Below are 56,310 nucleotides of genomic sequence, written 5' to 3' on the forward strand. Positions count from 1 at the left end.
TCCCGCACATGAATTCGGACTGGCTGCGCGTCGGGCCCGAGACGATCTACTGGGTGCCGAAGCTGGCGGCGAAGATCTGGAAGACGGATGCGATCTATATCAGCGAGAACGGCACCTCCGGCGACGATGTGGTGTCGCCCGACGGCAAGATCTACGACACCGATCGCATCATGTATCTGCGCAACTATCTCGCCCAGCTCCAGCGCGCCACCGACGAAGGCGTGCCGGTGCGCGGCTATTTCCTCTGGAGCCTGATGGACAATTTCGAGTGGGTGTACGGCCTTAACAAGCGTTTCGGGCTGTACCACGTCAATTTCGACACCCAGGTCCGCACGGCAAAACTCAGCGCCAGCTTCTACCGCAACGTGATCGCGAAGAACGCGGCGGGGGCGTAGCTCTTCTCCCTCTCCCCGTTCTTACGGGGAGAGGGCAGGGGTGAGGGGCTCTCTCCGCGAGTCCATCTGTCACCCTGTCACCGTTCTTGCTGAGGCTCCCCCTCACCCGGATTTTCCGCTGCGCGTAAAATCCCGCCTCTCCCCGCACGCGGGGAGAGGCGAAGGGCGAGCGCCGCACATTGACTCTCTTCTCCCCCTTATTCAAAACCGTTCTCAACACCCATAAACAAGAGGACGACGCCAATGCCTGACGCGCTGATCATTGATGCCTGCCGCACGCCGCGGGGCATCGGCAAGGCCGGCAAGGGAGCCCTGTCGGGCATTCATCCGCAGCAGCTCGGGGCGACCGTGCTGCGCGCACTCGCCGACCGCACCGGCATCGATACCGCCGATGTCGACGACATCGTCTGGGGCTGCAGCGCGCAGGTGGCAACGCAAAGCGGCGATCTCGGCCGCATGTCGGCGCTCGATGCCGGCTACGACGTGCGCGCCAGCGCGGTGACGCTCGACCGCTTTTGCGGCAGCGGCATCACCAGCGTCAACATGGCGGCAAGCTCGATCATGGCGGGTGCGGAAGACCTCGTCATCGCCGGCGGCTGCGAGATGATGTCGATGGAGGGACGCCGCGGCGGCGGTCCGATGATGATGGACGGCGGCAATCTGCGTCTGCGGGCACGGCATCCGCAGTCGCATCAGGGCGTCTGCGCCGATGCGATCGCGACGCTGGAAGGCATCACCCGAAGCGACGTCGACGCGCTCGGGCTCGAGAGCCAGAAGCGCGCCGCGCATGCGATCGCGAACGGCCACTTCAAGAACAGCCTCGTGCCGGTCCACCGCGAGGACGGCAGTCTGGCGCTGGATCATGAAGAATACCCACGGCCGCAGACCACGATGGAAGGCCTCAGCAGCCTGAAGCCGGCATTCCCCGCCGTCGCGGACTACGCGCTCGACGACAAGGGCACGACCTATCGCGGCCTGATCCTGCAAAAGTACCCCGATCTGAAGATCGACTTCGTGCATCACGCCGGCAACTCCTCCGGCGTCGTCGACGGCGCTGCTGCGATCCTTTTGGCCTCGCCCGCTTATGCCAAGGCGCATGGCCTTAAAGCCCGGGCCCGCGTGGTCGCGATGGCCAACATGGGGGACTCGCCGACCCTCATGCTGAACGCACCGGTGCCGGCAACGCGCAAGGTGCTGGCCAAGGCGGGGCTCACCATCGACGATATCGACCTGTTCGAGATCAACGAGGCCTTCGCCGTGGTGGCGGAAAAATATATCCGCGACCTCAAGCTCGATCGGGCCAAGGTCAACGTCAACGGCGGCTCGATCGCGCTCGGCCACCCCATCGGCGCCACCGGCTCGATCCTGATCGGCACCGTGCTCGACGAGCTCGAACGGCGCGACCTCAAGCGCGGTCTTGTCACCATGTGCGCCGCCGGCGGCATGGCGCCGGCCATCATCATCGAGCGCGTCTAGCCAATCGCCCACTGACTTTCTCCCCATTTTTACGGGGAAGAAGACCGGCGACCAGCGATCCGACCCTTATTTTTCAGGGTGAAACACGACCGGCCTCTCATAAAGAGGCCGGTCGTCGCTTGTCGAAAGCGGCGAATCAGTTCTAGCAAGGTTGCGTGCGGGCCTTTGAAACAAGGCAAAAACCGCTGCCCGAGGCTTCATCCGCTCCGGAAGTAGCTAAAAAGCAGGGTTTTTTGTCACAGCAGGCCAGAAAAGCCCGTAATTTCGCGACAAAACTGTGCAGAAGGCTATAGGCCTTCAACGGTTGGTCTAATATGCAACCGGCAACGAATCAGAGGAGACACGATGCCAACCCAGATGTCCAAATCGCAATTGATCGAAAAGATTGCGACCGCCACCGAGCTTTCCAAGCGTGACGTCAAGAACGTCATGGAGACGCTGACCGATGTCGGCCACAAGGAGCTCAAGAAGAACGGCCTGTTCCTGGTGCCGGGCTTCGCCAAGTTCGTGGTCATCAAGAAGCCCGCGACCAAGGCGCGCAAGGGCACCAACCCGTTCACGGGTGAAGAGATGATGTTCAAGGCCAAGCCGGCCCGGAAGATCGTCCGCGCCCGCCCGGTCAAGGCCGCCAAGGACGCCGTGGGCTAACAACGCAAAGGCCCCCTCGAACGAGGGGGCCTTTTGTCTGGGGTAGCCGCGAGGGTTCGAGACGGAGGGCTCAACCCTTGCGGCGCTTCACTCGGACCGTAGCAGGCTGAAGCCGCGGCTCGGGTCCTACGAGCCCATCGCGAATCCGGTCGATTGCGCGATCGAGCAATTGGCGCAGCCGCTGCGTCTTCCGCGACCGCTTCGCTCTTTCCAGCAGTTTCTTCATCGCATTCACTCCGCCGCTTCCTTGGCTTCAGCCGGCTCGAGCGCCGCGGCGATGGCTTCGTCGACGCGCTCCAGCCAGATGAACTCGAGGGTGTCCCGCGCGCTCTTCGGGATGTCGTCATAGTCCCGCTTGTTGCGCGCCGGCAGCATCACCCGCTTCAGGCCGGCAGCAGCCGCAGCCACCACCTTCTCCTTGATGCCGCCGACCGGCAGCACCAGGCCGCGCAGCGAGATCTCGCCGGTCATCGCGGTGTCACTCCTCACCGTGCGGTTGGTGAGCAGGGAGGTCAGCGCCGTGAACATCGCAACGCCCGCGCTCGGCCCGTCCTTCGGGGTTGCGCCCGCGGGGACGTGAACGTGGATGTCGCTCTTCTCGAACGCTTGCGGATCGATGCCGAGCTGAGAGGCCCGGCTCTTCACCAGCGTCAGCGCAGCCTGCACGCTCTCGCGCATGACGTCGCCGAGCTGGCCCGTCAAAATCAGCCCGCCCTTGCCGGGCACGCGCGTGGCTTCGATGAACAGGATGTCACCGCCGACCGGCGTCCAGGCCAGGCCGGTGGCAACGCCCGGAACGCTGGTGCGCAGTGCGATCTCGCCCTCGAAGCGCGGCTGGCCGAGCACGGTGGTGATGTCCTTTGCCGTCACCACGACCTTCGCGGCCGTGCCTTCGGCGACCTGCACCGCGGCATGGCGGAGCACCTTGCCGATCTCGCGCTCGAGGTTACGCACGCCAGCCTCGCGGGTGTAGCCCTTGACGATCAGCTTCAAGGCTTCCGGCTCGATCTCGGCCTGCTCGGCCGAGAGGCCGTTGGCCTCCAGCTGCCGCCGCACCAGATAGCGCCGCGCGATCTCCAGCTTCTCGTCCTCGGTGTAGCCGGCGAGGCTGATCAGCTCCATGCGGTCCAGCAGCGGACCCGGGATCTGGTCGAGCATGTTGGCGGTCGCGATGAACACGACGCGCGACAGGTCGAAGGGCACGCCGAGGTAATTGTCCCGGAACGTCCCGTTCTGCTCGGGGTCGAGCACCTCCAGCATCGCGGCGGACGGATCGCCCTGCACGCCACGGCCCATCTTGTCGATCTCGTCCAGCATCATGACGCAATTCCGCGCGCCCGCCTTCTTGATGCCCTGGATGATGTTGCCGGGCAACGCGCCGATATAGGTGCGGCGGTGACCGCGGATCTCGGCCTCGTCATGCACGCCGCCGAGGCTGACGCGCACGAAAGGGCGATCCATCGCGCGCGCGATGGATTGGCCGAGCGAGGTCTTGCCGACGCCGGGCGGGCCGACGAAGCACAGGATCGGCGCCTTGCCCTGCGGGGCGAGCTTGCGCACCGCCAGATATTCGATGATCCGGCTCTTGATCTTCTCCAGGCCGAAATGGTCGGCATCCAGGATGGCTCGCGCCTCCTTGATGTCGATCGGCTTCTCCGCGGGCAGCGCCCAGGGCAGCTCGATCAGCCAGTCCAGATAGGTGCGGACCATGCCGGCCTCGCCGGCGGCCTCCGGCATGCGCTCGTAGCGGCGCAGCTCCTTCTTGGCATGCGCTTCCGCCTCCGGCGGCATGTTGGCCTTGGCGATCGCAGCCGTCAGCTCGGTGACCTCGGCCTGCTTGCCGTCGCCTTCGCCCAGCTGGCGCTGGATCGTCGCCATCTGCTCGCGCAGGATCGCCTCGCGCTGCCGCTCGTCGAAGGAGGCCTTGGTCTGCTGGCCGATTTCGTTGCTGATGCGCAGCACCTCCAGCCGCTCGGCCAGGTGCTTCGACACCTTCTCCACGCGAAGAGCGAGGTCGATGGTCTCCAGCACCTCCTGCTTGTCCTGCGGCTTGATGTCCATGAACGAGGTTACCAGATCCGCCAGCGCGCCGGGCGCGCTGGTGCCCTGGAACATCGCGGCGAGCTCGGGCGGCGCCTGCGGCAGCAGCTCGATCGCCTCGATGGCCTGGCGCTGCAGGTTCAGCGCGCGGGCCTCGATCTCGGGCGAGGTCGTGGTCGGCTCGGGGATCTGCTGGAAGCGCGCGGCCGGGAACGGCGTCCCCGGCAGGAAGTCGAGGATGCGCGCGCGCTGCACGCCCTGGCAGACGATGTGATGGGTGCCGTCGGGCGCGGTGATGTAGCGCACGATGTTGGCGATGGTTGCGACCCTGTAGAGGTCGTCCGGCCCGGGGTCATTGGTCTCGGGGCTGCGCTGCAGGACGATGCCAATCGGCCGCTGCTCGCGCAGCGCCTGCTGCGCGGCGGCAATGGACTTCGCCCGGCCGATCGTGATCGGCGCGATCGCGCCGGGAAACAGCACCATCTCGCGCACGGGGACGATGATCAGCGCGTCGTCGGGGATCTTCACGTCGTTATTGCTTTGTTCGTTGTTCATCTGTTCGGTGGCCATGATCGACCTCAGGATTTCGCGAGGCGCAGTGCGACGCAGCCGTCCATCACGAAGCGGCTGATGGCGTAACGGCCGAGGGGCAATGCAATGCGGCGCTCAAAACGCCCTTGCGGCAGCTCGAGCCGATGGATGCGGGCGTTGCGAAGCTCCGGCGGGAGGGTGCGCTGACCCGAGATGACGAGCACGCCGTCATGGATGACGGTCTCGACATTGTCCGGATTGACGCCGGGAAGCGCGACCAGGATCAGGAGCTCACGCTCGGTCTCGAGCACGTCGATCGGCGGCTCCCAGCAGGCTTCCTGGCGGCCGAACTGCTGGCGCAGCCGATCGGCGCGGGTCAGCGAGTCCAGGGCTTCGGACAGCATCCAGTCGAGGGGATTTTTGGGTTGCATGATGCGGGCTCTGGGGTGGGAAAGCCTGCATATGGGGCCGGTTCCAAGGAAATCCAGTACGGTGGCGCGCACGTGCCATGCGCCGCCGTGCGATCAAGACAAGCGAACGCCGCGGCATGCGGCCGCGACGTTCCGTTCATTGGCAGGGCGCGGGCTCAGGCCGCCGCGCGGTACTCTTGTTCCGCTTCGAGGTTGATCACGGAGGTGGCGAGCTCGGTCAGCGTCTGATCGGTCGCCTCTTCCTCGTCCAGCGTCTCCTGGAGCAGCCTTGCGGCGTCCTGCATGCCGAGCTCTTCGGCCCAGGTGCGCAGCGTGCCGTAGCGGGAGATCTCGTAGTGCTCGACCGCCTGCGCTGCCGCGAGCAGTCCGGCATCGAGCGCCGGCGCGCCCTTGAACTCCTTCATGATCTCGGCGCCCTCGTCGGCAATGCCGTTGATGGCCTCGCAGGGCTTGCCGCGTGCCGGCTTGCCCAGCATCTTGAAGATCTGGTCGAGCCGTTTGACCTGGCCCTGGGTCTCACGCAAATGCTTGTTGAAGGCGGCCGTAAGCTCCTTGGAATTCGCGGCCTTGGCCATCTTGGGCAGGGTCTTGATGATCTTGTTCTCGGCGAAATAGATGTCCTTCAGCGTCTCCAGAAACAGGTCGCTGAGCATCTTCGGCGCCTGACGCGGCCGGCGCGCCGCGGTCTTCTTGGTCGTGCGTTTCTTCGCTCGTTTAGCCATACGTCCTCCTCATGAGGTAACACGGGAAGGCCTCGCCCTCCTCAATCCTCAGGCGATCAAAGCCGCGCCATGAATGAAAGTTCCAAACTGCAACCGGCGAAGGCTCAGGTCGGGCGCTTGTAGGGATCTTCCTGGCGCTGCCGTGCCTCGGTGTTGCGATCGAGCTGCGCCCGCTCGCTGCGGCGCAAGTTGCCCGCCTTCATCACGCCGTAAACGAGCGCCCCGCCGAGCACGAACGCGCCGATGAACCAGAGCCAAAGCATCTGGGCCGAGGCGTGGCCCAGGAGCATGCTAATGCCGCTGTCGCTCATGATTGGTCTCCACGATTGTCCATTGCTATCACGCTGAGCTAAGTCGGCGGTCGAAACCTCGTTCCATGGGACCGCAGCCGGCGACGTCAGACCAGGTCGGTCAGCGGTTGCCGCACCGCTTGCGCTTTCGGCTCGCCGCCCCGGGCGGTGAAGTCTCCGGCTTCGGTCGAGGTCCGCAGCCATTTCGTCACGTCGCTGATTGCTTCCCGCGGCGAGTGGCCGAACTTGCGCAAGCCGCGAAAATATTCGAGCTGAAGGTGGGCCGACGTGCCGCGCTTGGGGATCGACTTCAGATGCTGGATGTCGTTTTCGATGCCGAGATGGTCGACGTGGGGTGCCACCATGGCGATCACCGAATCGAGCCAGCTTCTGAACGAGACCGGCTCGAACGAGACCAGGTCGATATAGGTGCCGTCGGTTCCGTAGCGCTGGGCGCGCCAGCGATTCTCCTCCACCAGCGCGCGGTGCACGGCCGAATAGGTGGCGTTCAGCTCGGGATGGTGGACGGCGTGGCGGATCAGCGCGCGGAACAGCGCCGCGATCGCCACCGAATCCGCGATCGCCGTGCAGCAATCGGTGATGCGCAGCTCGAGCGTCGGATGCTGCAGCGAGGGCCGCAACGCCCACCAGACATAGGTGGCGTTGGGGACGATGCCGGCATCGACCAAGGTCTTCACGTAGGTCTCGTATTCGGAAAGGTTCCGAAACATCTCGGGAAAGCCGGTCCGGGGCAGGGCATCGTTGGCGGCATTGCGGTAGCCCAGCAATCCTGTCGGGTAGCCGCACCAGAACGGTGAGGAGGTCGAGAGCGCCAGCAGCAGCGGCAGGAACGGCACCAGGCGGTGCATGATCTCGACGCGCAAATCGGGCTCGGGGACCTCGACATGGACGTGCAGTCCGCTGATCGGGTTGCCGAGGCCGACCATCCCGAGATCGCTGATGACCTTGCTGTAGCGACGCTTGCGCGTCATGCGCTGCTGCTGCGGCTGCGCCAGCGGGTGTGTGCCGGCCGCGATGATGCCGACGCCGTGGTCCTTGCCGACCTCGGTGAGCACCGCGCGATAATGCGCGAGCTCGGCCAGCGCATCGGTCGAAGACGTCAGCGGCGGCGTCGCCACCTCGATCTGCGATTGCAGGATCTCGGTGGTCAGCCGCTCGCCGAGCCGCTTTTGCGCCGCGGCCATGTAGGGCTTGGGCAGCTCGGATCGCGGCGCCGCGGACTGGCGGTTGACCAGAAAATATTCCTCCTCGATGCCGAAGCGGTAGCGGTGCATCGCCTACGCCGCCCCTTGTGCCTTGGCGTGGCGGCGAACCGCGTCTCCAAAAGCCGCCAGAATGCGCGCCGAGGCGTGGTCGGAGCTCGCCCAATAATCGGGATGGAAAAGCGTGCCGAGCGCAAAATCGCTGGCGCCCTCGACGCTGACGGCCTCGATCGAGCCGTCGTCAGCGACGGCCTCCGCGACGAGACCCGGTGCGAGATCGGCGATCAGGAAGCTGTGCAGCGAATTCACTAGAATCGAATCCGCGCCGCAGATCTGCTGCAGGACGCCGCCCTTGCGCAAGGCCACCTTCTGCCGCAGCCGATAGCGGGCATCCTCGTTGTCCGCGTCGGGCGTGCCATGGCGTTGCTCCTCGGGCAAATCGTCTGGCTCTTTCGCCAGCGTGCCGCCGAAAGCGACGTTCAGCTCCTGGAAGCCGCGACAGATGAACAGAGCGGGGATGCCCCGCGCCAGCGCCCGCGGGATCAGGCGCAGCGCGACCTCGTCGCGGAATTCGTCGAACGGGCCGTCACGCTTCTCGTCGACCGTTTGTCCATAGCGGGACGGATGGACGTTGGTCTGTCCGCCGCCGACGAAGAGGCCGTCGAGCCTGTCCAGATAGGCATCGATGTCAGCCTCCGGCGCCGCGGGCAGAATCCGCGGCACGGCGCCGGCGACGAGGCCGATCGCATTGACGCAGACCATCGAAACGGCGGCGAGCTGTTCGCCGCGCGCGACCATGGAATCGGAGAGAATGCCGATCTGCGGTGCGCCGCTGCGCCCCTGCCACTGCCCGCGCGAGGCGCTACGCCGCCACTGCTGAAGGCCGTACGCCACGGCATCCGCTGCGCTGCCGAATTGATGAATCGCCGCCTTGAGCTCTCTGACGTTTGTCCCTAATCGAAGTGCCCAACGGCTGCAGGCAACGGGATCGTGCGGATCAATTCTGGAACGGGGCTCGTGCAATTGCTTCGGCTGCTTCTGTTCGTGTATCGATGCACAGTGAAACGGCAATCGTCGGGAATGGTTGCTTTGCGATTGCACCGTTCGATCTCATTGCCTCCGCACCAGCCTTAACTTTTGTTATGGCTCTCGCGCGTCCTCGGCATGCTGCTCGCCGCCTATTCCGTGCAGTTCGTCATCAACGGGGTCGGTCCGGATCGGCCTGCCCCTGTAGCTGCGACAATCTGTTAACCTGTCGCTATCCCGTTCGGCCGGAGTGTCACGGGATCCGGGACGCTTTCGCTTGCACTGTCATGTTGCTTTGACGTAACTCGGTCCAATAAGCCCTCGACAGGAAATCGACATGTCGATGACAGCGGACGAGCTCGGCAAGAGACAGGCCATTATCGACGCCTGCCGGCGCATGAACGCGCTCGGCATCAACCAGGGCACATCGGGCAATATCAGCGTCCGGCATGTGGACGGCCTCCTGGTCACGCCGACCAGCGTGCCCTATGAGGCCATGCGTCCGGACCAGATCGTCTTCATGGCCATGGACGGCTCGCACGCGCCCGACCAGAAGCCGTCGAGCGAATGGCGCTTTCATCGCGACATCCTGAAGTCGCGGCCCGACGTCAACGCCGTCGTGCACGCCCATCCGACCTATTGCACCATCCTGGCGATCATGGGCATGGAGATCCCGCCCGTGCATTACATGATCGCGGCGGCGGGCGGCGACAGCATCCGCTGCGCGCCCTACGCGACGTTCGGAACGGCGGAGCTGTCCGAGCACGCCGTGCGGGCGCTGGAGGGCCGGCTCGCCTGCCTGCTCGATCATCACGGCATGATCGCGATCGGCAAGACCCTGGACAAGGCGATGTGGCTGGCGGTCGAGGTCGAGACGCTGGCGCGGCAATATCACGGCTGTCTGCAGATCGGACAACCGCCGCTGCTCCCGAGCGAGGAGATCGAGCGGGTCCGTCAGCGCATGGCCGGCTACGGCCTGTCGGAACGGTAGGGCGGGCCAGACGGTGTTAGTGCGGATCAAACATCTCGTCGATCGCAAGAAGACGAACCGCACCATGGTTCGGCTGCGCGCCCTGCTGCGCAGCAACGAGTTCTACCTGATCCCGCTGGCGCTCGTGATCGGCACGCTCGCGGGCGCGGTCGTGACGCTGATGGCCCACATCGCGCAGATCGCGCATGTCGTGATCTACGGCATTCCCATTGACGTCCACCTGTCGGCCCACGCGAGCGTCAGCCCATGGGCGGCACTGATCGCGCCTGCGCTCGGCGGGCTGGTGCTCGGAATCATGGAATGGTCGCGGCGGCGCATGAAGATATCGAACGCGGTCGATCCGATCGAGGCAAACGCGCTGCGGGGCGGCAATCTGTCGATGCGCGACAGCGGGGTGGTCGCAGGCCAGACCCTGATCTCGAACGGCTGCGGCGCCTCCGTCGGCCTCGAGGCGGGCTACACCCAGATCGGTTCGGGCATCGCCTCGTTGATCGGCAAATTCTTCAATCTCCGCCGCAACGATCTGCGCCTGATGGTCGGCTGCGGGGCCGCGGCGGCGATCGCGGCGGCGTTCGGCGCGCCAATCACCGGCGCCTTCTATGCCTGCGAGCTGATCGTCGGCGTCTATGCCGTAGGCAGTGCCGCGCCGATCCTCGCCGCCTCCCTCGCGGGCGCCTTGACCGCGCAATGGCTGGGCGGCGCGCCATACTCGCTGGAGATACCCAAGGTCAGCGCCGTCGGCGTCGAGCAATATCTGGCACTGATCGGGCTCGCCCTCATCACCAGCGGCGTCGGCATCGCCGTGATGCGCTCCTCGCCGATGTTCGAGCGGCTGTTCGCCTGGATGCCGGTCTGGCTGCGTCCTGTGATCGGCGGGCTCATCGTCGGCGGGTTCGCCATCATCACGCCGCAGGTTCTCGCGGCCGGCCATGGCGCCATGGTGCTCGATCTCTTCCACGACATGACGATCGGCCTGATCGCGCTGATCATCGCCTTGAAGGTGACGGCCTGCCTGATCTCGCTCGCCTCCGGCTTTCGCGGCGGCCTGTTCTTCGCCTCGCTGTTCGTCGGCAGCCTGATCGGAAAGTTCTTTGCCGCGGTGCTGCTGCTCATCAGCCCGAACTTCGCGATCGATCCGCTGGTGGCGATGTTGACCGGCATGGCGACGCTCGGCGTCGCCATCGTCGGTGGCCCGCTCACGATGTCGTTCCTCGTGCTCGAGATGACACGTAACGTCGACGTCACCGCCGTGGTGCTGGCCGGCTGCATCGTGACCTCGATCTGCGTGCGCTTCATGTTCGGCCATTCCTTCTCGACCTGGCGCCTGCATCTGCGCGGCGAGACCATCCGCAGCGCCAACGACGTCGGCTGGCTGCGCAATCTCACGGTCGAGCGCCTGATGCGCTCGGACGTCGGCAAGGTGCCCTCGACCACGACGATCGCCGCCGCGCGCCGCGAGTTCGCGCTCGGCTCGCGGCCGGGAATCGTCATCGTCAACAATGCTGACGAATATATCGGCCTCGTCCTGCTGCCCGATTTGTTCTCCAGCGACCTCGACACCATCGCCGACGACATCCAGGTGGTCGAGCTCGCCCGCCTGATCGACATCGTGCTGATCCCGGAAATGAACGTGAAGTCGGCGATGGCGGTGTTCGACGAAGCCGAGGCGGAGATGCTGGCGGTGGTCGATTCCACCGACAGCCGCAAGGTGGTCGGCTTCCTCACCGAGAGCTTCGCCCGCCGCCGCTATGTCGAGGAAATCGACAAGGCGACGAGAGGCGTGCTGGGGGCGCTGTCGTAGGCGCGGTTACCGGCCGGGTGGTGCTGCGACGAGCCAGGCCACGATCCGGCGGACCAGCGGCAGCACCAGGAGCAGGGTCGGGAAGGCGACGAGCCAGGACAGTCCCCAGGCGCCCGGCCAGGCCGCCAGGAACGCCGGCGTTGCCCCCAGGCTCCGCAGCGTCGAAATGACCGATACCACCGCCGTCATGAGGATGGACAGCACGAATGGCGTCACGATCGGCGCATAGCGCGCCGGCAGTTTGCGAACCACAATCATCTGGTTTCTCTAGGAAAGGGCGCGTCGATCTCGGTGAACCTGGAAAATGGCATCGATCCCGACGGCGTCGGTTGATGCGTTGGTTCACGTAAACGCTTACGGCGACCGAAAACGGCGCGGCCGTTCATTAACCGCTCAGGTTGGCTGGTTCAAGCTGGGTCTGATCGTTCGGGATTTACAATCGTTCAAAGCGTGGCAGATCGCCGCGATCATGAAACCATTTCAGTGGTTTGCGGATTATAGATCGTTTGCTTATGTTTCTTTGGGCGAGAACAGAGGAAATTCAAACATGAGTATTGGACCCGTGATTTCCGCAGCCGGCCGCAACACGATCGTGGTCGCGCTCGCTGGCCTCGCCCTGATTGCGGCTTCCGCATCCCCGTCTGCAGCGGCGTCGGCCGGGAGCCCGGACGCCAAGTCGGCTGTCAAGGCGGTCGTTGCCGGCCAGGCTGCCTCCGACGTCACCGATTTCAGCTCGCACCGGCGGCGTTACTATCGACGCGGGCCGAATGCCGCGGGTCTCGCCTTCATGGGCATGGCCGCAGGTCTGATCGGAGGCGCGATCGCCGAGAGCCGCCGCCGCGAATATTATGAAAACCGCTATTATTATGGCTATGGCCCGCGTTACTACGGCGGCCCTGGTTACTACGGCGGTTCCGGCTACTACTACGATCCGGGCTATCGTTACGCACCGTACTGAGCGCTCCAGGTCTCGACGAGCTCAATCTCGTCTCTCGTAGCCCGGATGGAGCGAAAGCGTAATCGGGGGCTGCGCGCTCGGCATCTTGCGCTGTCCCGGATTACGCTGGCGCTCCATCCAGGCTACGGGACCGAGGTGTGTCGCGGCGCTGTCAACCCGCTCGCGCGGAAATATTCCGCTTTACCGAAATTCGGAAATGACGTATGTGTCGCCCATCCCGGCTCAATCTCGAGGGGCGATCATGAGGTCGTCATTGTCGCGAGCCGGGCTTGCGGTGGACGCGGCAGCGTCGTGTACGAGAGCTGAGGGCAGGGCGGATTGCTCTCCGTGAGCCCCTAAGCTTCGTACGGACGAGCGGCGCTGTCAGGTTCGTCGCGCCGGCATTTCGATGGCAACGTGCACAACGCCGTCGAACCCTGCGGCGCCAACGGACCGCGCGTACGGCAAAACCGTGTGGTCCTGGCCGTCGTTGCTACGGTCAAGCTCTGGCGAATGCAGCATTGGCGTCAACCGGCGCGGTGCCGGCGACTTTCGCGGGAGCGAGGGAGGCCAGAGGGAACTCGGCTCCCGGGAGAGCGCGGCATAAGCCGTCCGACCATCGCGCAGGGAAGGCCGTGTGTTGGGCTTCACCTGTATGCTGCTGTGCGGTTCTTCCTGCGTGTGCTCTAGCGCAGTGGACCGCGGGTGCCGCCGGCACCCGGCCTTCCCTGCGCCCTCTTGGCTATGAGGGCGGCGAGACGAAGCAAAGCTCGGGCGAAGCAGCCGCGAGGCCGAGTACGCACGTCTGCGTCCACACATTCGGTGTCATCGCCCGGCTTGACCGGGCGATCCAGTACTCCGAGACGCCAGTGATTGAATCGAGAGGCCGCGGCGTACTGGATTCCCCGCTCCAGTGCGCGATTGCGTACAAGGCGGGGAATGACAGTGTTACTCGGAGAACGCACCATCGCCTCATCTTCGTCGTTCCGAACGCAGCACCACGCTCAGCTCTCGTGCCCCGGACGCAGCGCATCCGCGCCGGCGCCCCTTTGCCCGGCAATTCTGCCGGTGGACTCACCTCCTGCAATCCGGTTCAATGGCACCCAGCTTTCAGGCGATCGGGCACGCCGGGTGGCGTGCCCCAACTTATACGAGAGCCTCCCGCGCCACTTGCGCGAAACGGTCGGGAGTGCTTTTTGCTGAAAGTTCCCCGTGGGCGCATCGCCCCCGATCCAGAGAGATGAGATGAGCAAACTCGTTATCCGCGCCGGCGACTTCACCTTCGATGCCCGTTTCGAGGAGCAGGCGGCGCCCAAAACCGTCGCCGCCTTCCGCAAGGCGCTGCCGTTCGAAAGCCACATCATCCATGTGCGCTGGAGTGGCGAGGGCGTGTGGATGCCGCTCGGCGACCTCGACTTCGGCGTCGGCTACGAGAACCACACCAGCTATCCCGCCCCCGGCCAGATCATCCTCTATCCCGGCGGCATCAGCGAAACCGAGATCCTGCTGGCCTATGGCGGCGTGCATTTCGCGAGCAAGATGGGTCAGCTCGCCGGCAACCATTTCATCACGCTGACCTCGGGCCTGGAGAACCTCGCAACGCTGGGCAAGAGCGTGCTGTGGAAGGGCGCGCTGCCGATCCGCTTCGAGGAAGTCTGAGTGACCGAGCCCCGCTACCCGCGCGATCTCCGCGGCTACGGCCGCAACCCGCCGCATCCGCAATGGCCTGGTGACGCGCGGGTCGCGGTGCAGTTCGTCGTCAATTTCGAGGAAGGCGGCGAGAACAACATCCTGCACGGCGACCGCGCCTCGGAAGCCTTTCTGTCCGACGTGCTCGGCGCGCAGCCCTGGCCCGGCCAGCGCCACGCCAACATCGAATCCATGTTCGAATATGGCTCGCGCGCCGGCTTCTGGCGGCTGTGGCGGATGTTCAACGAGCGGAGCTGGCCGACCACGGTGTTCGGCGTCGCCACCGCGCTCAAGCGCAATCCCGAGATTGTCGCTGCGATGAAGGAGGCGGGCTGGGATATCGCCAGCCACAGCCTGAAATGGATCGAGCACAAGGACATGACCGAGGCGCAGGAGCGCGCCGAGATCGCCGAGGCCATCCGCGTGCATACCGAGGCGACCGGCGCACGTCCGCTCGGCTGGTACACCGGGCGCTCCTCGATCAACACCAACCGTCTGCTGATGGAGGAGGGCGGCTTCCTCTATCTCTGCGACTCCTATGCCGACGATCTGCCCTATTGGGTCAAGGGCGCCAGCGGCAAGCAGCTCATCATTCCCTATACGCTCGATGCCAACGACATGCGGTTCATCAACCCGCAAGGGTTTGCCGAGGGCGAGCAGTTCTATACTTATCTGAAGGACGCCTTCGACGTGCTCTACGCGGAGGGCGAAACCGCGCCGAAGATGATGTCGGTCGGCCTGCATTGCCGCCTCGCGGGCCGGCCCGGCCGCGCAGCGGGCCTGATCCGCTTCCTCGACTATATCGGCAAGCATGAGCGCGTCTGGGTGCCGACCCGGTTGCAGATCGCGCAGCACTGGCACGAGAAGCACGCCCATCTTGCCGCCGACGCATTCGAGATCGGGTGAGATGATGTCGCAGATTTCGCTCGCCGATCTCAACGCTGCAAGCACGGCCGACTTCGTCGCGGCGCTCGCCAACGTCGTCGAATATTCGCCGTGGATCGCCGAGCAGCTCGCGGCAAAGCGGCCGTTCGCCGGCATCAACGAGCTGCACGCCGCGCTGATGGCCGCGATCCAGAGTGCCGAGCCTGACGTGCAGCTGGCGCTGATCCGGGCGCATCCCGATCTCGCCAACAAGACGCAGCGCGCCGCGGGCCTCACCGCGGAATCGACCGACGAGCAGAACAGCGCAGGGCTCGACCGGCTGTCGGATGCCGAATATTCCGCGTTCGAGCGGGCCAACAACGCCTACCGCGACAAGTTCGGCTTCCCCTACATCGTCTGTGTGCGCCGTCACACCAAGGATTCCGTGCTGCGCGACTTCGAGGCGCGGCTGCTCAACATCGCCAAGACCGAGATAAGGCGTGCGATCGAGGAGATCGGCCGCATCTCGGCGCTGCGGCTCGACCAGCTGGTCGCCGCCGACGACAGGCTGAAGGTGCACGGCCGGCTCTCGACCCATGTGCTGGACAACCAGATCGGCAAGCCCGCACCTAGCATCCCGATCGAGCTCGTGGAGCTCGCGAGCCTTGGCGAGATCCGCGTCATCGCGCGCACGGTGACCAATGCCGATGGCCGCACCGACCAGCCGCTGATCGGCGGCCGTCCGCTGCCGATCGGCCGCTACGAGCTGCGCTTCAGCGTCGCCAAATATTACGCCGCGCGCAACGTGCCGCTGTCCGATCCGCCGTTCCTCGACGAGATCACGCTGCGCTTTGCGATCAGCGAGCCGGAAAGCCATTACCACGTGCCGCTGCTGGTCACGCCCTGGAGTTACTCGACCTATCGCGGCAGCTAGAGCATGATCCGGAAAAGTGCGTAGCGGTTTTCCGACAAGATCATGCTTAAACAATAATCCAAAGCGCGATGACGATTCATCCTAGTCGCATCGCGCTTTAGACATGCTGTGCCGATGCGGCGGCTGACGCCGCGTCGGCCTCCGCGGCAGCGCCACCGCTCAACCCGTTGAAGAAGGCATTGAGCAGCACCGACACGACCGCGCAGAGCAGGATGCCGGACTCCAGCAGCGGATGCAGATTGTGCGGCAGATTGCGGAAAAAACCGGGAGCAACGAGCGGGATCAATCCAAAGCCGATCGAGATCGCGACAATGAAGAGATTGTAGCGGTTGTTGCGGAAATCGACCGCGGCCAGGATGCGTGCGCCGGTGGCCGCCACCATGCCGAACATCACGAGGCCGGCGCCGCCGAGCACGACCAGCGGCACCGCCTCCACCAGCGCGGCGAGCTTCGGCAACAGCCCGAGCACGAGCAGGATGCAGCCGCCCGTCACCGTCACCCAGCGCGAGCGCACGGCCGTGACTGAGACGAGGCCGACGTTCTGCGAAAACGAGGTATAGGGAAACGTGTTGAAGATGCCGCCGAGCAACGTGCCGAGCCCGTCGGCGCGTAAGCCGCGGCTCAGGGCTTCGCGGTCGACGGCCTTGCCGGTGATCTCGCCAAGCGCCAGGAACATACCGAGCGATTCGATCATCACCACGATCATGACGATGCACATGGTGATGACAGGCACCAGGTGGAATTGCGGCATGCCGAAGCGGAAGGGAATCACGAGTGCGCCCCAGGAGGCGGCGGCGACCTTGTCGAAATGCATCACGCCCAGAATGCTCGCGAGCACCGCGCCGGCGATGATGCCGATCAGCACGGCGACGTTGGCGAGAAACCCGCTGCCCCATTTGATCAGGCCGAGGATGAAGAGCAGCACGAACAGCGAGATGCCGAGCCCCTGCAATTGCCCATAGGCCGGATTGGGAAAGCTGCCGGAAACGCCGTCGACCACCTTCGTCAACGTCGGCAGGCCGCCGCCGGCCCAGTTGATGCCGACGCGCATCAGGGAGATGCCGATGATGAGAATGATGGTGCCGGTGACGACGGGAGGAAACAGCGGCAGCAGCCGGCTGACGAACGGCGCAACGACGATGCCGAACAGACCGGCGGCGATCACGGAGCCGTAGATGCCGAGCAGGCCGATTTCCGGTGAAGCCGCCATCGACAGCATCGGGCCGACCGACGCAAAGGTCACGCCCATCATCACGGGCAGGCGGATGCCGACGCCGGGGAAGCCGAGGCACTGGACCAGCGTCACAAGTCCGCAGGCGAACAGGTCGGCGCTGATCAGGAAGGCGACGTCCTCCGGCGGCAGCTTCAGCGCGCGGCCGATGATGAGGGGGACCGCGACCGCGCCGGCATACATCACCAGCACGTGCTGGAGCCCGAGCGCGAGCAGGCGCGGGACCGGCAGGACCTCGTCGACGGGATGGACGTCGTTGCTCATGGATGTATCCCCCGAAACATCTATCTAGCCAAATTTGTCATGGAGCGCCGGAAACAGCCGGTCCGGCTTGAAGGGCGGCGCAGTAAAGCGAATGCCGGTGGCGTCTGCGATCGCGTTGCCGAGCGCGGCGGCGACCGGATTGTAAGGGCTCTCGCTCATGGACTTCGCGCCGAGCGGGCCGATCGTGTCGGACGTCTCGGCGAAGAGGACCTCCGTGCGCGGCACGTCGGCGAAAGAGGGCAGGTGGTAGTCGCGGAATTTCGGATTGGTGACGCGCCCGCTCGCGTCGATCACCATCTCCTCGTAGAGCGCAGCGCCGAGCGCCTGCGCCACGCCGCCTTCGACCTGTCCGCGGCACTGCATGGGATTGGCGACGACGCCCGCGTCCGCGGCGTGCACGCTCCTGAGAATCCGGAGCTCGCCGGTCGCCTTGTTCACCGCGACGCGAAAGCCCTGCACGTTGAACCCCACCGATCGCGGCGTGCCGCCGGACGTGCCGCTGCCTGCGAACGGCCGGTCGCGCTCGCGGGCGAGCTTCGCCAGCTCCGTAAAAGGCATGCGGCGGACGCCGCTGACGACGGAGTCCGCATCGAGCGCGCAAGTCTCCACATCGCACAGCCAGGCGCCGGCGGCTGCCGCCTTCAGCTCGCTCGCAAGCTGCATGGCTGCCGCATGCGTCGCCTTGCCCGCAACGAAAGTGCCGGCGCTGCCATACGCGCCGGTGTCGTGGCCGCCATGGGCGGTGTCGGACTGGCGCAGACGAATCTTGTCGACGGTGGTCGCCAGCGTGGTCGCCGCGATCTGGCGATGCACGGTGCTGGTGCCGTTGCCGAACTCGGCCGTGCCGACGGTGAGGTCGAAGCCTCCGTCGTCGTTGAGCGCGATCGTTGCATCGGCGAAGTGGCCGGCCGGCGGCACGGTGTCGATCATGGTCAGCGCGATGCCGTCGCCGATCAGCCAATCCGGCGACAGCTCCGGCTGCGGGCCATCGGCCTGCATCGCGCGCTCGACGAGATCGAGGCACTGGTCGAGCCCGTAGGAGCCGTAGAGCACGTCGTGATATTCGGACGGCGGCGGCGACAGCATGGGATCGCCGGGCCTCACGATATTGCGCCGGCGCATCTCGTAGGGGCTGATTCCGAGCTGCCCCGCCAGTTCGTCGATCGCCGCTTCCACCGCGATCAGCGCCTGCGGCAGGCCATAGCCGCGAAACGCGCCCGCCGGCACGGTGTTGGTGTAGACGGCGACGCCGTCGACCCGCTTGTTCGGGCAATTGTAGACGGCGATGGACTCCGCCAGCGCGTGGAACATCACCGGGCCGGCATGATTGCCGTAGGCGCCGGTGTTGGAGAGCACGTCGAGCTGAAGCGCGGTAAGCTTGCCGCCCGCATCGGCGCCGGCCTTGACGTGGATCCGCATCGGATGCCGCGTCGAGGTCGCGATGAACTGCTCCTCGCGTGTCAGCTCCAGCTTGACCGGCCGCCCGGTCTTCAGCGCGGCAAGCGCCAGGATGTCCTCGACGAACATCTCCTGCTTGCCGCCAAAACCGCCCCCGACGCGTTCGCAGAACACGCGGACCTTGTCCATGGGAAGCTGGAAGATGTCCGACAGCGCACGCCGGGTCAGGAACGGCACCTGCGTCGAGGTGCGGACGGTGAGAACGCCGGAATCATCGAGCCAGGCGAGGCCGCCATGGGTCTCGAGCGCCGCGTGCTGCACGCGGTGACTGTGGAAAGTAGCCTCATAGGTGGCGGCAGATGTTGCAAGCGCCGATGCGACATCGCCGAACTCGCCATGCGTCTCCGCGACCAGGTTGCGCTGGGCATCGGCAACGCGGTTCGCAGCTGTGCGGTCGGGATGAACGACCGGCGAACCCGGGGCCATCGCCTGCTCGGGATCGATCAGCGCCGGCAGGATCTCGTAGCTGACCTTCAGCTTGCGGCACGCAGCCTCCGCGGCGGCTTCGGTCTCGGCGACGACGGCGGCAACCTTCTGGCCGATGAAACGGACGACATCGTCGAGGACGCGGGTATCCTCCGGGTCCATCCAGTCTTTCTCATGCCGCGCCGTCGAGATCAGTACGGACGGCGCATCCTCGTGCGTCAGCACGGCGTGCACTCCGGGGATGCTCAGCGCGTCCGACTTGTCGATCGCGACGATCCTCGCGTGCGCATGCGGCGAGCGCAGCAGCTTGATGTGCAGCAGACCATCGATTGCGGTGTCGAAGGTGTAGCGTGCCGTGCCGCGGACCACATCGGGGCCTGCGGGGGCGGGCAGGCTGCGGCCGAAGGCGGCGCCGGCCTCGACGCTCGCCTCGACATTGGTCTTGCCGAGGATCGCGTCCTCGATCGACCGATAGCCGGTGCAGCGGCAGATATTGCCTTTCAGCGCCGTGCCGAGATCGGTGCGCTGCGCCTGGTTCAGCGAGGCGCAGGTCAGGATCATGCCGGCGGTGCAGAACCCGCATTGAAAGCCCTGCGCATCGAGGAAGGCCTGCTGCATCGGATGCGTGCCGTGATCGCCGTCAAGGCCTTCGATCGTGGTCACGCTGCGGCCCTCGGCCCGGAACGCCGGGATCAGGCAGCTGTGCACCGGCTCGCCGTCCAGCAGTACGGTGCAGGCGCCGCAGTCGCCGGCATCGCAGCCCTTTTTCACGCCGAAATGGCCGAGCTCGCGCAGGAACGTGCGCAGGCACTGGCCGGCGCGCGGCTCCTGGGAAAATGCCTCGCCATTGACCTCCAGGCTCATGCGGGTATCGCTCCCAGCAGCTCGACGCGAATGTCCTCGGCCAGGCGCAGCGTCATGTGCTTGCGCCAGAGTGGCGCGCCATGGATGTCCGTGTGGTACAGATCATCGGTAATCTCCTGCATGAGCGCGGCGCGCAGCGCGCCTGCGTCTAGGGCTTTGCGGAAGCGCAGCTGGATCGGCCGCACCGTCGACGCGGTGACCGTGAGTGTCAGCGTATCATCGGCTTCGAGACTGCCGATCAGCAGCGCCGCGGAGCGGCCGACGGGCGCCAGCGAGATCTGGCGGAAGGCCGTGCGGCGCTTCAGCGCGGGAAGCGGGATGTCGATCTGCCGGAGCAGGTCGCCTGGCGTCAGGCGATTGCGCTGGTTGCCGGTGACGAATTCGGTGACCGGAAGCCTCTGTTCACCGCCGCCGGCCTTCCAGATGGTGCAGACGCCGTCGAGTGCCGACGTCAGCGAGATCATCGGTCCCGCCGGCAGCGACATGCAGAGATTGCCGCCGACGGTCGCGGTCTTCCAGATCTTGAATGAGGCAAGGAAGGCCCGGCAGCACTGGTTGATCAGCGGCGCTGCGAGCCAATCAGAGGGGCAGGCGAGTCCATCGAGCTCTGCGATGGTGCAAGTGGCGGCGATCGAGAGGTGGCTCTCTGTGATCGCAAGTGCCGGCCATTTCAGATCGGTGAGATCGATCAGTCGCGTCAGATGCGTTTGCGGCTCCGAGAACAGCCAGGTGCCGCCCGCGAGCCAAGCATCACCTGCCGTCCAAACGGGCAGCTGCGCGCGCGTTTGCGGATGGGCGACGGCTGTGATGGTATTCAAGTCCATGGCTGCGCCAACGCTTCCGACGGTTGAATGGTCCGAGCGAAGTGTTGCAAGACGGGAGCCAAGTGGCAACAACAAGTCGAAGCAAGGACGCAATCGTCCTCGGCCTTGCAGGTCCGCCGTCAGGGTGGGCGAGGAGAAGCAGGATCATGACTGAGGCAAGTTCGACCTGGATCAGGGATCCCCTGGCCATCCTCGCCGACGGGGCCGAGCGCGGCATTGTCGTGAAGGACGGCCGGATCGTCGAGCTCGTGCCGGCGGGCGGTGTGCCCGCAACCGCCGATGTCGCAGTGTTCGATGCGGGCGAACACGTCGTGCTGCCGGGCCTGATCAATACCCATCATCACTTCTACCAGACGCTGACGCGGGCGCTGCTGGCCGCGATGGACCGCGAGCTGTTCCCCTGGCTCCAGGCGCTCTATCCGGTGTGGGCGAGGCTGACGCCGGAAGCGCTCGAGCTCGGCGTCACCGTGGCGATGTCCGAGCTGTTGCTCTCCGGCTGCACCACCACGACGGATCACCACTACGTCTTCCCGCCCGGACTCGAAGACGCCGTCGATATCGAGGTGGCGGTGGCGAAGCGCCTCGGCGTGCGCGTGCTGCTCACGCGCGGCTCGATGAACCTGTCACAGCGCGACGGCGGCTTGCCGCCCGACAGTGTCGTGCAGGACGAGGACACCATTCTCGCCGATAGCGCCCGCGTGGTCGCCAAGCATCACCAGCGCGGCGCGGATGCGATGGTGCAGATTGCGCTCGCGCCATGCTCGCCGTTCTCGGTGACGACGTCGCTGATGCGCGCCACGGCCGATCTCGCCGACAAGCTCGACGTGCGCCTGCACACCCATCTCGCCGAAACCGAGGACGAGAACAGCTTCTGCCAGCAGATGTATGGCTGCCGTCCGCTCGACTATCTCGAGCAATGCGGTTGGCTCAATGCGCGCACCTGGCTCGCCCATGGAATCTTCTTCAATCCGGACGAGATGAGACGGCTCGGCAAGGCCGGCACGACCGTCAGCCATTGTGCGTGCAGCAACCAGCTGCTCGCGTCGGGCTGTTGCCCGGTGTGCGACATGGAAGAGGCCGGCGTCGGGATCGGCATTGGTGTCGACGGCTCGGCCTCCAACGACGGATCCAACCTCATGCAGGAGGTGCGGGCCGCGTTCCTGCTGCAACGCGCGCGTTATGGCGTCACGAAGGTCAGCCACAAGGATGCGTTGCGCTGGGCCACCAAGGGCTCGGCGGCATGTGTGGGCCGGCCGGAACTCGGCGACATCGCCGTCGGCAAGGCCGCCGATCTTGCGCTGTTCCGGCTCGACGAGCTGCGCTTCTCCGGCCACGGCGATCCGCTCGCTGCGCTCGTGCTGTGCGGGGCGCATCGCGCCGACCGGGTGATGGTGGCTGGAAAATGGGCGGTGATCGACGGTGCGATCCCGGGTCTCGATGTGGCAGACCTCATCCGCCGCCACAGTTCCGCGGCGCGGGCCATGCAGGCTGGATAGCCGGGCGAAATAGAGAAAGAGGGGGCAGCCACAAGTGCCGGGTGCTTCTGGCCACCCCCTCCGAACCTCCTCCGGGAGGAGCAGGTGATTTAGTCAATGCAAGAAGCGTGCTACTTGCCCGGCAGCTTGTCGTCGATGCCTTTCACGTAGAAATTCATGCCGAGGATCTGGCCGTCATCCAGGTGACCGCCGCCCTTGCATTCGACCGGCTTGCCGTCCTGCCCAACGATCGGGCATTTGAACGGATGCAGCTTGCCCGCGGTGATCGCGGCCTGGGCATCCTCAGCCATTTTTTTCACATCGTCAGGCATGTTGGTGTAGGGCGCCATCGCGAACATGCGGCTGTCGAGACCACCCCAGGTGTCCTCGGACTTCCAGGTGCCGGCGAGCTCGGCCTTGACCCGCTCGATATAGTAGGGCCCCCAGTTGTTGATGATCGAGGTCAGCTGAGCCTTTGGCCCGAACTGGATCATTTCGGAATCCTGGCCGAAGGCCAGCTTGCCACGTTCGCTGGCGATCTGCATGGCGGCGGGCGAATCCGTGTGCTGCATGATGACGTCGGCACCCTGGTCGATCAGCGCCTTGGCGGCGTCGGCCTCCTTGCCTGGGTCGAACCAAGTGTTGGCCCAGATGATCTTGACCTTGATGTTCGGATTGATGGTCTGCGCCGCCAGTATCGTCGCGTTGATGCCGGAGACGACCTCCGGAATTGGGAACGAGCCGATATAGCCGAGCACGCCCGACTTCGACATCTTGGCCGCAATCAGGCCTTGAATGTAGCGGCCCTGATACCATTTCGCCGAGTAGGTCGACATGTTCGGGTTGCGCTTGTAGCCGGTGGCGTGCTCGAAATGCACGTTCGGATATTTCTTGGCGACCTTCAGCGTCGGATCCATGTAGCCGAACGATGTGGTGAAGATCAGTTTGTTGCCGGCGCGGACGAGCTGCTCGATTGCCCGCTCGGAGTCCGGGCCTTCGGGCACGTTCTCGAGATACGTGGTCTCGATCTTGTCGCCCAGTTCTTTCACCAGCGCCTGGCGACCGAGGTCGTGCTGATAGGTCCAGCCGAGGTCTCCAATCGGACCGAGATAAACGAAGCCGACTTTCAGCTTGTCGGCGGCGGAGGCCGCACTGACGCTCCCAGCGAGCAAGAGCCCGGCAGCCAGTGCAAGAAGTGATTTCCTCATCATCGATCTCCAAACTTCGGGGGAAGCCACGATCCGCAGCATGCGCGCCCCATCGCGCACGCCTTGGAATGAAACTCAGCGGTCAGGCACGAACACCGTACCGAGCGCAGCCGGCGCGGTCGAGCCGCCGGTGCGCGCTCGGGAGATAAGGACCAGCACGATGACCGTCGCGAGATAAGGCAGCGCCGACATGAATTGCGAGGGAATGCCGACGCCCCATCCTTGCGCATGCAGTTGCAGGATCGTCACCGCGCCGAACAGATAGGCGCCGATGACGAGCCGGCCCGGCCGCCAGGACGAGAACACCACTAGCGCCAGTGCGATCCAACCGCGGCCGGCGGTCATGCCCGGAATGAAGAACGGCGTATAGGCGAGCGGCAAATAGGCGCCCGCAAGACCCGCGCAGGCGCCGCCGAACATCACGGCGAGGGTGCGGATGCGCAGGACGGGATAGCCGAGCGCATGCGCGGAAACGTGATTGTCGCCGCAGGCGCGGAGGATCAAGCCTGCCCGGGTGCGGTACAGGAACCACCAAACCGCGACGATCAGTGCGATCGAGAAATAGACGAAACCATTCTCGCCGAACAGCACGCGGCCGATCAGGGGGACATTAGTGAGACCGGGAATGACGAGTTGCACGGCCGGCGTGATGCGCTCGCCGACGAAGCCGGCGCCGATCAGACCCGAGAGGCCAACACCCAAGATGGTCAGCGCGAGGCCGGTTGCGACCTGGTTGACGGCGAGCCCGAGTGCCATCAGCGCGAAGACGAGCGACATCAGCGTGCCCGCGACGATGCCGAACAGCGCGCCGATAAAGATCGATCCGGTCAGCCAGGCGCCGGCAAAGCCACAGGCCGCGCCGACGATCATCATGCCTTCGACCCCGAGGTTGAGCACGCCGGAACGCTCGGCCACGAGTTCGCCTGTCGCGGCCAGCAACAGCGGCGTCGACGCGGCGAGTACCGCCAGGATGATGGCCTCAACCAGCTCCACGGGCCACCACCTTGTTCGGGAACACCAGCTTGAAGCGGTAGAGAATGAGGGAGTCGCAGGCGAGCACGTAAAACAGCAGAATGCCCTGAAAGACCTTGGTGACGTCCAGCGGAATCTTCATCGCGATCTGCGCCTGCTCGCCGCCGATAAAGGTCAACGCGAGGAAGAGGCCTGCAACTAATATTCCAAGCGGGTTCAGCCGGCCGAGGAAAGCGACGATGATCGCGGTAAAGCCGTAGCCTGGCGAGATGCCGGGCTGGAGATGCCCGACTGGACCCGCCACCTCGATGATGCCGGCAAGCCCGGCCAGCGCCCCGGAGACGGCGAAGGTCAGGATGATGAGCTGGTTGGCGTTGAAGCCGCCGAACCGCGCGGCGCGCGGCGCGGCGCCGACCACGCGGATCTCGAAACCCTTGATGGTGCGCCCGAGCAGGATCGCGGCTGCCGCGACGACGAGCAGGGCGATGATGGAGCCGAGATGCAGCCGGCCGCCTTCGATCAGCAACGGCACGGTCGCTACCGGATCGAACTCGGCCGTGGTCGGGAAATTGAAGCCGTGCGGATCGCGCCAGGGGCCGCGCACGAGATAGTCGAGGAAGAGGTCGGCGACATAGACCAGCATCAGGCTGGTCAGGATCTCGCTGGCGCCGAATTTCACCTTGCAGATCGCCGGGATCAGCGCATAGAGCGCGCCCGCAGCGGCGGCGAGGACGAGCATAGCCGGCAGCACCCAGGCGCCGGCATCAGTACCTTGCGTCTTCACCGCGATCCAGCTTCCCGCGACTGCGCCGATCAGGAATTGCCCTTCGGCGCCGATGTTCCAGGCGTTGGCGAGATAGCACAGCGACAGGCCGATCGCGATCATCACCAGCGGCGTCGCCTTCACCGCGATCTCCTGGAGCGAATAGCCATCGGTGAGGGGCGCAATGAAATAGGCGTGCAGGGCAAGCAGTGGATTCTTGCCAAGGATCGCGAACAGGATGACCATGGTCACGATCGTGAGGCCAATCGCGATCAGGGGGGACACCAGCGCGATCGTGCCAGAGCGCTCGGCACGCTTCTCAAGCACCAGCTGCATGCGCGATCTCCTTTGGCTGCAGGCTGCTGCCGCCCATCAGAAGGCCCAGCTTCTCGCGGCTTGCTTCGCGTGCCGAGAGCGGAGCCGACAGCTTGCCGTGGAACATCACGGCGATGCGGTCGGCAATCTCGGCGAGCTCGTCGAGATCCTGGCTGGTCACGAGTACCGCGGCGCCTGCGGTGGCGAGATCAAGCAGCGCCTGACGGATGACGGCGGCGGCGCCGGCATCGACGCCCCAGGTCGGCTGGCTCACCACCAGTACCGCGGGATTGCGCAGGATCTCGCGTCCCACGATGAACTTCTGCAGATTGCCGCCGGACAGGCTGGCGGCCTCGGGATCGCGCTTGGCCTTGCGGACGTCGAAGGTTTCGGTGGCGCGGTCGACCGTTCTCAGCGTAGCCGCCGTATCGATGAATCCGCGACGGACCATGCCGCTGGCGGCATGGCCGGTGAGCAGCGCGTTCTCCGACAGTCTCATCCGCGGCGCGGTGCCGTGGCCGAGTCGCTCCTCGGGAACGAAGGCCGCCCCCAGCTTGCGCCGCTGGGTGATCGAAAGGTGACCGGCGGCGATGCCCTCGATCACCACCGTCCCGGGGGCCTTCGCGAGGCGCTCGCCGGAGAGCGCTGCGAACAATTCGTCCTGGCCGTTACCGGCGACGCCGGCGATGCCGAGAATCTCGCCGCCCTTCAGCTCGAATGAGATGTGCTCGAGCCGTACGCCGTGCGCTTCGACGGGAGCCAGCGAGAGATCGTTGACGACGAGCCGCGGCACGGTGGTCTTGCGGCCGGATGCGCCCTTCACCTCCTTGACCTCGCCGCCGACCATCATCCGCGCAAGTGAGGCGGCGGTTTCGAGCCGCGGGTTGCAGGTCTCGACCTTCCTGCCGCCGCGCAGGATCGTCGCGGCGTCGCAGAGCCGCTTCACCTCCTCCAGCTTGTGGCTGATATAGAGGATGGCGCGGCCCTCGGCCTTGAGGCGATCCAGCACGATGAAGAGCTGGTCAGCCTCCTGCGGCGTCAGCACCGCGGTGGGCTCGTCCAGGATCAGGAATTTCGGATCCTGCATCAGGGCGCGGACGATCTCGATGCGCTGACGCTCGCCGACGGAGAGTTGCCACACCTCACGCCTGGGATCGAGCGGCAGACCGTAAGTCTTCGACACCTGTTCCAGCCGGGCCGACATGTCCTTGAAGGATTCCTTGCCGTCGAGGCCGAGCGCGACGTTCTCGGCAACCGTGAGATTGTCGAACAGCGAGAAGTGCTGGAACACCATGCCGATGCCGCGGATGCGCGCTTCGGACGGACCGGACAGCACGATCCGCTCGCCCTGCCAGTGAATCTCGCCGGCGCTGGGCTGGATCAGTCCGTAGATCGCCTTGACCAGCGTCGACTTGCCGGCGCCGTTCTCGCCCAGCAGGGCGTGGATTTCCCTCGGCCGGATCTCGATATCGATGCAATCGTTGGCGAGGAAATCGCCATAGCGTTTGGTGAGGCCGATGGTCCTCAGGAGCGGGGACTCGCCGGAATGCTGGCCGTTGGATGTCGGATCTAACATTCGTTGATGCGCTTGCATGGGTGACGTGCCTCAATACTGGGCCAGTTTGGACCCCGGCGTAAGATGTGAAAAAGCATCATCCCTTGCTCAACGCGTCGGCAGGCTCTCGGCCCAGCGCCGGTCATCGATTCCGAGCAATCATATCCCGCAAACAGCACCCGGACGGTTGGGGGCGATCGCGTCTGCGAGCGGTGCCTGTTGCAAATTTGTGACGGTCCAAGGCAAATCGGAACCCGCTGCGCAGACCTGACGCCATGTTGAGCAACGGACGCGTCGGTCGTCCATCGCGGGGAGCGCAGCGGCCGCAATGGCTGCCTCAATGCGGCACTCCACGGTGTCGTCCCCTTTGGGATGTGCTGCTACTTCGTCCAAACGGCGTCGTGCAGCGCTTCGGCTTCGTCTTCGAGCAGTGGGCCGACGACCTCCGTCGGCCGCTGGCCGCTGGCAAAGACCTCGCGGCATGGCAGGTTGAGCGTCGGATTTTCCGGATGGTTGCCGGTGATGCCGCGCAGGCGATGCTCGCTGAGGCCATAGACGACACGGCCAATACCGGCCCAGTAGATCGCGCCGGCACACATCGCGCAGGGTTCGGCTGAGGAATAGAGCGTGGCCTTCGCCAGCACCTCGCGATCGAGCGTACGGCAGGCCTGGGTGGCTGCGAGACGCTCGGCATGCGCGGTGCCGTCGCGATCCGGCATGTAGCCGTTCTCAGTCTCGATCAGCACCTTGCCGTCGGCATCGACGACGATACAGCCGAAGGGATGGTTGCCATGGGTGAGGGAACGGCCGGCGACCGCGAAAGACAGGCGCAGAAAGTGCTCGTCCCGCCCGGATGCGTCGCCCATCGATCCTCCGTTCAGTGCCCTGCCATGTGGCGGCCGACCACCGTGAGATCGGCTTCGCTGGTCCGCGCTTCATACACGAATTCGCCGTGGAACATCACCACCAGCCGATCTGACAGTTCGAGCAGTTCGTCGAGGTCCTCGCTGACGAGCAGGACGGCGGCGCCGCGGTTGCGTGCGGCCATGATCTCGGCATGGATCTGCGCCACCGCCGCGAAATCGAGGCCGAAGCAGGGATTGGCGGCGATCAGCACCTCGACGTCGCCGCCGAGCTCGCGGGCCAGCACAGCCCGCTGCACATTGCCGCCCGACAGCGCCGAGATCGGCGTATCGGGCGAGCGGGTCTTGATCTTGTACCGGGCAATCTTCGTCCTCGCGTCGTCGCGAAAGGCGCTGGGATTGAGCCACCAGCCGCCACTTGCAAAGGGTGCGCGGTCGAATTCTCGGAAGGCGATGTTGTCGGCGACGCTCATGCCGCCGACGCAGGCATTCTTCAGCGGCTCCTCGGGCAGCAGCGACATCCTGTGCCGCCGCATCTCCTCGCGGCTTGCGTGATAGGGATCGCCGGCGACGCGCACCTCCCCGCTCTCGGCCTCGCGCTGGCCGGCCAGCACCTCGACGAGCTGGCGCTGGCCATTCCCGGAAACGCCGGCGATGCCGACGATCTCGCCGGCGCGAACGGTGAGCGAGACATCGTGCACGGCAACGGCGCCCGCATCGTCCAGGGCGCGGAGCTTTTGGAGCTCCAGCCTGGCCTGACCGGCTTCGCCGGTGCGCGGCGGCTGCACCGTCAACTCCTCGGCACCGATCATGGTGCGGGCCATCGCGTCCGGCGTCAGCTCGGAAACCTTGCCGGCTCCAGCGAGCTTGCCGCGGCGCAGGATGGTGACGTCATCGGCAAACGCCATGACCTCGCGGAACTTGTGCGTGATCATCAGGATGGTCAGCTCGCCCTTCACAACCATGTCGCGGAGCATGCCGAGCACCTCGTCGGCTTCCGCCGGGGTTAGCACCGAGGTCGGCTCATCCAGGATCAGGAAGCGCCGCTTCAGATAGAGCTGCTTGAGGATCTCGCACTTCTGCCGTTCGCCGGCAGAGATGTCGGAGACCTTTGCGGAGAGCGGTACCTTGAAAGGCATGCGGCCCAAGAACGCCTCCAGCTCCTTCATCTCCTTCGGCCAGTTCACCACGGCCGGCACGTCGTCGCGCGCCAGCACGAGATTTTCGGCAACGGTCATCGCCGGCACCAGCGTAAAATGCTGATAGACCATGCCGAGGCCGAGCGCGTGGGCATCCTTCGGGTTGGCGATCGCCTGCTCGCGGCCGCCGACGAGAATGTCGCCTTCGGTCGCGTGGTAATAGCCCATGATGCATTTGACGAGGGTGGATTTGCCGGCGCCATTCTCGCCGAGCAGCGCATGGAACGAGCCCGGCCGCACCTTCAGCTCGACATTGTCCAGCGCCAGGAAGTCGCCGAAGCGCATGGTCATGGCGATGGCATCGACGCCGAAGGCGCCCGATGGCGGCGGCGTTTCGCCGATGATCACGAAATTGCTCCGATGAAGGCATCAGAGGTCGAGACTGCGCCGAACACGCCGCCCTGCATCTTGATCATCTTCAGCGCGTGGTCGTGGTTGCTCTTGTCGGTCGCGCCGCAGCAATCGTGCAGCAGGACGCATTCGAAGCCGCGGTCGTTGGCCTCGCGCATCGTGGTGTGGACGCAGACGTCGGTCGTGATCCCGGTCAACACGATGTTCTCGATGCCGCGCACGCGCAGGATCAGCTCCAGATCGGTGGCGCAGAACGAGCCCTTGCCGGGCTTGTCGATGATCGGCTCGCCCGGTAGCGGCGCGAGTTCTTCGATGATGTCCCAGCCGGGCTCGCCGCGCACCAGGATGCGTCCGCACGGGCCGGGATCGCCGATGCCGGCGCCGATCTGGCGCGAGCGCCAGCGCTTGTTGGCGGGCAGGTCGGAGAGATCGGGGCGGTGGCCCTCGCGGGTATGGATGATATGGAAGCCTTGCTTGCGCATCACTGCGAGCAGCCGCTTGATCGGCTCGATAGGTGCCCGTGTCAGCGAGAGGTCGTAGCCCATCTTGTCGACATAGCCGCCGACGCCGCAGAAATCGGTCTGCATGTCGATGATGATCAGCGCCGTGTTCTCGGGGCGGAGATCACCATTGTAGGGCCAGGCATAGGGCTCGGACTTGATGTAGCGCTCGGGCATGGACGACCTCGTGCGTGTTACCGTGTGATCGAGAGTTCGGCGGGCGCGCCGGTCAGCGTCCGCTTCGGCGAGCAGGTGATGATCATGATCGCCAGCGTCAGGATGTAGGGCGCGGCGTTGAATAGGTGATAGCCAGAGGTGACGCCGACCGATTGCAGCGCCGGACCCAGCGCCGCCGCGCCGCCGAAGGCGAGCGAGGCCCACAGGCAGAGCAGGGGATCCCAGCGCGCGAAGATCACGAGCGCCACGGCGGTGATGCCCTGGCCCGAGGAAAGGCCCTCGTTCCAGCTTCCGGGGTAGAACAGGGACAGAAACGAGCCGCCGATGCCCGCGAGGAAACCACCGGCCATGGTGGCGCGCAGGCGGATCAGCAGCACGGAATGGCCCATCGCGCGTGCGGCATCCGCGCTCTCGCCGGCGGTGCGGATGAGCAAGCCCAAGCGGGTGGTGCGGAAGGCCCAATAGAGGATTGGCGCCAGCGCCACGCCGATCAGGAACAGCACGTTGATGCGCAGCGCTGCCTGGACTTGCGGGATGTCGCTCCACCAGCCGAAGTCGATGGCGGGCAGCCGCGGCGCTGTCGGCTCGATCAGCGGCTTGCCGAGATAGAACGCAAGGCCAGTGCCGAACAGCATCAAGGCAATTCCGACGGCAACGTCATTGACGCGCGGCAGCGAGCAGATGCCGGCATGCAGCGCACCCAGCAGCGCGCCGGTGATGCCGGCGGCAAGCACGCCGAGCCACGGAGAGCCGGTGAGATAGGAGATGCCATAGGCGCTCATCGCGCCCATCACCAGCGTGCCTTCGAGGCCGAGATTGATGCGGCCCGCACGCTCGGTGATGCATTCGCCCAGGCTCACGAACAGGAATGGGGTGGAGACGCGAATGGCGCCGCCGAGGACGGCGAGCGGGACGGTCCAGAGGCCGATCGATCCGTCTGCCATCTCAGGATTTTCCCTTCAGGAATCCGATGCGGCCGTAGAGCGCATCGCTGGCGAGCACGAAGACGAAGATGATGCCCTGCAGCACCAGCACGGACGCATCGGGCAGTCCCAAGCGGCGTTGCAGCAGGCCGCCGCTGGCGCTGATGCCGCCGAGCAGGATCGCGACGGGGATGATGGCGAGCGGATTTTGCCGCGCCAGAAAGCCGACGAGAATGCCGGTGAAGCCATAGCCGGCGGCGAGGTTGGCGTTGGTGCGTCCCTGCACGGCGGCGACCTCGACCATGCCGGCGAGGCCAGCCGCGCCGCCGGCAAGGAAGCAGACGGTCAGGATCAGCTTGTCGACGCCGAGACCGACGATCTTCGCAGCACGGATGTTGCCGCCCGCCACGCGCGCGGCGAAGCCGAACACAGTGTGATAGATCAGGATGTAGGAGGCGATGGCAGCGACCAGGCCGAACACGAGGCCCCAATGCACGTCGGTGCCGGGAATGGAGCCGATCATGTTGGCGGCGCCGATCTCGCGGGTGGACGGCTTGTTGAGGCTGGCGGGATCGCGCATCAGCCCCTCGACGAGATGGTTGAGGATCGCGAGCGCAATGTAGACGAGCAGCAGGCTCGAGATGGTCTCGTTGATGCCGCGATATTGCCGCAAGCCGCCCGAGAGCATGATCCAGAGCCCGCCGCCGATCACGCCGGCGCAGACCATGGCGATCTGGACGACGAGCGGCGGCATGCCCTGAAGCGCGAGTGCGGCGCTGGTTGCCGACAATGCGCCGATCAGCAGCGCGCCTTCGCCACCGATGATGACCATGCCGAGCTGCGCCGGCAGCGCGGTACAGAGTGCGGTGAGGATCAGGGGCGCTGCGCGCGTCAGCGTGTTCTGCCAGGAGAACCAGGTGCCGAACGCGCCGTAATACATGTAGAAATAGAGATCGAGCGGATTCTTGCCGAACATCGCGACGAAGATGCCGAACACCGCGAGCGCGCCGACCAGCGCCGCGCCCGGGATCAGGACATATTCGATCGTGCCGCCGTGACGCTGGAGGAAACCGGGATCGGCGGCCGGGGCGACTGTCCCGACCGCGTCCGTGGAATCCGCCGCTTCCATCGTCACGAAGTGGCTCCGAGCACGCCCTCGACCAGGTAGTCCATCTTCTCCAGTTCAGGATCCTTCTGGCCGCGGTCGGTACCGGCAGGGATCACCGTCTTGCCCTTGTTGTCGACCAGCCCACCCTTGAAGATGGCGAAGCCTTCTGCCGACAGGAATTTTGCCTTGGCCGCGTCGGCCGCCTTGCGCGCTTCGGCCGAGACCGCTTCCCCATAGGGCGAGGTCTTGACGATCTCTTCCTTCAGGCCGCCGCGGTAGAAATTCGGAATGCCTTCACCGGAGGCGATCATCTTGACGAACTTCGGATAGAGCGCTTCCCAGTTCCACTCCGCGCCGGTGAGATAGGCCTTGGGTGCCAGCGCCGACTGGTTGGTGTGATAGCCGCAGACGAAGGCGCCGCGCCGCGCCGCGTTCTCGACCATGGTCTTGGGCCCATCGACGTGGCAGGTGAGCACGTCCACGCCCTGATCGATCAGGCTGTTGGTGGCTTCGGCCTCCTTGACCGGCATCGACCAGTCGCCAGTGAAGATCACCTGCGTGGTGGCCTTTGGATTGACGGACTTGGCGCCAAGCGTGAAGGCGTTGATGTTGCGCAGCACTTGAGGGATCGGCTTGGCCGCGACAAAGCCGAGCTTGCTGCTCTTCGATGTCAGGCCGGCGACGATGCCGGAGATGTACTGAGCCTCGTCGATATAGCCGAAATAGCTGCCGGCGTTCTTGGGGTCCTTCTCGCTCCAGAGGCCGCCGCAATGCTCGAAGCGGAGCTTCGGGTACTTGTTGGCCATCTTGATCATGTGCGGATTGTAGTACCCGAACGAGGTCGGGAAGAGCAGGGTGGCGCCATCGAGATTGATCATGGACTCGATCGTCTTCTCGACCGCATCGGTCTCCGGCACCTTCTCCTCCTCGACCACCTTGAGGCCGGGAATCTTCTTCAGCGCCGCCGCGCCCTGCGCGTGCGCCTGATTGTAGCCGTAGTCGTCGCGCGAGCCGACATAAATGAAGCCGATGGTGGTCTCGGCCGCGACGGCCGGGCGCAGGCCCGCTGCCGCGCCGAGGGTGAGGGCCGCGCCGCCCTGCAACACATGACGTCGTGAAATCCTGCCAGAATCCATTGCTCGCTCCCCTTGGCGGATGCCCCGCCTTGATCTCACGGCTGCGCCGGCTTGGCGGAGCCGGGATCAGGCGTCGCAAGCTTCGTGCCAGAGACTATGAAGCGTGCAGTTAGTTATAAGCCATTGAAATAAACATGGAATAATGTTTGTTCTGAACTTGGCGAGGAAAGTGGCAGGCTAATTTATGGGCAATATAAAGGTATTGTATGCAGAGGAGTTGAGCAGCCAGAACCTGCCCGCGCATGTGCATGACCCGCGTCGGACGGTCGGCCGGCAAGGCGCATTCATGCTAACCACGCGCTGACTGGGACGGCGCCGGAGGATTTCCGCTGGCACCGAACTTGTATCGATTGTCGTCAGGACCGCCGTGTCCTCAGAAGATGGAAAGCTCGCCGAGATGGGCGCTGGTACCGTTCACGATGCATCGCTCGGCAATGAGATCGTTCGCCGGATCAACGAGCTCGGCGCGATCTCGGAAGAGCCCGAGAAGCTCACCCGCATCTTCCTCAGCAAGGAGCTGCGCAAGGCCGCGGACCTCATCATGGGGTGGATGCGCGAGGCCGGCATGAGCGCCCATCTCGATGCCATCGGCAATGTCTGCGGACGGTACGAAGGCGACCGGCCGGGCATGCCCTGCCTGATGCTCGGCTCGCATTACGACACCGTGCGCGATGCCGGCAAATGGGATGGACCGCTGGGTGTGATCACCGCGATCTCTTGCGTCGCCGATCTCAACCGCCGCGGCAAGCGCCTGCCATTTGCGATCGAGGTGATCGGCTTTGCCGACGAGGAGGGGGTGCGGTTCGCTTCGACCTTGCTCGGCAGCCGTGCGGTGGCCGGCACCTTCGATGAGAGTATCCTGAACACGCGCGACCGCGACGGCGTGTCGATGCGCGAGGCGCTCGTGCAGTTCGGCCTCGATCCCGACCATATCGGTGCGGCCGCGCGCGCGCGGCGCGAGCTGCTTGCCTATCTCGAATTGCACATCGAGCAGGGGCCGGTGCTGGAAGCGCAGAACCTGCCGGTGGGCGTCGTCACCGCCATTACCGGGGCCACGCGCCTTGCGGCCCGGCTCACCGGTATGGCCGGTCACGCCGGCACCGTGCCGATGGCGCTGCGCCGAGATGCGCTCGCCGGCGCGGCCGAATGCATCAATGCGATCGAGCAATTTTGCCGCACCGACGAGGGCGGCCTCGTCGGCACCGTGGGCTACATCCAGGCGAGGCCCGGCGCGACCAACGTCATTCCGGGTGAGGTATCCTTCACCATCGACATGCGCGCGCCGACCGACATGCATCGCAAGCGCGCGGTGGCCGATGTCGTCCGCCAGATCGAGGCGATCGCCAAGCGGCGACAGCTGGCGCTTCAGCTCGACGTTACCCACGAGAACCGCACCGCGACCTGCGCGCCCTGGCTCAAGCAGCAGATCGCGCAGGCCATCGAAGCCGAAGGCGTCTCCGTGTTCGAGCTTCCGAGCGGGGCAGGGCACGACGGCATGGCGATGATCGACATTGCCGATGTCGGCATGATCTTCGTCCGCTGCCGCGGCGGCATCAGCCATCACCCGGACGAGCATGTCGCGCTCGCCGATGCCGACGCCGGCGCGCGTGTGCTGCTGCGGGTGATCGAGAATTTCGGGCCGCGCAAGGCCTAGGCGAGCGTCACGAACCCGCAAGTCACCGGGTAGAGATACGAATCAGTCATGTTTAAGATGGCGGCCATCATCACGAGGGTCACGAGACAATCAGCCGATTGACGGACATGAACAGCGACATCTCTTTTCCATCACATCGTGAAAACCGGTTCTATCAGGGGATGGCTGCGACCTTCGTCGCCAACGCCCTTCAGGCGGTCAATTTCCTCGGTGATCGATTCCTGAGACAATCGCATCATTCGTTGTCGGCGATCGAGGACCTCTATCGGCACTCGATGGACAGCGCCTTTTCGGTGACCGAGGCCTTCCTCGTCACCGGCGCACCGCACGCCTCGGCCTATTACCCCCGCGACTTCGCCTGGTTCTATCCCGACGTTCTCGATCCTGAAACCATCATGGATGCGCAGGACGCGGTGCGACGGGTCCGTCTGCTCGAGAAGAGCGTGCGCCTGCTGCTGGAGGCCGTTCGCGCCGACGTGGTCACCACGACCATCGTACCGGCCGGGCGCGGCCGGTATCTCGGCGTGAACTATTTTTCGCGACCCTCGGATACGCTGCTCGGCATTCTCGCCGGTCTGCAGCAGATGATCTCTGCCGAGGAGAGGGCGTCGTCCTACCTTGCGATGTCGCAATGCGCGCATGCCGGCCGCTTGTTGTTGGCCGAATATGGCGGAGACCTGAAGCGCGCGATCCTGAAGCTTGCGAGCGAGCTGGAGTCCTTCGACGCTGACGGCACCAGATATTTGCTGTGCGACGCCAGCGGCCCGCGCTCCGCGGCGACGGATACCCGCGCCGAGCGCCGGCGTTTCGTCACCAATGCCTGCGTCTACACGACCTTCGTGTGGGGCGTGCAGCTCGGGATCGTCGGCGAGAACGAGCTGAAGCGGCTGCTCGGGCGCGACCTTGCGCAGTACAAGAGGGATCTGCTCCGCCTCTTCGGCAAGAACGGCTACATCAGGCATTCCCTGGACGGCCCGGCGAGCTCACCGGCATCGTCGGTCGCATTGGATTTCGTCAGCGTGCATCGCGGCTTCTGGGATATGAGCGAGGCGAGCGAGCGCGCGCTGTTCGCGGCCACGACGGATGTGATCATCGCCGAGCCACGGTTTCGCATTCCGAGCACGTTCCACTTCCTGGTTTCGGCGGACAACCCGCGGACCAAGATGATCCACAAGATTGCAGCTCCCGCATATCAGGGGCGTTCCTCCTGGCCGACGTTCAACGTCGAATTTGCCGACCGCATGCTGGATTACGATGAGTTCTCGGGTGGCGATACCTATCGGGCCTGCGCGCAAGGAATCCTGAAGGACATTCGCGCCGCGACCGAACTCCACGGCGGCTATCAGGAGCTGATTTCGGAGCAGGGTCTGAAGTATCGCACCTGGGCCTATAAGGGTGCCGTGGCCCACTCGTGGTTTCCGCGCTTTCTGTCGGTCTGGAGGAGGGCCTACCGCACGCCACTCCTCCAGTGGAACGATTGATCGCCGAACCTCTATCCCGCCGTCACGTCGACCACCTCGCCACCCTCCAGCACCTTGGCCGCCTTGGCCGGTCGAGATCGCCTTCCCAGGCCGCGACCGCGACGGTTGCGACGCAATTGCCGACGGGGTTGCCGAGCGCGCAGGCCACGGTGCCAGATTGTCGCGGTTTCACCCGAGAAACCGGGTTATTCCGCCGCCTTCGCCGTCTTGCCGAACATCCGCGTCGGGGCCGGGAAGCCGCACGAGGTGCCGTCGGTGACCTTGACCTGATTTTCCCACGGCAATCGGAAGGTGCCGGCGACCATGTCCTGCATGAAGGTGTAGGGGCAGTCCATCGCGCCGCCCTTCACCGCGACATAGCCGCGGTGCCAGAGCTGGTAGATGTTGTTTTCGACGCCCCAGTTGATGCGGGCTTCGCGCACGAGATCCGGCCGGACCTCTGCGGTGATGATCTCGTCGGCACGGCCGGTCGTACCATGCGCCAGGACCGTGCCGTCGAAATTGACGATCATGCCTTCGCCCATGGAATCGAACGAGCCGTCCGAGCCGCACATGCAGACATTTGCGGTGATCATCAGATTCTGAAACGAATTGGCCTGGTTGGTGAAGCGCCAGGCTTCGCGGATCGGCGCGGTGTAGCCGGCGGTGCGGATCATGATCTCCGCGCCTTTGTAGGCGCATTCCCGTGCCATCTCCGGGAACATGCCGTCATGGCAGATGATCAGCGCGATCTTCGCGCCCTTCGGTCCCTCGATCACGGGAATGCCGATGTCGCCGGGCTCCCACGGCTCGACCGGAATCCAGGGATAAAGTTTGCGATAGTAGAGCTTGATCTCGCCGTGATCGTCGATGATCAGGCCCGAGTTGTAGGGATTGCCATGCGGGTTGAACTCCATGATGGAGAAACAGCCCCAGATCTTGTTATCGACACAGGCCTGCTTGAAGGCCGCAACCTCCGGTCCGTCAAGCCGACACATGATCTCCGGATTGGTGTCCATCGACAGGCCGTGCAGCGAGTATTCGGGGAAGACCACCAGATCCATGGTGGAGAGATTGCGGCGGGCCTTGCCGACCATCCAGACGATGCGCTCGGTCTGCCTGGCGAGATCGGCCGCGCTCACCACGCTAGGCAGCTGCAGCTGCACAAGTCCGATAACCACACCGTTGGGGGATTTGTTCAGCCCGCCAAGCCCGTTCATGATCAGCTCCCTTGCCTGTCTGGCGCAGCGTCGTTGCGCGCCAGATCTTGTCGCAAGAAGCAAATCCGATTTCGATGAAGAGCTAAAGGTTATTTTTCAGGCGATGGCGCAGTTACGCGGCAGCAGGCGATCTCGTCACGCCACGAGATCGAGCAGCCGGCATGAGCCGCGCACCAGCACCTTGCGTCCTGTGGATGTTATCGCAGGCACGCCGTCATTCATGACAACGAGGCCGAGCTTGGCGAGGCTTTCGACGAGATAGGCCTTCGCGAGGCGACCGTTCGACACCGGGTTGCGAAGCGCCTTTAGCGCTTCCCACTGGTCGGTCGATAGATCAAAGTCGAAATCGTTGCTCATGGTGCCTCAGCCGATCGTCCGGTTCGCGTGCCCCTGTTAGCGGCGCCGCATGAAGACCATGCGACGACAATGAGTCGGGAATTCGGTCAGCTGTTTAGAACATCTCTTCACAAATTGCGGCACTTCGTTGCGCCACAAGAGTTAACGTCGTTAGTGCACGACTACCGTCACGTTCTCCGATCACTAATTGATGATCCGCACTTGATGTTGCGATGCGAGCTGCCGCAGTGCACGGCAAGCATCACTGTCCTATTTGGCGTCGCGATATGCACAGAAATGATGAGGCGGGAGATTGAGGACTCTGTTACCTTGGCCTGCGGGGAATGGCTTCACACGGCCGGAGTGGAGTGCATGAACAGGCTGGTGGAAATTCGCAGTCAGGAATTCCTTTGCCGAGAGCGCGCGGCGCTCGATTCGAAGCGCCGGCCGTTCTGGCTGGCGCAGGCAGAAGAATGGGAGCAGCGCGCGCTCGACGAAATCGCGCGTCACTTTCGGGAATGCAATCAGGCCGAGCTGAACGCCGCCTGACGGAGGCGGCTGTTATTGCTTATTGATAAGTCGCCACAATATCGGAAACAGCGCGTTCGAGCTGTTGCGCGGTGGCGCATTGGCGCACGACGCTGCAAAAGGTTGCGTAGCGCGGCATCTCGGAATCGCCAAAGCCCCAGGCGAGCCGCCCCTCGGGATTGAGCCAGACCAACCGCTTCGAACGCTCGGAGATCCGGCGCAAAATGTCGGCGCGTGGGTCGAGATTGTTGCTGCGGGCATCGCCGAGCACGATCACCGTGGTCTGCGGCGTCAGCGCGCTCATGAACTCCTTCTCGAAATCGACCAACGAGGCGCCGTAATCCGACGAGCCGAAACCGACCTTGGACATGATCTCGGACATCGCCTCCTCCGGCGACTTCGTCTCCAGGATCTCGCTGACTTCGATCAGGTGCGAAGAGAAGGCGAAGGAGCGGACGTCGTCGACCACCTCGTGCAGCGAGTGGATCAGCAGCAGGAAGAAGTCGGAGACTTGCGCAACGGAGCCCGAGACGTCGCACAGCGCGACGATCTTCGGCCGGTCGCGATGCTTGCGCTTCCATGCCGTGAGGAAGGGCACGCCGCCCCAGGCTGCGTTGCGGCGGAGCGTGCGGCGAACGTCGAGATGGCCGCGGCGCTGGCGCTTGCGCGGCTTGGAATAGCGCTCGCGCAGGCGGCGTGCGATCTGGCGGATGAGGGCACGCATCTCGGCGACCTGGCGCCGCTCGATGCGGGCAAGCGGCGCGTTGCGCAGGATCTCGTTGCGGAGGTTTTCGGCCTCCTCGCGGGCATAGAGTGCGAGCCCTTGCGAGACCGTATCGCGCACGGCTTCGCGCAAGGCATCCAGCGCGGCGCGCAGGCGCTCGGCCAGCGACGGGTTGGTCGCGGTCAGTTGGTCGAGGTCGTCGCGCAGGCGCTGGAGGCCCATGGCGTCGAGGATGCGGCTGGAGAATATGCCGCGCTGGGTGGAGTAGCGGATGTCGGACAGGGAGGCCGCGCCGGAGGCGCTGGCAATCGCGGCAGCGATCGCGTTGCGATCCTGCGACAATAGCATCTGCGCCAAGGGACCCAGGCCCTGGGAAGGCTGACCTTCGCCCGCCTCGCTCGCCGAGCCGGCGGAGGGCGGCTGATCCTCGCCTTGCGCAGCATCGTCTTCGCCGGCAGCCTCAGGCTGCTCCTGTCGCGGCTCCGGCTGGCTGAAGAACAGATCAAAGCAGTCGCCGAGCGCGAGCTTCTCGTCCTGCGACTTGGCGAGCGTCAGCAGCAGCGCATCGCGTAGCACGGCGCGGTCGGAGATGCCGACCTGCGCGACGGCGCGCATCGCATCGATGCTTTCGGCCGGCGAGACGTGAACGCCAGCCCCGCGTGCCGCCCGAAAGAAGCGATGGAGATTTTCGCGCATCGGCGTCAACCGAAGACGTTGGACCGGGCCGCCTTGGCAATGAAGGTCGTCACCTGCGGCGTCGCGGCCTCGATGTCGGCTTCGTATTTCAGGAGCACGTTGAGCGTGTCCTTGACGATCTCAGTATCGAGTTCGGAAGCCTGGAGCAGCACCAGCACACGCGCCCAGTCGATGGTCTCGCTGACCGAGGGCAGCTTCTTCAGGTCGAGCGAGCGGATCTCGTGGATGAAGCCGACCATCTGCCGCCGCAGCGTCTGCGAGATGCCGGGCACGCGGCTTTCGACGATGCGCTCCTCGAGCCGCTGCTCGGGAAAGCCGATATGCAGATGCAGGCAGCGTCGCTTCAGGGCATCGCCGAGGTCGCGCTCGCTGTTGGAGGTGAGGATCACCGTCGGCGGCGTGATCGCCGAAACGGTTCCGAGCTCGGGGATCGTGACCTGGAAGTCGGACAGGATTTCCAGCAGCAGCGATTCGAATTCGGCGTCCGACTTGTCGATCTCGTCGATCAGGAGCACGCAGCCGCCCGGCTGCTCAAGCGCCTGGAGCAGCGGCCGCGGCTCGACGAATTCCTTGGAGAAGAACACGTCGCCGAAATCGTGGAGCTGGTCGAGCGCGGCATGCAGCGTCTGCGCGCCGCCGAGAACCTCGCCGAGCTTGTCCTTGAGGATCTGCGTGTAGAGAAGCTGCTTGGCGTATTTCCACTCGTAGAGCGCCTTGGCCTCGTCGAGGCCCTCATAGCATTGCAGGCGGATCATCTTCATGCCGCGCCAAGCCGCGATCGCCTTGGCGAGCTCGGTCTTGCCGACGCCCGCGGGGCCCTCGACCAGGATCGGCTTCTCGATCTGCTGCGACAAATAGACGGCAGTCGCGATCTGCCGGCTCGCGATGTAGCCCTGCGCGGCGAGGCCGCTCTCCACTGCCTCGATCGAGGTCTTCTGATCAGCCACGAAAGGGCGCTCCCAAAGGTCTTGCGTGAGGCTTGTTCTGCCTGCGTTCCAGGCAAAGGACAAGCCACGTTTGGGAGACATCTGACCCGCGTGAACGGCGTTTTTTCCGCTAAGCGCAAATAGTTAAGCGCTTCGCTGTTGGCGCGATCAGTGCCGCAGCAGCTCCGGCTTGCGGATCGTCTGCCTCAGCTCGGCGCCGCAATCGGCGCATTCATAGACGAAGTCGATCTTGGCTAGGCTCCAATGCGGCTCGACCTCGCGCACATACATCGGCAGGAACCCCATACAGGTAGGGCAATTCACTGGCGCGATTTCGACGTCCTGATGATGCTGAACGTAAGCTGGCATCTCGGCTCTCCTTCGCAGGCGACCATCAAACCCCGCGCAAGGCTACTGCGGGTCGCCGCGGGGCCCTCATCAACTCTTTCGAACGGAGGCGGAACGGCGGCTGTTTGTGGTTCGCTGTGACATTCTTGTTACGGCTTCTATACTGTAACGGGCGGACCAAATGCCTATTTCACAGGCCGATCCGGTGTTCTAACTTTCATTTCAACGATAAAGGAGCACGCCCATGACGCATGCCATTCGCTTTCACAAAACCGGCGGTCCGGAAGTCCTGGTCTGGGAGGAGGTCAGCGTCGGCAAACCTGGGCCCGGCGAGGCGCGCATCCGCCACACCGCGGTCGGCCTCAATTTCGTCGACATCTATAACCGTTCCGGCCTCTATCCGGCGCAACTGCCGAGCGGGCTCGGCAGCGAGGCGGCTGGCGTCGTCGAAGAGGTCGGGCCTGGCGTCAGCGATCTGAAGCCGGGCGATCGCGTCGCTTATGGCGCCTCGCCGCTCGGGGCGTATGCGGAGGCGCGGCTGATCCCCGCCGACCGGCTGTTGAAATTGCCCGACGGCGTCGACGACAAGACGGCGGCGGCGATGATGCTCAAGGGGCTCACCACGCAATATCTGATCCGCCAGACCTATCGGGTGAAAGCCGGCGATACCATCCTGCTGCATGCGGCCGCCGGCGGTGTCGGCCTAATCTTGAGCCAGTGGGCCAAGCATCTCGGCGCGACCGTGATCGGCACCGTCAGCAACGACGAGAAGGCGAAGCTCGCCAAGGCGCATGGCTGCGACCATGTCATCATCTATACAAGGGAAGATTTCGTGAAGCGGGTCGACGAGATCACCGGCGGCAAGAAAGTGCCAGTGGTTTACGACTCCGTCGGCAAGGACACGTTCCTGAAATCGCTGGATTGCCTCGCCCCGCTCGGCGTCGCCGCGCTGTTCGGCCAGTCCTCCGGCGCGGTGGAGCCGCTTAATCTTGGCCTGCTCGCCCAGAAGGGCTCGCTCTACGTCACGCGTCCGACGCTGTTTACCTACGCCGCCAAGCGCGAAAATCTGGTGGCGATGGCGAATGAGCTGTTCGACGTCGTCAAGTCCGGCGCGGTCAAGATCGAGGTGCACCAGACCTACCCGCTAAAGGACGCCGCCAAGGCGCATGCCGATCTTGCGGCACGCAAGACCACGGGATCGACCGTTCTCCTGGTGTAATGCCCAACCGGACGGTGGCGCGAGCTCTAAAGCGCGATGCGATTAGGATGAATCGTCATCTCGCTTTAGGCTGTTGATTGATCATGATCGTTTCGGAAAACCGCTGCACACTTTGCGCTAACGCGGCCCTTCAGGTCCGGATCATGCTGTGGGCCTGCGTCACGTCCTCTCGTGCTTGCGCAGGTCGTGGATGTGGTCGAGGCGGATTGCCTGGAGATCGACGTCCTCGGGCTCGATCTGTGGGAGGGCCGCCTCGGCCAGGATGGCCGCGGTGACATCTTCGACCGAGTTCTCCACGATCTCGTGGATGAACGAGACGTTCCGATACTCACCCGAGGCGAGGCGGGAAATGACCTCGCGCCGGGTGATTTCGGGATCGACGACCGCCTCGCGGCCCCGCCGTCCATAATCGATCATCACGACGAAGTATTGCATGAAACGACCCTGCCGCGCCCCATGGTCGGGACGCGGCAGATTATTTCCGAAAATCGGAACTATGTCAAGTGTGATTTCTTTTAATCAGAAGGTGGCAGCCCTCATTTGCTCTTCTTGCGCGGCCGCGCCGACTTCGCGCGCAGCCGCTCAAGCTGTCCCTTGGGCATGGACAGGCAGATCTCCCCGACCCAGTCAAGCTTGACGCCGACGATCGGCTTGGCATTGAAGCTCGTGAGGTTGACCACTGAGGGAGATTTGCCCCGCTCGATGGTCTTCAGATAGCGCTCGCCGGTCTTGAGGCGGACCACTGCCTCTTCGCCGTAGAAGCTCGACAGCGGGTGGCGCTGGTCCTTGTAGACGACGATCACGTCGCCGCTTTCGTATTTGGGCAGCATCGAATCGCCCACGATCTCGAATGCGATCGTCTCTTCCATGATCGGGAAGGGCAACGCGACGTCGCCGAGACCTTCCGGCGGAACCTGTTCGTAGTCCGGCTCGATCACGGCGCCGGCTCCGACGCGCCCCATGATCGGCGCGAGATTGAGCTCGAGATATTCCATGATCGGAATGATCTCCGAGGCCTTCACCAGGCGCTCGCCGCCGAGAATCTCCGAGACCGCGCCGGGCCGCACGCCCATGGCCGCAGCCAGGCCGCCCTTGCTCTTGCCCGTCTTCTCCAGGCCCCGCTCGATCATTGCTACGTCCAACATGGTGATTCCCTCGATTGCGCACCGTCTCGCCTCTTGTAATCCGAAATTCGGAATTGATGCAATTATGAATATCAGAAATACGGCTTGACTCTATATTCGGAATAACGGAATGTGCGTCTCGCCTCCCGGGTGGAGGCGCATCACAGGACAGCAGCATGGAACCGGGCCATTGGCCGTCGGAGCACTCCGACGCGCTTCGCGACTATTTTCACAAAGGCATGTCTTATGCGGAGATCGGAAGACAGATAAACGCAAGGTTTGGAACGGCTTATACGCGCAGCGCGGTGGTCGGCCGCGCCAAGCGGCTCCGGCTCATCGTGCCGCAATGGATGACGAGCCCGGCGCTCGCGCCGCCCTTGCCGGGTGAACCCAGCCTGCTTTCGCCGCGCCGGGTGGCGTGGCCGAGCCTCAATCTGCCGCCGAAGTCCGCCATGAAGCCTGCGGCGCGGGTGAAGTTGCGCTGTGTCGGCATCCAGCCGCGCCTGATCCAATTGGTCGAGCTCGAGCCGGCCGACTGCCGCTATCCCTATGGCGGCGACAAGGACGGTGAGGAGATCACCTTCTGCGGCCACCCGCGCCAGCCTGGCTCGAGCTATTGCGCGCCGCATGGCCGTCTGACGCGCCGTTCCGAGGCTGCGTCGGCGGCCCGTGCCGCAGGCCCGGTCGTGCTGAAGCTGGTCTCGGCGCTCTGACGGTGCCGCCCTCCGTTCAACTCTCAATCTTGCAAGGAGATCCGAGTGGCTCATGCCCGACGCAACAAGTCCTACAAATTGGCGCAGATCTACGACCGGCGGTCGCGGGAGGTGCCGTTCAACGCCGAAATCGCGGAGGTGGAGGTCGACAATCCGCTCGCGCTCGGTTCCGGCGAGAAGATCCTGGCGATCCGGTCGGTCCGCGGCGATCCGCTTGGTCGGCTGCACGCGCACCATCAGATCGACGAGGCGCAGTACCGCGCCGGCCGCGCCTTCCAGAACGATTGGGAGAGGGCGGAGCGCGGCCCGCAGGCGGTGGATACGACGCGCGAATATGTCGATGGGACGGGCACGCGTGAGCCCGTCACCGAGAGCCAGCGCCAGGCGGTGCTGCGGCTCAACCGGATCGAACGAGAGCTCGGCACCGACGGCGCCGCGCTGGTGCACGACGTGCTGGTGCTGGGTCTGACCATGGATCAGGTTGGGCAGCGTCGTGCCGTCCGCACGCAACGCTGGAACGATTACTTCGCGCGGCGTTTTCGCGAATGCCTGGACCGGCTGGCGCTGATCTACGGCTTCGCGACGGAGACGGGAACGGCGCGCGAGGGCCGACGTGGATGATTGCGGAGCGTCGGCGGTCTCGGCCGCCGGCGCTCCGCCCATTGCTTACGGGTGAGGGACGATCTGGTAAGGCGTGGTGTAGGGCTCGACGCGCAGCGAGGCATGGGCCAGCAGCCCGATCTTGGCTGTCGGTGCCTGCTGTAATTCGCCGTTGGGGCCACGATGCACGTTGTATTGCCAGACGGTGAGATCGCCCTTCTGTGCCAGCGCGTGTGCGACGGCGCTCGCATCATTGCCGCCGAGCGCCTGAAGCTCCTGCGCCGACAGTCCGACGACGATTTCGTCCTTGACGGTGACGATCTTGAACAGGTTCATCTTGGTCTCCTGCGCCCATGCGCCTTGTGTCGAGAGGGTGAGAAGCGCGATTGCGGCGCCCTTGATGAGATCGCAGCGAGAAAGCATGCCGTCGTCCTTTTGGTGCTGAGGCGCGCCCAAATCGAAGAGTTTTCAGCCATGGCGCCCGTGTCTGCGTGGCCGTGCCGCAACGGCTTGGTCGCTCGCGCGTGGACGGCGGTTCACGGTGGACCGGCCGCCAGATCGACTTTCACGCGCTTAATGCAACCGCCGGGACGGATTCAACAAATGCGTGTATCTTGCTGAAGAATCGCCAATTCGTGCGCTAACGTGCATTTAACATCGGAAACACGACGAAACCCCGTGTTGATTGACAGCAAGAGGGGCTGTGCGCGTGATTGATGACGCTTCTTGACGCAGGTGGGTGACGGCGATCGATATTCCTGTTATCCGGAAAACGCTGTGGCGCGATGCAGACCAAGCATCGCTATACCCACGGTTGGGCTTGCCGGATGGGTTGTTGCTTGGCATAGTTGCAACCAGATGGAAGCCGTCGTTTGGACGCGGTTCAGCCTGCAACCCGGCGGGTCCCTTCGGCCGAACGTTCGTCGCCATAGTTCTGTTGCGGCGTTCGGTTCTCGAGCGGATCACGACCGATGCTTGTCATAGGTGCGAGATGAAAAACCTCAATTTCGCGGCTGAGCTGCATCTCAAGCTCGGTGTGCCTGCAGGCAGCACCGTGGAAAGTCTGCGTCTGCTCCGGGCCTTCCTGAAGCTCGCGCCGCGACAGCGCTTCGAGGTGATCAAGCTGGTCGAAGATCTCGCCACCGACGAAGCTCTTCCCGAGCACCCCTTATCCTAGAGCCCGGCCGCGCGCCCATCCTGCCCATTTTCCTGCCAGAGCAGGCTCCCCGGCATCGTTCGCCGGAGCGCTGGCGGCTGGATGGCGGTCAGGCAAATGTGGTATTCAGACGGAAAAAGGGAGGAGTGAGACCATGATCGAACCGAAAATCGAAGTTCCGGCCGAACTGCGTGATTTGGCCGAGAAGACCATCGACCAGGCCGAAAAGGCCTTCGGCATGTTCTTTGAAGCGGCGACCAAATCGATGTCGTCCGTTCCGGGGGCGGGGACAGAGGTGTCGAAGCAGGCGTTGGCTTTCACCGAGCAGAACATGAAGTCGGCCTTCGAGCATGCGCGCAAGCTGGTGCATGCCACCGACCTCCAGGAGGCGATGCGAATCCAATCCGATTTCCTCCGCAGTCAGTTCACCAGCGCCGGAGATCACATGCGTCAGATGACCGGCAGTCTCATGCAACCCGGCAAGGGCAAGTCCTGATTTTCGGTCTGTGTACAGCGTGCCCACAAATTGATCTTGTATGACGTGAAGATCCGCGCTTCGATACCGGTGCAGGTCCATGATGGGCCACCGAATGATCTCATTCGCCGTCTGTCATCCTTTCTGCTGATCCCTGCCGGTCCACCGGCAGGGATTTGCATTTGCAGCCTTCGTGCAGCCCGGCGTGACCATCCGGGATGAAGCTCAGACTATTGCTGAAGTATGACCTTCGGAAAAGCGCGCCGCTCGGTTTGCGCGAGCGCGGCCTTCGGCGGCCGATCAGGCATCTAACGCAGCGATGCGATGTAGGCCGCGATATCGCCGGCTTCGGTTCGGCTCAGGGGAAAATTCGGCATCTTCGGGTGCGGATCGAGCAGGAAGAATGCGAGCCTTTCCGCACTGAAATCCGGCCTGCGCGCGACGGACGCAAAGGAAGGGACGTCGGCGCTCGCCTGAGCCTGTCCGTTCGCCACGACATGGCAGCTCGCGCACCAGCGCCTGGCGAGTTCGGCGCCGTGACCGGCATCAGCACCGAGAGCGGACGACGAGCCGAAGCCAGAGACGAGGCCAAGCAGCAGGAAAATCCGTCTCACATGTCGGAGCATAGGGCAATCTTTCTGCATTCGCTTGCGGCTGCCGCGCTCATCCGCAGCAGGATCCTGGAAATTGCGAGAGATCGATGCGAGCGACGATCGAGCGCAGCAGCCTGCGGGTCGAACGATAGAGATGCCGCATGAATGCCGGCACTCTCGCCGCGGGCAGGACCTTCGGAACAAGGCTTTTCGTACCAAGACTTCCGGTATAGTGCGACACGTGTCTCTCCGACAGCATGTGGTTTCTTACCGTGCCGTGTCGGAGCCGCCTTGATCTGCCGCAAAGCGTCCCGGCCAATAGTCGCCCGGGTTCATGATCATTGGGCTCTTCGTATCCGCAGGCGTGAGCGCGCTGCTGGCGCTGTCACGCAGGAAGCGGTCGAGCGTCTCCTCACGATGAGGGTCATCAGCGTCTGTGCCCGTGGAAACTCCGGCCGCGCACTCCGGCCTCATTCTGAGGAGCCCGCCTCAAGCGGGAGTCTCGAAGGATGGCCGCGGGGAAAAGCTGTCAGGATGCGACATCCCGCCCGAAGGACCGGGCGGCTAGAGACAGCTCGCCCGGCCGCGTTCGGGGCAGAGCCGGAACGCGCTCGACAGCGTGAAAAGAAAGCGTGGGCTGCGACGCTCGTTGTCCGGCGCCCGGTAGCTTAAGGGGACGGCGACGCCGAAATCGGCCTGGAGGTCGTCCGGCAGGAAGAAGCGCACACCGGCTCCGGCCGATGTCAGCGACAGCCCGTCGCTCAGGCGATAACCGTGGTTCCAGACTGCGCCAGCGTCGCCAAAGGCATAGAGCTGGTAGCCGGTCCAATAGCGGAAATTGAGCTTCTGGTCGAAGCGCAGCTCGAGCGAGCCGGCAAGGCCGTTGTCGCCGCTGATCTCGGCTGCGCCATAGCCACGGCCGAAGGCCGCGCCGCCGAGATAGAATTGTTGCGAAGTGAACAGCGGGCGCGACGCCGTCTGGCTCGCGGCAGCGAGCTTGAGCGACCAGACATCGTTGAGTGTCTGGTAGCGCGTGAACCAGAGGTTCAGGACCGAGAAGTTCGAGGAGGCTCCGTCGCGTGACAACAGATCGTCCTCGAAATGTGAGGCGCCAAAAACGTCGAGCCCCTGACGGTAGGTCAGAGTCGCAAAATTGGTGCCGCCAAAAGGATCCAACAGCCGGTAGTCGGCGGTCAGGCTCGCCGTCCTGATGTGGTCGTTGTACCAGGGCCCGTAAAGGTCATGCTCGGACACATTGCTGAAGGTCGTGGCGGCGGTCAGCGTGAGCGTGGAGGATTGCGACTGCAACGGGACCATGCTGGCACGCAGCTCGAACGCGTGGGTCGTGGTGATGTCGCTATCGAGCCGGCGCATATCGCCCGGCCTTACCGCGCTGTACAGCACGGAAGCACCCAGGCGGACACCGTCGACGCCGACGGGCGCATCGTACGACAGCCGTGCGAAGCCGAGCTGGCGGGGGTCGTTGGCAATGGTCGACAGGTTGACCGCCAATGCATCGCCGGGCGCGAGGTAGGAGTTGAACGCGCCGGTGGCGTAGGTCTGCCAGGGACCGACCGACGAGGATCCGAGATTGTCGAGGCCGAACGAGGTGAAGACGTGCCAGGTTTTCAAGTAGATGGTCAGGCGGAAGCGGCCCGTCGTACCGCCGATCTCCTCCAGCGCAGTGTCGGTGATCCGGACGCCCGGCCTGCCATTGATCAGGAAGAGCTGGCGTTCGAGCGTTGCCAGTCGCGAAGGCTGTTCGGTCAGAACCGGCGCCAGCATCGGCCTTACGCCGAACTGTTCGGCACCGTCGCCCTTCAACTCGGCCTGCACGATCGCACCTTCCAGGACCTGAATCCGGACACGGCCGTCGGCGATGTCTTGTGGTGGCACGATGGCGCGGCTCAGATGAAAGCCGGCTTCGCGGTAGAGGTCGCTGATGGCGCCTGCGATCGCGGCCAGATCCGCCTGCGAGACCTTCCGGCCGAGATAAGGCTGGTAGACAGCGGCGATGCGATCAGGGGAAACCGCATGGGCGCCGCTGACGCTGACGCCGCGCAGCACGAATTGCGGCTTGGTATCGCCGCCCGTCGTGGGCTGTCCGACGCTCGGCAACCGAACCGGCGGCCGACCGAGCGATTCCTGCTCGGTCTGGTTATCAAAATATTTCTCGGGCTGGCGCGGATCGAAGCCCGGCTGGTTCGCCTGTTGAGCGAGTGCCGCTGGAGTCGCCGCGAAAATTACTGCCGCCGATACCAATGCGGTAAGGAGATGCCGCTTCTCACCGCGCGCGGCGACTTTGTCTCCGTAGTTCGACGGAGGATCTGCCAAGGGGCGGTAAGGGTTCGTTAGCCGCATGATTTTTCATAGGTTTTTATGGTCAACGATTGGTTAATCCGGCCGCTCCGCTGGCCGCTTTCCGATAATCCTATCTTGAGTGATTTCGGATACCCCTCAGGCTTGGCTGTAAACGCGGGCTGAGGATCATCATGTTCGGCAGAGTTGGAATGCGGCGCGCCCTGGCGGCGGCGCTGATCCTGGGATCGGCCTCCAGCGCATTCGCGGCGGACGACGGTGTGTGGTCCGTCAGCAAATCCTCGGGCGAGGTCTGGCTTGCGACGAGCGGCGCCCAGCAGGTGTCGTTGACGTCAGAAGGAACGCTGAAACCTGGCGATACCATTCGCACCGGTCGCAACGGGCGCGTTCTCCTCGTCCGCGGCGAGGAAACGATCCTGATCTCTCCCAATTCGGTGGTGGGCCTGCCGGCCGAGAAGAAGGACGGCCTGTCGACCACCATCATCCAGCAGGCGGGTTCGATCCTGCTCGAGGTCGAGAAGCGCAACGTCAAGCATTTCGAGGTCGAGACGCCCTATCTCGCCGCCGTGGTCAAGGGAACGCAGTTCAGCGTCACGGTCGGTGCCGGCAGCACCAAGGTCGGCGTGCTCCGCGGCCAGGTCGAAGTCTCCGATTTCAAGACGGGACAGATTGCGCAAGTGATGCCCGGACAAGCGGCCACCGTCTTCGAACACGGCAAGCCCGGTCTCAGCCTCAGCGGTGCGGGGACGCTCAATCCGATCGAGCAGGGCAAGCCCCGTGCACCCACGATCGAGCGTGTCCCAGTGCCGAAGTCGGGCCTGTCGGCGCCGCGCCATGCGGCCAATGGCCATGCCATCCATGCGCTCGGCCCCATCGACAAGGGAAGCAAGGCGGCCGGCGCACCCAAGGCCTCGGGGCAGGCGGCCGGGGGGCATGCCCCCAAGGCAGGAGCCGTGCGCATTTCGGCCGCGCTGGGAGAGGTCAAGCTGAACGTCCACAAGGCGACGCGCGGCCTTGCGCACGGCGTCGTTCCGCCGGGGCAGGCACGTAATGCGAATGCCAGGGGCGACAGTCAGACGGTCTGGAACGATGGCCAGACGAGCCCGGCTGCATCCAACGGTGCGGCAAGCAGCGGTGCCGCCAGCGCGAACGCCACGATCGCCGCAACGACGGCCGGCGCATCCAGCGATGCCCCGCGAGCAAACAACGGAAAGGACGGTGGCAACGGTAATTCGGGTAACAACAACGGCAACGGCGGCAACAGCGGCAACGGCGGCAATCCAAACAATAGCGGTAACGGCGGCAGCAACGGTCACGGTAACAGCAGCCATGCCGACAACGGCGCCACCGGCAATGGCAGAGGCAACAACGGCCACGGCCATGGAAATGGCAGCAATGGGCACGGCAGACGCTGAACTCTAGGTGGACGCGTCCGTCGGGGCGGGTGTGGGGGGAGGCTCTGGTGAAACGCTATCGGCCGCATATTCTTGTCGTGATCGCGCTCGCGGTGGTGTTGTCCACGGGCTGGCACGCTGCGCTTCGCAATGCGCTCACCGATCTTCGATTCAAGTGGCAAACGCGTGCGGCCACCGGCGACATCGTCGTGGTCGGTATCGATGCGCCGTCGATCGACCAGATCGGGGTGTGGCCCTGGCCGCGGCGTCTCCATGCCGAAATGCTGCAAAGGCTGGAAGCGGCAGGCGCGCAGGACGTTGCCTTCGATGTCGATTTCAGCACGCCGTCGGATCCCGCCTCCGACGCGGCCTTCGCCAAGGCATTGCGAGACGTCGGCGGTTCGACGATCCTGCCATCCTTCAAGCAGCCGACACCGAGGGGCGGCCCGGCTCACGTCAACCGGCCGCTGAAGTCGTTCAGCAACCAGTCGTGGCCGGCCGTCGTCAATGTCGCGATCGAATCCGACGGGCTGGTTCGCCGCTATCCGTTCGGCGAGAAGCTCGGCGACGCTTTCATGCCTTCGATGGCCGTCGTGCTGGCGGGCCAGGACGCCAATCGGCGACCGCCCTTTCTGATCGATTTCAGCATTCGCGCGCCCTCCATTCCCGCCGTCTCCTATGTCGACGTGCTGCGTGGCGATCGCGCCACGCTCGACAAGCTGAAAGGCAAGAAGGTCATCATTGGCGCCACGGCGCTCGAGCTCGGCGACCGTTTCAGCGTTCCCAACGGCAGTATCATCTCGGGGCCAGTCCTCCAGGCGCTCGCCGCTGAATCGATCCTTCAGAACCGGACCCTGCGCTGGACCTCCGATGTCGGCATGGTGGTCGGACTGGGCGCAATCTGCCTGCTGATGCTGTATTCGTGGCGCCGTATCGCGCCAGGACTTCGCGTCGCAATCCTGATCGCAGCCGGGGCGGTGGTCGAGCTGGCCGCAATCCTTGTGCAGGCAAGATGGCCCCTGGTCATCGATACGTCGCTGTTCCACATCGCCATCGTCGCTTACCTGACCGCGATTGCGCTCGACGAAATCGACTTCCGCAGCCTGCTCGGACGCATCGCCGAGAGCCGCTTTCATCGCATCGCGATGTCGCTCGGCGACGGGCTGGTCTGCACCGACGAGGATCACCGCATCACGGTCTGGAATCCCGGCGCCAGCGCGATCTTCGGCTACATGCCGGCCGAGATCATCGGCCGCCCGTTCGAAACGCTGTGCGCTTTGCCGGCACACGCCGGTGCAAGACCGTCCATGCACGACGCCGCGCGCCAGGCGCTCCTGGTTCCGGGCGGCGCCGTCGTCGTCGAGTTCGAAGGCCGGCGCAAGAACGGCGAAACCTTCCCGGTCGAGGCGAGCTTCTCGGGCTGGCAGGGAACGGACGGCTTTCAATATGGTGCCATCCTGCGCGATATTTCTGTGCGCAAACGTGAAGCCGAACGCATTCGATATCTCGCCGAACATGACGCGCTGACGGGGCTGGCCAACCGGAACATGCTGCATGTGGGCCTGACCGATCTGATCGCCGCGGCGGAGCGACGGTCTTCGAGCGTCGCGTTGCTCGTGCTCGGGCTCGACGGCTTCCAAGAGATCAATAACATGCTAGGGCACTCCGCCGGCGATCTGGTGCTGCGCGCGGTCGCCGAGCGGCTCCGGAGCGAAGTCGGCGGGAAGGCGATCGTCGCCCGGCTCAGCGGGGACGAATTTGCCATCGCGATCGATTGCGCAGAGATCACCGAGCCGGTCGCGGCGGTGACCGAGCGAATCGCGCGCGCGTTCGAAGCCCCTCTCGCAACCGGCACGCGCCAGCACCGGGTCAAGATCAGCGTTGGCGTCGCCGTCTATCCTGAAGGCGGGAGCAACGCCGATGACCTCCTGAGCAACGGCCATCTCGCGCTGACGAAAGCCAAGGCGACCAGGCGCGGCGGCCACGTCGTATTCGAAGCCGCGATCCGGCAGGAGCTCGAGAACCGCTTGAGGCTGGAGGGCGAGCTGGCGCTTGCCGCCGACCGCAGCGAATTCGAGCTGTTCTACCAGCCGCAAGTTCGTCTGATCGACGGCAGCCTGGTCGGGGCCGAGGCGCTGATCCGCTGGCGGCATCCGGTGCGCGGCTACGTCTCGCCGGCCGAATTCATGCCTGTTGTCAACACCTCTGCGCTGTCGGAGCGGATCGCGAACTGGGTGATGGAGACCGCCTGCCGCCAGGCGCGAGCCTGGGAATTGTCGGGCAGCGATGTGCGCGTCGCGATCAACCTCTCGCCCTCGCAGCTTCAGTCCGGCGACCTCGCGCATTCCGTTGCAGCGCTGCTCGAAGAGACCGGGCTGGCGCCGTCGCTGCTCGAGATCGAAGTCACCGAAGACATCCTGCTGCATGACGAGCGCCGCGTGCTTGAAATGTTCAAGCGAATTCAGGAGCTCGGCGTCCGGATCCTGTTCGATGATTTCGGCACCGGTTATGCGAGCCTGAGCTATCTCAAGAAGTTTCCGCTCGACGGCCTCAAGATCGACCGGTCGTTCGTCTTCGGTCTTCTGTCGAATTCCGACGACGCCGCCATCGTCGGGTCGACCATCGGCCTCAGCAAGCAGCTCGGTCTCACCGTCGTGGCCGAAGGCATCGAGAACCGCGCAACCGCCGACTTCCTGGTCAGCATGGGATGCGAGGAAGGGCAGGGCTATTTCTTCGGCCGTCCGATGCCCGCCGAGGCGTTTGAGAGACAGTTCCTGGCGGCTGAACTCCAGACTGTCAGCGCCGCCTGAGCGAGCGGCTTTGGCCTGCGCGTTGACACCAGCACTCCGAATGGAGGCTCGTTGTTTTGGCGAGCACCGTCGCGCGGGTCAACATCCGGTATTCAGCGTCCAGTGACGGTGCCCCCACATTCCTTGCTTCCCGCGAGTTCGCATCGCGATCTGAGCTCGGAAATGCGCCACGGGGATTGGCCTCGCATGGTCTGCTTTCGAAAGCTGAGCGGGAGGCCTCTTGAAGTTGCGCAGGGCAGCTTTTGACCCATAACGGACAATCGGACCGCGGCGAAGCCGGTTTCATCCCTACCAAAACGCTGGCCTCAGTCATATGATGCCGTCGTCTGCGGTTGAGGTAGGTATGAGGCGCCGGGATTTGCTTGGTGCTCTTGCTGGTCTGATGGCCGTGCGGCCGGTAACGGGCCGCGCGCAGCAATCCCCTCGATTGCCAACCATCGGGTTCTTGGGTCAGAGCACCCCTTCGATCGAGCGCCAACGGCTTGCTGCATTCTTGAAGCGACTGAGTGAACTCGGATGGATCGAGGGGCGAACAGTCGCGATTAAGTATGCGTGGGGCGAAGGAAACAGTGAACGCTTCGCTAAATTTGCGACGGATTTCGTTCGGCTTAGAGTCGATGTCATTGTAACCTCGGGGACCGCAAACGTTATCGCGGCGATGCAGGCAACATCGGTTATTCCGATCGTGTTCGCGGTGGCGGGAGACCCAGTTGCAAACAAACTGGTTGCGAGTTTGGCGAAACCTGGCGGCAACGTCACGGGCCTCTCGACGGTAGCAACCGATCTTGCCGGCAAGCGCCTAGAACTTTTGCGCGAGGCCATTCCAAGTCTTCGGCGTTTGGCAGCTATTGGGAACATTGGCAATTCCTTGTCTGCACTGGAGCTTAGTGAAGTGCAAGCGGCGGCGGCGAGGCTTGGTCTTGAGACCGACATCCTCACAATCCGTCAAGCAGAGGACATCCCGTCTGCCTTCGAGGCGCTAAAAGATGGTGCAGGGGCATTGTATATAGTTGCCGATCCGCTTGTGAATACCCACCGCGATCGGATCCAGACTTTAGCAATGGGAGCGCGACTGCCAACAATCTACAACGCCAGAGAGCACGTCGAAGCGGGTGGCCTCATGTCTTATGGGCCGAATTTTACGGATTTGTATCGCCGCGCTGCCGAATACGTCGACAGGATTTTGCGTGGAGCAAAACCCGCTAATCTTCCGGTGGAGCAGCCGGCCAAGTTCGACTTCGTCGTAAACTTGAGGACCGCCAAGGCCCTCGGCCTAGCTTTGCTGCCGTCGATGCTTGCCCGCGCAGATGAAGTGATCGAATAGAGCTGTTGTTTGCTGCGGCGCATGAGTCCGTTCATGGCCCTTCTGCGAAGTTGCGCCTTGGCGGTCGGAAGTCCGCTCGTTGAGCCAGAGCGGACCAGAGTTGCTCAACCTGAGTTCTTCGCATTGTGACCCTAAGCGGAAGTCGTCCAAAGATTCAGGCGTCTTTTCCGGACGCACGAGATCGTGTACTCTTTAAATAGCTGTCGTCGCAGGCGGGAATGCCGAATTCCTCGCGGGACTGAACGGACAGCAGTCGTGCCATCGGCAGCATTGCACTCGAAAAACCGACTTCCTTTTTCGCCGGTCCTTCAGCATTCGCATTCCAACGCGGGTGCGCACAAGGCGCGCCCGGATGCTTTGAATCTGAAACGCGGGCCCCAGAGCGTGCCTGCGAGGGAGGAGATCTCCATGGCTGACCACCCCACTATTTCGACTGAATATGACCTGGCATCGCCGACCCTGCCGACCACGGCGGTCACTCGCCGCTCGCTCCTCGGCGGGGCCGGCATCGCAGTTGGCGCCGCCGTGCTTGCGTCTCCGCCGGGTATGTCCGGAGTAGCCCCGGCCGCGGCGCAGACCGTGGGCGTGGGCACGGAGGCGCGACCGCTCGACGCGGCGCTCAAGCGCCGCGCCTTCGAAGTCCGAGCGGCCTGCGCGAGCAATAACGAGAAAATTCCCATCGCGCCCCACCCGGCGAACGGCGATGAGGCGCGCTACACCAACAAGATCGGTTCCGATACGCGGGGCCTGCCGCACGACAAACGCGGCGAAGTGGAACAAGCTGCTTGGCAGGCTTTCTATATTGCTTGTCAGTCGGGCGATCCCGCTGATTTCGAGAAAATCCCGCTCGGCGGCACGCGCAAACTGGTCAATCCGGTAGGCACGCTGGCCGTCAGCCTGAGCGGCATGAACCCTACTCAGATTGCGCTACCGCCGGCGCCGACCCTTGCAAGTGCGGAGCGCGGCGGCGAGGCGGTCGAGGTATACTGGCAATCCCTGCTTCGTGATGTTCCGCTTACCGAGTTGCGCGACGACACCTCCAACCGCGACGTGCTTGCAGCAACCGAGGAAATCAACAAGC

At 64.4% G+C, this 56,310-nt stretch carries 54 protein-coding genes and 2 pseudogenes (2 of these 56 running past the window's edge); 23 read left to right on the forward strand and 33 right to left on the reverse strand.

The window, feature by feature from the left end; genetic code table 11:
• The 3 genes from XF30_RS13190 to XF30_RS13200 form a co-directional block, all read left to right on the forward strand.
• Positions 1-395: the end of a GH1 family beta-glucosidase gene (locus XF30_RS13190; RefSeq protein ID WP_109142956.1), read on the forward strand. 1,066 nt of this gene lie to the left of the window's left edge; 395 of the gene's 1,461 nt are visible here — the last part of the coding sequence; its start codon lies off the left edge, out of view; it ends in the stop codon at positions 393-395.
• 243 nt (positions 396-638) lie between these two features.
• Complete coding sequence (locus XF30_RS13195) at positions 639-1,871, forward strand: acetyl-CoA C-acetyltransferase (protein WP_109142957.1); 1,233 nt, start codon at positions 639-641, stop codon at positions 1,869-1,871.
• 345 nt (positions 1,872-2,216) lie between these two features.
• A complete protein-coding gene (locus XF30_RS13200) occupies positions 2,217-2,519 on the forward strand; it encodes an HU family DNA-binding protein (protein WP_018320691.1) in 303 nt (100 codons plus the stop codon).
• A 70-nt stretch (positions 2,520-2,589) separates the two neighbouring features.
• On the opposite strand, the gene XF30_RS38475 is transcribed toward XF30_RS13200, so the two are convergent.
• The 8 genes and pseudogenes from XF30_RS38475 to XF30_RS40125 form a co-directional block, all read right to left on the reverse strand.
• Positions 2,590-2,745 carry a hypothetical protein gene (locus XF30_RS38475; protein ID WP_167361688.1) on the reverse strand — a complete coding sequence of 52 codons (156 nt, stop codon included), beginning with the start codon at positions 2,743-2,745 and terminating at the stop codon, positions 2,590-2,592.
• 5 nt (positions 2,746-2,750) lie between these two features.
• Complete coding sequence (gene lon / locus XF30_RS13205) at positions 2,751-5,129, reverse strand: endopeptidase La (protein ID WP_109142958.1); 2,379 nt, start codon at positions 5,127-5,129, stop codon at positions 2,751-2,753.
• Positions 5,130-5,137: 8 nt separating this feature from the next.
• Complete coding sequence (locus XF30_RS13210) at positions 5,138-5,521, reverse strand: Hsp20/alpha crystallin family protein (protein ID WP_024342525.1); 384 nt, start codon at positions 5,519-5,521, stop codon at positions 5,138-5,140.
• 155 nt (positions 5,522-5,676) lie between these two features.
• Positions 5,677-6,243 (reverse strand): YciE/YciF ferroxidase family protein, encoded by a 567-nt coding sequence (locus XF30_RS13215; protein WP_036042072.1) that lies wholly within the window; start codon positions 6,241-6,243, stop codon positions 5,677-5,679.
• Between the two features lie 104 nt (positions 6,244-6,347).
• Positions 6,348-6,554, reverse strand: coding sequence for a hypothetical protein (locus tag XF30_RS13220; protein WP_036007833.1), 207 nt, complete (start codon positions 6,552-6,554; stop codon positions 6,348-6,350).
• Between the two features lie 86 nt (positions 6,555-6,640).
• Positions 6,641-7,828, reverse strand: coding sequence for a carboxylate-amine ligase (locus XF30_RS13225; RefSeq protein WP_109142959.1), 1,188 nt, complete (start codon positions 7,826-7,828; stop codon positions 6,641-6,643).
• Between the two features lie 3 nt (positions 7,829-7,831).
• On the reverse strand, positions 7,832-8,650 hold the full coding sequence (locus XF30_RS13230) for a gamma-glutamyl-gamma-aminobutyrate hydrolase family protein (protein WP_244608944.1): 819 nt from the start codon (positions 8,648-8,650) through the stop codon (positions 7,832-7,834).
• A gap of 6 nt (positions 8,651-8,656) precedes the next feature.
• Positions 8,657-8,857, reverse strand: a pseudogene (locus XF30_RS40125) (DUF3606 domain-containing protein); the annotation flags it as partial.
• Positions 8,858-9,119: 262 nt separating this feature from the next.
• Between XF30_RS40125 and XF30_RS13235 the strand changes: the two are divergent.
• Both XF30_RS13235 and XF30_RS13240 read left to right on the forward strand, forming a co-directional pair.
• On the forward strand, positions 9,120-9,773 hold the full coding sequence (locus XF30_RS13235; protein WP_192893125.1) for an L-fuculose-phosphate aldolase: 654 nt from the start codon (positions 9,120-9,122) through the stop codon (positions 9,771-9,773).
• Between the two features lie 13 nt (positions 9,774-9,786).
• Positions 9,787-11,574, forward strand: a complete 1,788-nt coding sequence (locus XF30_RS13240) for a chloride channel protein (protein ID WP_109142961.1) — start codon at positions 9,787-9,789, stop codon at positions 11,572-11,574.
• A 6-nt stretch (positions 11,575-11,580) separates the two neighbouring features.
• Here the strand turns inward: XF30_RS13240 and XF30_RS13245 are convergent, their stop codons facing one another.
• Positions 11,581-11,832, reverse strand: coding sequence for a DUF2798 domain-containing protein (locus XF30_RS13245; protein ID WP_036042074.1), 252 nt, complete (start codon positions 11,830-11,832; stop codon positions 11,581-11,583).
• 46 nt (positions 11,833-11,878) lie between these two features.
• Here XF30_RS13245 and XF30_RS40130 point away from each other — a divergent pair, with 46 nt between their 5' ends.
• From XF30_RS40130 to uraD, 4 genes are all read left to right on the forward strand, one after another.
• Positions 11,879-12,532 carry a hypothetical protein gene (locus XF30_RS40130; protein WP_502696094.1) on the forward strand — a complete coding sequence of 218 codons (654 nt, stop codon included), beginning with the start codon at positions 11,879-11,881 and terminating at the stop codon, positions 12,530-12,532.
• A gap of 1,224 nt (positions 12,533-13,756) precedes the next feature.
• Positions 13,757-14,170, forward strand: coding sequence for a DUF3830 family protein (locus tag XF30_RS13260; protein WP_036045261.1), 414 nt, complete (start codon positions 13,757-13,759; stop codon positions 14,168-14,170).
• Entirely contained in the window at positions 14,171-15,106 is a 936-nt protein-coding gene (puuE, locus tag XF30_RS13265; protein ID WP_109142962.1) for an allantoinase PuuE, read from the forward strand. It begins immediately after the preceding gene.
• Positions 15,107-15,110: 4 nt separating this feature from the next.
• Entirely contained in the window at positions 15,111-15,998 is an 888-nt protein-coding gene (gene uraD / locus XF30_RS13270; RefSeq protein ID WP_192893406.1) for a 2-oxo-4-hydroxy-4-carboxy-5-ureidoimidazoline decarboxylase, read from the forward strand.
• Between the two features lie 97 nt (positions 15,999-16,095).
• Here the strand turns inward: uraD and XF30_RS13275 are convergent, their stop codons facing one another.
• From XF30_RS13275 to XF30_RS13285, 3 genes are read right to left on the reverse strand one after another with little or no spacing between them, the layout of a single operon-like run.
• Positions 16,096-17,493, reverse strand: coding sequence for a nucleobase:cation symporter-2 family protein (locus XF30_RS13275; RefSeq protein ID WP_109142964.1), 1,398 nt, complete (start codon positions 17,491-17,493; stop codon positions 16,096-16,098).
• Positions 17,494-17,517: 24 nt separating this feature from the next.
• Positions 17,518-20,241: a molybdopterin-dependent oxidoreductase gene (locus tag XF30_RS13280; protein WP_109142965.1), complete on the reverse strand. Its 2,724-nt coding sequence runs from the start codon at positions 20,239-20,241 to the stop codon at positions 17,518-17,520.
• A complete protein-coding gene (locus tag XF30_RS13285; RefSeq protein ID WP_109142966.1) occupies positions 20,238-21,065 on the reverse strand; it encodes an FAD binding domain-containing protein in 828 nt (275 codons plus the stop codon). Before XF30_RS13285 ends, XF30_RS13280 begins: the two co-directional genes overlap by 4 nt.
• 146 nt (positions 21,066-21,211) lie before the next feature.
• Here XF30_RS13285 and XF30_RS13290 point away from each other — a divergent pair, with 146 nt between their 5' ends.
• A complete protein-coding gene (locus XF30_RS13290) occupies positions 21,212-22,561 on the forward strand; it encodes an 8-oxoguanine deaminase (protein WP_109142967.1) in 1,350 nt (449 codons plus the stop codon).
• A gap of 110 nt (positions 22,562-22,671) precedes the next feature.
• Here the strand turns inward: XF30_RS13290 and XF30_RS13295 are convergent, their stop codons facing one another.
• The 10 genes from XF30_RS13295 to XF30_RS13340 form a co-directional block, all read right to left on the reverse strand.
• Entirely contained in the window at positions 22,672-23,748 is a 1,077-nt protein-coding gene (locus XF30_RS13295; protein ID WP_192893407.1) for a BMP family ABC transporter substrate-binding protein, read from the reverse strand.
• Between the two features lie 75 nt (positions 23,749-23,823).
• Positions 23,824-24,741, reverse strand: coding sequence for an ABC transporter permease (locus XF30_RS13300; protein WP_109142969.1), 918 nt, complete (start codon positions 24,739-24,741; stop codon positions 23,824-23,826).
• Complete coding sequence (locus tag XF30_RS13305) at positions 24,728-25,819, reverse strand: ABC transporter permease (protein WP_109142970.1); 1,092 nt, start codon at positions 25,817-25,819, stop codon at positions 24,728-24,730. The genes XF30_RS13300 and XF30_RS13305 overlap by 14 nt, the downstream gene beginning before the upstream one ends.
• Positions 25,803-27,374, reverse strand: a complete 1,572-nt coding sequence (locus XF30_RS13310) for an ABC transporter ATP-binding protein (protein ID WP_109142971.1) — start codon at positions 27,372-27,374, stop codon at positions 25,803-25,805. Before XF30_RS13310 ends, XF30_RS13305 begins: the two co-directional genes overlap by 17 nt.
• A gap of 359 nt (positions 27,375-27,733) precedes the next feature.
• On the reverse strand, positions 27,734-28,219 hold the full coding sequence (locus tag XF30_RS13315; protein WP_036007727.1) for a nucleoside deaminase: 486 nt from the start codon (positions 28,217-28,219) through the stop codon (positions 27,734-27,736).
• Positions 28,220-28,230: 11 nt separating this feature from the next.
• Positions 28,231-29,763, reverse strand: a complete 1,533-nt coding sequence (locus tag XF30_RS13320; RefSeq protein WP_109142972.1) for an ABC transporter ATP-binding protein — start codon at positions 29,761-29,763, stop codon at positions 28,231-28,233.
• Positions 29,760-30,443 carry a biuret amidohydrolase gene (gene biuH, locus XF30_RS13325; RefSeq protein WP_057028619.1) on the reverse strand — a complete coding sequence of 228 codons (684 nt, stop codon included), beginning with the start codon at positions 30,441-30,443 and terminating at the stop codon, positions 29,760-29,762. Before biuH ends, XF30_RS13320 begins: the two co-directional genes overlap by 4 nt.
• Positions 30,444-30,460: 17 nt before the next feature.
• A complete protein-coding gene (locus tag XF30_RS13330; RefSeq protein ID WP_109142973.1) occupies positions 30,461-31,387 on the reverse strand; it encodes an ABC transporter permease in 927 nt (308 codons plus the stop codon).
• A gap of 1 nt (position 31,388) precedes the next feature.
• Complete coding sequence (locus XF30_RS13335; protein ID WP_109142974.1) at positions 31,389-32,501, reverse strand: ABC transporter permease; 1,113 nt, start codon at positions 32,499-32,501, stop codon at positions 31,389-31,391.
• Positions 32,498-33,610 carry a BMP family ABC transporter substrate-binding protein gene (locus XF30_RS13340; protein WP_109142975.1) on the reverse strand — a complete coding sequence of 371 codons (1,113 nt, stop codon included), beginning with the start codon at positions 33,608-33,610 and terminating at the stop codon, positions 32,498-32,500. Before XF30_RS13340 ends, XF30_RS13335 begins: the two co-directional genes overlap by 4 nt.
• Positions 33,611-34,007: 397 nt before the next feature.
• On the opposite strand from XF30_RS13340, the gene XF30_RS13345 reads away from it, so the two are divergent.
• Positions 34,008-35,264, forward strand: coding sequence for an allantoate amidohydrolase (locus tag XF30_RS13345; RefSeq protein ID WP_109145697.1), 1,257 nt, complete (start codon positions 34,008-34,010; stop codon positions 35,262-35,264).
• 107 nt (positions 35,265-35,371) lie between these two features.
• Positions 35,372-36,745 (forward strand): hypothetical protein, encoded by a 1,374-nt coding sequence (locus tag XF30_RS13350; protein ID WP_109142976.1) that lies wholly within the window; start codon positions 35,372-35,374, stop codon positions 36,743-36,745.
• An 11-nt stretch (positions 36,746-36,756) separates the two neighbouring features.
• Here the strand turns inward: XF30_RS13350 and XF30_RS39315 are convergent.
• The 3 genes and pseudogenes from XF30_RS39315 to XF30_RS13360 form a co-directional block, all read right to left on the reverse strand.
• A pseudogene (locus XF30_RS39315) lies at positions 36,757-36,893 on the reverse strand (C4-dicarboxylate transporter DctA); the annotation flags it as partial.
• Between the two features lie 37 nt (positions 36,894-36,930).
• Positions 36,931-37,944 (reverse strand): formamidase, encoded by a 1,014-nt coding sequence (locus tag XF30_RS13355; RefSeq protein WP_109142977.1) that lies wholly within the window; start codon positions 37,942-37,944, stop codon positions 36,931-36,933.
• A gap of 135 nt (positions 37,945-38,079) precedes the next feature.
• Positions 38,080-38,301: a hypothetical protein gene (locus tag XF30_RS13360; protein WP_036045311.1), complete on the reverse strand. Its 222-nt coding sequence runs from the start codon at positions 38,299-38,301 to the stop codon at positions 38,080-38,082.
• A 351-nt stretch (positions 38,302-38,652) separates the two neighbouring features.
• On the opposite strand from XF30_RS13360, the gene XF30_RS38480 reads away from it, so the two are divergent.
• Positions 38,653-38,829: a hypothetical protein gene (locus tag XF30_RS38480; RefSeq protein ID WP_192893126.1), complete on the forward strand. Its 177-nt coding sequence runs from the start codon at positions 38,653-38,655 to the stop codon at positions 38,827-38,829.
• A gap of 19 nt (positions 38,830-38,848) precedes the next feature.
• Here XF30_RS38480 and XF30_RS13370 read toward each other — a convergent pair whose 3' ends face one another.
• The 3 genes from XF30_RS13370 to XF30_RS13380 form a co-directional block, all read right to left on the reverse strand.
• Complete coding sequence (locus XF30_RS13370; RefSeq protein WP_036007773.1) at positions 38,849-40,228, reverse strand: vWA domain-containing protein; 1,380 nt, start codon at positions 40,226-40,228, stop codon at positions 38,849-38,851.
• 5 nt (positions 40,229-40,233) lie between these two features.
• Positions 40,234-41,175, reverse strand: coding sequence for an AAA family ATPase (locus tag XF30_RS13375; protein WP_192893127.1), 942 nt, complete (start codon positions 41,173-41,175; stop codon positions 40,234-40,236).
• A 147-nt stretch (positions 41,176-41,322) separates the two neighbouring features.
• Positions 41,323-41,523 carry a hypothetical protein gene (locus tag XF30_RS13380; RefSeq protein WP_036007702.1) on the reverse strand — a complete coding sequence of 67 codons (201 nt, stop codon included), beginning with the start codon at positions 41,521-41,523 and terminating at the stop codon, positions 41,323-41,325.
• Positions 41,524-41,746: 223 nt separating this feature from the next.
• Here XF30_RS13380 and XF30_RS13385 point away from each other — a divergent pair, with 223 nt between their 5' ends.
• Entirely contained in the window at positions 41,747-42,721 is a 975-nt protein-coding gene (locus XF30_RS13385; protein WP_036007700.1) for a quinone oxidoreductase family protein, read from the forward strand.
• Positions 42,722-42,880: 159 nt separating this feature from the next.
• Here the strand turns inward: XF30_RS13385 and XF30_RS13390 are convergent, their stop codons facing one another.
• Both XF30_RS13390 and XF30_RS13395 read right to left on the reverse strand, forming a co-directional pair.
• On the reverse strand, positions 42,881-43,156 hold the full coding sequence (locus XF30_RS13390) for a hypothetical protein (RefSeq protein ID WP_036007697.1): 276 nt from the start codon (positions 43,154-43,156) through the stop codon (positions 42,881-42,883).
• A gap of 101 nt (positions 43,157-43,257) precedes the next feature.
• A complete protein-coding gene (locus XF30_RS13395; RefSeq protein ID WP_036007694.1) occupies positions 43,258-43,866 on the reverse strand; it encodes a S24 family peptidase in 609 nt (202 codons plus the stop codon).
• Between the two features lie 155 nt (positions 43,867-44,021).
• Between XF30_RS13395 and XF30_RS13400 the strand changes: the two genes are divergently transcribed.
• Entirely contained in the window at positions 44,022-44,558 is a 537-nt protein-coding gene (locus tag XF30_RS13400) for a GcrA family cell cycle regulator (protein ID WP_036007691.1), read from the forward strand.
• A 45-nt stretch (positions 44,559-44,603) separates the two neighbouring features.
• Positions 44,604-45,179: a hypothetical protein gene (locus XF30_RS13405; RefSeq protein WP_109142979.1), complete on the forward strand. Its 576-nt coding sequence runs from the start codon at positions 44,604-44,606 to the stop codon at positions 45,177-45,179.
• A 45-nt stretch (positions 45,180-45,224) separates the two neighbouring features.
• Here XF30_RS13405 and XF30_RS13410 read toward each other — a convergent pair whose 3' ends face one another.
• On the reverse strand, positions 45,225-45,581 hold the full coding sequence (locus tag XF30_RS13410) for a hypothetical protein (RefSeq protein WP_036007687.1): 357 nt from the start codon (positions 45,579-45,581) through the stop codon (positions 45,225-45,227).
• A 568-nt stretch (positions 45,582-46,149) separates the two neighbouring features.
• Between XF30_RS13410 and XF30_RS39320 the strand changes: the two genes are divergently transcribed.
• On the forward strand, positions 46,150-46,335 hold the full coding sequence (locus XF30_RS39320; RefSeq protein ID WP_036007684.1) for a hypothetical protein: 186 nt from the start codon (positions 46,150-46,152) through the stop codon (positions 46,333-46,335).
• A gap of 133 nt (positions 46,336-46,468) precedes the next feature.
• Entirely contained in the window at positions 46,469-46,810 is a 342-nt protein-coding gene (locus XF30_RS13420; protein ID WP_036007681.1) for a phasin, read from the forward strand.
• A 287-nt stretch (positions 46,811-47,097) separates the two neighbouring features.
• Here XF30_RS13420 and XF30_RS13425 read toward each other — a convergent pair whose 3' ends face one another.
• Positions 47,098-47,415 (reverse strand): c-type cytochrome, encoded by a 318-nt coding sequence (locus XF30_RS13425; protein WP_036007678.1) that lies wholly within the window; start codon positions 47,413-47,415, stop codon positions 47,098-47,100.
• 301 nt (positions 47,416-47,716) lie between these two features.
• Between XF30_RS13425 and XF30_RS40135 the strand changes: the two genes are divergently transcribed.
• On the forward strand, positions 47,717-47,803 hold the full coding sequence (locus XF30_RS40135; RefSeq protein ID WP_368736791.1) for a hypothetical protein: 87 nt from the start codon (positions 47,717-47,719) through the stop codon (positions 47,801-47,803).
• Positions 47,804-47,946: 143 nt separating this feature from the next.
• Here XF30_RS40135 and XF30_RS13435 read toward each other — a convergent pair whose 3' ends face one another.
• Positions 47,947-49,743, reverse strand: a complete 1,797-nt coding sequence (locus tag XF30_RS13435; RefSeq protein ID WP_109142981.1) for a ShlB/FhaC/HecB family hemolysin secretion/activation protein — start codon at positions 49,741-49,743, stop codon at positions 47,947-47,949.
• 131 nt (positions 49,744-49,874) lie between these two features.
• Between XF30_RS13435 and XF30_RS13440 the strand changes: the two genes are divergently transcribed.
• The 4 genes from XF30_RS13440 to XF30_RS13455 all read left to right on the forward strand — a co-directional run.
• Entirely contained in the window at positions 49,875-51,116 is a 1,242-nt protein-coding gene (locus XF30_RS13440; protein ID WP_109142982.1) for a FecR family protein, read from the forward strand.
• 47 nt (positions 51,117-51,163) lie between these two features.
• Positions 51,164-53,905: an EAL domain-containing protein gene (locus tag XF30_RS13445; protein ID WP_109142983.1), complete on the forward strand. Its 2,742-nt coding sequence runs from the start codon at positions 51,164-51,166 to the stop codon at positions 53,903-53,905.
• A 343-nt stretch (positions 53,906-54,248) separates the two neighbouring features.
• On the forward strand, positions 54,249-55,229 hold the full coding sequence (locus tag XF30_RS13450; RefSeq protein WP_158284374.1) for an ABC transporter substrate-binding protein: 981 nt from the start codon (positions 54,249-54,251) through the stop codon (positions 55,227-55,229).
• 408 nt (positions 55,230-55,637) lie between these two features.
• A protein-coding gene (locus XF30_RS13455) for a vanadium-dependent haloperoxidase (protein WP_109145698.1) crosses the window boundary here: on the forward strand, positions 55,638-56,310 show its beginning. The gene runs 1,124 nt beyond the window's last position; only the first 673 of its 1,797 coding nucleotides appear in the window; it begins with the start codon at positions 55,638-55,640; the stop codon falls past the right edge of the window.

Origin of the sequence: Bradyrhizobium sp. SUTN9-2 (assembly GCF_003122645.1) — a bacterium.
Classification (GTDB): domain Bacteria; phylum Pseudomonadota; class Alphaproteobacteria; order Rhizobiales; family Xanthobacteraceae; genus Bradyrhizobium; species Bradyrhizobium yuanmingense.

What these genes read in the sequence shown, in the direction of transcription:
- XF30_RS13195 (WP_109142957.1), top strand. Translation starts at nt 639, where the DNA reads ATGCCTGACGCGCTGATCATTGATGCCTGCCGCACGCCGCGGGGCATC.
- XF30_RS13200 (WP_018320691.1), top strand. Translation starts at nt 2,217, where the DNA reads ATGCCAACCCAGATGTCCAAATCGCAATTGATCGAAAAGATTGCGACC.
- XF30_RS38475 (WP_167361688.1), bottom strand. Translation starts at nt 2,745, where the DNA reads ATGAAGAAACTGCTGGAAAGAGCGAAGCGGTCGCGGAAGACGCAGCGG.
- lon (WP_109142958.1), bottom strand. Translation starts at nt 5,129, where the DNA reads ATGGCCACCGAACAGATGAACAACGAACAAAGCAATAACGACGTGAAG.
- XF30_RS13210 (WP_024342525.1), bottom strand. Translation starts at nt 5,521, where the DNA reads ATGCAACCCAAAAATCCCCTCGACTGGATGCTGTCCGAAGCCCTGGAC.
- XF30_RS13215 (WP_036042072.1), bottom strand. Translation starts at nt 6,243, where the DNA reads ATGGCTAAACGAGCGAAGAAACGCACGACCAAGAAGACCGCGGCGCGC.
- XF30_RS13220 (WP_036007833.1), bottom strand. Translation starts at nt 6,554, where the DNA reads ATGAGCGACAGCGGCATTAGCATGCTCCTGGGCCACGCCTCGGCCCAG.
- XF30_RS13225 (WP_109142959.1), bottom strand. Translation starts at nt 7,828, where the DNA reads ATGCACCGCTACCGCTTCGGCATCGAGGAGGAATATTTTCTGGTCAAC.
- XF30_RS13235 (WP_192893125.1), top strand. Translation starts at nt 9,120, where the DNA reads ATGTCGATGACAGCGGACGAGCTCGGCAAGAGACAGGCCATTATCGAC.
- XF30_RS13245 (WP_036042074.1), bottom strand. Translation starts at nt 11,832, where the DNA reads ATGATTGTGGTTCGCAAACTGCCGGCGCGCTATGCGCCGATCGTGACG.
- XF30_RS40130 (WP_502696094.1), top strand. Translation starts at nt 11,879, where the DNA reads ATGGCATCGATCCCGACGGCGTCGGTTGATGCGTTGGTTCACGTAAAC.
- XF30_RS13260 (WP_036045261.1), top strand. Translation starts at nt 13,757, where the DNA reads ATGAGCAAACTCGTTATCCGCGCCGGCGACTTCACCTTCGATGCCCGT.
- uraD (WP_192893406.1), top strand. Translation starts at nt 15,111, where the DNA reads ATGTCGCAGATTTCGCTCGCCGATCTCAACGCTGCAAGCACGGCCGAC.
- XF30_RS13275 (WP_109142964.1), bottom strand. Translation starts at nt 17,493, where the DNA reads ATGAGCAACGACGTCCATCCCGTCGACGAGGTCCTGCCGGTCCCGCGC.
- XF30_RS13280 (WP_109142965.1), bottom strand. Translation starts at nt 20,241, where the DNA reads ATGAGCCTGGAGGTCAATGGCGAGGCATTTTCCCAGGAGCCGCGCGCC.
- XF30_RS13285 (WP_109142966.1), bottom strand. Translation starts at nt 21,065, where the DNA reads ATGGACTTGAATACCATCACAGCCGTCGCCCATCCGCAAACGCGCGCG.
- XF30_RS13290 (WP_109142967.1), top strand. Translation starts at nt 21,212, where the DNA reads ATGACTGAGGCAAGTTCGACCTGGATCAGGGATCCCCTGGCCATCCTC.
- XF30_RS13295 (WP_192893407.1), bottom strand. Translation starts at nt 23,748, where the DNA reads ATGAGGAAATCACTTCTTGCACTGGCTGCCGGGCTCTTGCTCGCTGGG.
- XF30_RS13305 (WP_109142970.1), bottom strand. Translation starts at nt 25,819, where the DNA reads ATGCAGCTGGTGCTTGAGAAGCGTGCCGAGCGCTCTGGCACGATCGCG.
- XF30_RS13310 (WP_109142971.1), bottom strand. Translation starts at nt 27,374, where the DNA reads ATGTTAGATCCGACATCCAACGGCCAGCATTCCGGCGAGTCCCCGCTC.
- XF30_RS13315 (WP_036007727.1), bottom strand. Translation starts at nt 28,219, where the DNA reads ATGGGCGACGCATCCGGGCGGGACGAGCACTTTCTGCGCCTGTCTTTC.
- biuH (WP_057028619.1), bottom strand. Translation starts at nt 30,443, where the DNA reads ATGCCCGAGCGCTACATCAAGTCCGAGCCCTATGCCTGGCCCTACAAT.
- XF30_RS13330 (WP_109142973.1), bottom strand. Translation starts at nt 31,387, where the DNA reads ATGGCAGACGGATCGATCGGCCTCTGGACCGTCCCGCTCGCCGTCCTC.
- XF30_RS13340 (WP_109142975.1), bottom strand. Translation starts at nt 33,610, where the DNA reads ATGGATTCTGGCAGGATTTCACGACGTCATGTGTTGCAGGGCGGCGCG.
- XF30_RS13345 (WP_109145697.1), top strand. Translation starts at nt 34,008, where the DNA reads ATGGGCGCTGGTACCGTTCACGATGCATCGCTCGGCAATGAGATCGTT.
- XF30_RS13350 (WP_109142976.1), top strand. Translation starts at nt 35,372, where the DNA reads ATGAACAGCGACATCTCTTTTCCATCACATCGTGAAAACCGGTTCTAT.
- XF30_RS13355 (WP_109142977.1), bottom strand. Translation starts at nt 37,944, where the DNA reads ATGAACGGGCTTGGCGGGCTGAACAAATCCCCCAACGGTGTGGTTATC.
- XF30_RS13360 (WP_036045311.1), bottom strand. Translation starts at nt 38,301, where the DNA reads ATGAGCAACGATTTCGACTTTGATCTATCGACCGACCAGTGGGAAGCG.
- XF30_RS38480 (WP_192893126.1), top strand. Translation starts at nt 38,653, where the DNA reads ATGAACAGGCTGGTGGAAATTCGCAGTCAGGAATTCCTTTGCCGAGAG.
- XF30_RS13370 (WP_036007773.1), bottom strand. Translation starts at nt 40,228, where the DNA reads ATGCGCGAAAATCTCCATCGCTTCTTTCGGGCGGCACGCGGGGCTGGC.
- XF30_RS13380 (WP_036007702.1), bottom strand. Translation starts at nt 41,523, where the DNA reads ATGCCAGCTTACGTTCAGCATCATCAGGACGTCGAAATCGCGCCAGTG.
- XF30_RS13385 (WP_036007700.1), top strand. Translation starts at nt 41,747, where the DNA reads ATGACGCATGCCATTCGCTTTCACAAAACCGGCGGTCCGGAAGTCCTG.
- XF30_RS13390 (WP_036007697.1), bottom strand. Translation starts at nt 43,156, where the DNA reads ATGCAATACTTCGTCGTGATGATCGATTATGGACGGCGGGGCCGCGAG.
- XF30_RS13395 (WP_036007694.1), bottom strand. Translation starts at nt 43,866, where the DNA reads ATGTTGGACGTAGCAATGATCGAGCGGGGCCTGGAGAAGACGGGCAAG.
- XF30_RS13400 (WP_036007691.1), top strand. Translation starts at nt 44,022, where the DNA reads ATGGAACCGGGCCATTGGCCGTCGGAGCACTCCGACGCGCTTCGCGAC.
- XF30_RS13410 (WP_036007687.1), bottom strand. Translation starts at nt 45,581, where the DNA reads ATGCTTTCTCGCTGCGATCTCATCAAGGGCGCCGCAATCGCGCTTCTC.
- XF30_RS39320 (WP_036007684.1), top strand. Translation starts at nt 46,150, where the DNA reads ATGAAAAACCTCAATTTCGCGGCTGAGCTGCATCTCAAGCTCGGTGTG.
- XF30_RS13420 (WP_036007681.1), top strand. Translation starts at nt 46,469, where the DNA reads ATGATCGAACCGAAAATCGAAGTTCCGGCCGAACTGCGTGATTTGGCC.
- XF30_RS13425 (WP_036007678.1), bottom strand. Translation starts at nt 47,415, where the DNA reads ATGCTCCGACATGTGAGACGGATTTTCCTGCTGCTTGGCCTCGTCTCT.
- XF30_RS40135 (WP_368736791.1), top strand. Translation starts at nt 47,717, where the DNA reads ATGATCATTGGGCTCTTCGTATCCGCAGGCGTGAGCGCGCTGCTGGCG.
- XF30_RS13435 (WP_109142981.1), bottom strand. Translation starts at nt 49,743, where the DNA reads ATGCGGCTAACGAACCCTTACCGCCCCTTGGCAGATCCTCCGTCGAAC.
- XF30_RS13440 (WP_109142982.1), top strand. Translation starts at nt 49,875, where the DNA reads ATGTTCGGCAGAGTTGGAATGCGGCGCGCCCTGGCGGCGGCGCTGATC.
- XF30_RS13450 (WP_158284374.1), top strand. Translation starts at nt 54,249, where the DNA reads ATGAGGCGCCGGGATTTGCTTGGTGCTCTTGCTGGTCTGATGGCCGTG.